A 57,671-nucleotide genomic window follows, 5' to 3' on the forward strand; every position below is an offset into this window, starting at 1 on the left:
ATGATGCTTTGCGGGCCTCTTCGCGGGCAAGCCTCGCTCCTACAGGGGGCGGGCGGGGTGGCCGCAATTTACCAAACCCCAGATGCAACAAAGCCCGCACTTGGCGGGCTTTGTCGTTTTCGGATTGGTGGAGCCGGGGGGATTTGAACCCCCGTCCGCCAGTACTCCGCTGTCGGTACTACATGCGTAGCCGTGTCTATTAAGTTAACCCTCAGCGACCCGACGGGCAGGGTGCTTTGGGCGAGTTGTGTAAGTTTTAGCCGCTTCGTCCACAACGTACTGCACGGCGATTCTGTTCTATATGACAATCACTTTGGGTTTACAGACATCCCCTGATGATTGCTGGACCCGAAGGTACCAGGAGGGAAGGGCTAAGGCTGCTTACGCAGCGAGAGCGTATTCCCCGTAGGTTTCGTCATTGGCAACTATAGAAAGTTGCAACAGTGGATTTACGAGTTCTGTTACCAACTCGGCATGCACCTAAAGTTTCGCAACCGGCGTCGAATCCTAAACGGCCCCGAACCTGCTGTGTGTAACCAGCAGGCAAGCGCAGTGTACGCCAATGCGCGCGGCGAGTCGACCTTCTGTCCGTGCTTGGGTGTCAGGGCCAACGCTGGATTGGCTCTGGTCAGGCCCTACTGACCGTGCGCGTGGCTTTGAATGTCCTGAAGCGCCTGCTGCGTCAGGGATACACACTCTCTGTCATTGTTCGCAGCGTGAGCCGCCTTGGCTTGTTCAGTTTTGGTGATGACGACACCTTTGGTGGCGGCGTCCAGCGTGGCTGCGCTGGACAGCTTGCTGTTGACTTCCTGCAGCTTCATTACGCATTGATCGCTATCGTTTGAGGCGTATGCGGAGGAGGCCAGCATTGTTGCAGCGATGAGCAGTCCAGCCAGGGCGGAACGCTTCATGGGTATCTCCTGGAACGGGGGTGGGGATTGGGCCACGCTGATTGGGGCTTAACAAATGGACTGTGATGGCGTGCAAGGGTTCTGTTTTTGCTGGCGATGGGGTGAAAGATTTTTCCGGGAGGTGGGTGCGAAAAAGGGACAAGAAACGCCTGATGCTCCGCAAGCTTAGGATTTACCTGGCTGAGAAGGCCAACCCGAAGGTTGGCCTTCGGTAGTTCTTAGCCTTTATCACCTTTGCCCGCGTTCTGGATCTCCTGCAGGGTTTGAGTGGTTTCGGAGATGCATTTTTTGGTGCCTTCCTCGGTGTTTTGCGCCTGGTAGGCCTTGGCTTGCTGGACGCTGGCCTCGACGCGAGTCTTGATTTCCGGCGCCAGGGTCTGGGTCTTGGCATTGGCGATGGCTTGCAGGTTGGTTGCACAAAGATCATCGCCGGCGGCAAACGAGGAGGAGGCCAGCATTGAGGCGGTAACGAACAGACCTAACAGTACTGAGCGTTTCATGGGTATCTCCTTGAACTGAGGGGCCAGGCATCGCTGGCCATCAGGACGGGCTGCCAATTTTGGGAAAGGTCCCGCGTTTGCGGGACTTGATCGGTGGACTGCGACGGTTCGTCGGGGTTCTATTTTTCTTCAGGTCGCTCTGGCCTGGGTCACCCGATCCACCAGATAGACCAGCCCGTGGTAGTCAATTCCGCCGTGTTGCGTCAGACCAATCTCACAGGTGCGGCTGGTCGAAATCCCTTCGCTGCATTGCTGTACCGCGTCCTTGAGCGTGCGCAACGAATGGGCATTCAGTTCCGGGGTGGTGAAGCCCTTGTCACCGGCAAAACCGCAGCAGTGAATGCCCTCAGGGATGACCACATTTTTACTGCATTTGCGCGCCAGATCGATCAACGCCTGGCTCTCGCCGAGATGTTGAGTGCTGCACGTGACGTGCACCGCGATCGGCGCTTCCTGGGGTGTGAAATCGAGACGATCCATCAAGTGAGTACGGATGAAACGCACCGGGTCGTACAGGTCCAGTCGCACATCGCCCAGGTCCTGAACCAGCCGCAGGGTGCAGGGGCTGGTGTCGCAGTAGATTGGATCGAGGCCGCCACGGCTGGCGTGCAGCAGTGCGCCGATCAGCTCCTGGCGTTTGTGTTCGGCCTGTTCGGCATAGCCTTTGGAGGCGAATGGCTGGCCGCAGCAGAGGTTGTCCTGATTGTCTGGAAAGACCACCTGATAACCGGCCTTTTCCAACAGACCACAGGTTTTTTCGTACAACGACATTTGCTCTTTATCACCCGCCGCCGGGCCCATGACCCGCGATACGCAAGCCGCCAGGTACACCACCCGAGGCCGCTCGTCCGACACCGTCGGGCTGAAGCGAATGGCCCTTTCCGGCTGCGGCATCGCGTTGGTCCATTGCGGGATTTGCCCTTTGGATAACCGCGTCAGCGATGCCGAAAGTTTTGCCAGGCGTGGCGCCCCCAGCAGCATCCGAGCACCGTTGGCCACGTGCAGAGTAAAGCGCACACCTTGCAACGCAGTGGCGAAATTTCCTTCAATCCAGTTGGCGGTTTTCGTATGGGTTGCCTTACGGCTGCGGAGCTTTTTCACCAGTTCACCGGTGTTGATTCCTACAGGGCAACGTTGTGCACACAGGCCTGTGGCGGCGCACGTTTCGATGCCTTGGTATTCGTAAGCGGCTTCGAGTTCGGTGGTGTCGACGCCTGCGCGCTTCCTGGCCTGGATATCTCGCCAGATCACGATGCGCTGGCGTGGGCTCAACGTCAGGCCTTTCGACGGGCACACCGGTTCGCAAAAGCCACACTCGATGCACTTATCCACAATCTCATCGGCGGCCGGCAACGGTTTCAGATGCTTGAGGTGGATTTGTGGATCGTCGCTGAGCACCACGTCCGGATTGAGAATGCCGTTAGGGTCGAGCAGGCGTTTGAGCTGCCACATCAACTGGTAAGCGTCGCTGCCCCATTCCAGTTCGACGAAGGGCGCCATGTTGCGACCGGTGCCGTGCTCGGCCTTTAGCGAACCGCCGAATTCAACGGCCACCAACTGCGCCACGTCGTCCATGAACGCTTGGTAGCGTGCGACTTCTTCCGCGCTGTTGAAGCCTTGGGTGAAGACGAAATGCAGATTGCCTTCCAGGGCGTGTCCGAAAAGGATTGCTTCGTCGTAGTGATGTTTGTCGAACAGCTCGATCAGGCGGTTGACGCCGATGGCCAGTTGTTCCACCGGGAAAGTGACGTCTTCGATGATCACCGTGGTGCCGGTTTTGCGCACCGCGCCGACGGCAGGGAAAGTGTCCTTGCGGATCGCCCAGAGCCGGGCGTTTTCCACCGGGTCTTCGGTGAAGTCGACTTGCTTCTCCACTGGGAATCCAGTCAGCGACGCCATGATTTGCGTCAGCTGTTCCTGAAGCAAAGAGGACGAAGCGGCGCGGGATTCGATCAGCAGGGCGCAGGCATTGGTCGACAGTTGTTGTACGAAAGCCGGCATGCCGGGCTTGTCCTGCACCGAGCGCAGGCTGCGGCGGTCCAGCAATTCCACCGCCGACACCGGTTGGCTTTTCAGCACGGTGACGGCGTTGCAGCAGGTCTCTACATCCGGGAACACGATCAGTGCCGACGCCTTGTTCGGGTGGTCGATCACCGTGTCGTAGGTCACTGCGCTGATGAACCCGAGCGTGCCTTCTGAGCCCACCAGCAAGTGGCTCAAGATATCCACAGGCTCGTCGAAATCCACCAGCGCATTGAGTGACAGCCCGGTGGTATTTTTCAGACGGTATTTGTGGCGAATTTTCGCAGCCAGTTCAGCGTTTGCGCGGGTCTCGCGACCCAAAGTCGCCAGTTGTTCGATCAACTCGGCGTGGCTCTCTCGGAAGGCCGCCACACTGGCGGCATCTTCGGTATCGAGACGGCTGCCATCAGCCAGTACCAGAAGAATCCCGGCCAATGTGTGATAGGTGTTCTGCGCCGTGCCGCAGCACATGCCGCTGGCATTGTTGGCGACGATGCCACCGATTTTGCAGGCGTTGATCGACGCCGGGTCTGGTCCGATCTTGCGTCCGAATGGTGCCAGCCAGGCGTTGGCCTGGGCGCCGATCACGCCCGGTTGCAGGCGGATCTGTGTTCCTTGCCCGCGAATCTCGCGACCGTTCCAGTTATCTCCCAGCACGATCAGCACCGAATCGCTGATGGCCTGGCCAGACAGGCTGGTGCCGGCGGCGCGGAAGGTCACCGGGACTTTATCCCGTTGCGCCAGTTTGAGCAGCGCCACCACTTCATCTTCGGACTCGACGCGGATCACCAGTTTCGGAATCAGCCGGTAGAAACTGGCGTCGGTGCCGAAGGCCAAGGTCGACAGCGGATCGTCGAAACGTCGGGTCTGAGGAATCAGTTGCTGTGCATCTCGCAGGAAAGCTGCCGGTAGACTCATTGGTCCTCCAGGATCAGAACGACCAGGTCTTTCGGGCCGTGGGCGCCGTAAGCCAATACTTGCTCGATGTCGGCAGTCTTCGACGGGCCGGACACCAGCAAGGCGTTGGTCGGCATGCCTTGGGCCCATTCGAACTCCTGCTGCACCTGATAGAAGTTGTCGCGGATTTCACTGGCCTTGAGCAGGGCGAAATGCACCGGCGGCACCAGGCTCATCAGACGCGGTTCTTCCCGCGTCGGCCAGAGAATCAGACTACCTGTCGCGGCGATTGCGCCGAGGGTAGTGGTCAGGCTGGCCGGGGTGTCGTTGAACAACTCGGCTTTCCATTCCTCGACCGGACGGTCGTAGGCTTTGAGCGCTGGCAGGCCAGGATTTTTCACCCAATGCTGAGTGATGCGTTGACCGTGGGGTGTCGTCGGCGCAATCAACAGGCTCGGCAACTGGCGATCCTGCAGCAGTTGCGCCAGCAATTCGGGCCAGCCATCTCTGGACGTCAGATGAATTTCGGTGTGCACCGCTTCCATCAGTTTGCGCAGTTGCGGGATGCGTTGTTCTGGCGTGTAGGTGTAGGGCTCAGTCACCAGTTCGACATCGAAGTTGTCAGGCACAGGCGTGGTGCCTGTCAGACTGTTGCGCAATTTGGCGAGGATATTTTGCTTGGCGCTCATCAGCGGTCTCCCTGTTTGGCCAGATGCTCGCGGGCCATGTCATGCAGTGAGCGGGCCGCGGGTTTCGGAGCGCTGTGGTTCTGGGTCCACGGGCCGACGTTGCTCGGGGTCAGCGCACGCAGGCGAGTGGCGAAGAAGCCGAACAGGCGATAGAGCGTTGGCGAGCTGTTGAGCTTCGCCCAGGCGTTCCAGATCAACCGCTCCTTGCGCGAGTACTTGCTGCCCTGACCGCGCATCACTTGATGCGGGCTGTCCGGGGCTTTGACGTTCTCTTCCCGTAGGCGACGCAGCAATGCGGGGATCGGAATTTTTACCGGGCAGACTTCACCGCAAGCGCCACATAACGAAGACGCGCTCGGGTGGTCGGGGACTTTCGCCAGGCCGACCATGTGCGGGGTGATGATTTTTCCGATAGGCCCAGGGTAAACCTCCCCATAGGCATGACCGCCGATTCGGGTGTAGACCGGGCAATGATTCATACAGGCGCCGCAGCGGATGCAGTTCAGGGTCTGGCGCAATTCGCTGTCGGCAAACGCCTGGCTGCGACCATTGTCGAGCAATACCAGATGCACTTCCTGCGGGCCGTCGAGTTCATGTTCCTTGCGCGGGCCGGAGATCATGTTGACGTAGGTGGTGATCGGCTGGCCGAGGGCTGAACGGGTCAGCAGTGATAGCAGCGGCACCACATCGCGCAAGTTTTCCACGACTTTTTCGATGCCGGTGACGGCGATGTGCACCGGCGGCACGGTGGTGGTCATGCGCCCGTTGCCTTCGTTTTCCACCAACAGCAAGGTGCCGGTTTCGGCCACGGCGAAGTTGACGCCGGAGACGCCGATGTCCGCTTCGAAGAATTTCTGCCGCAAGACCTTGCGACCGATCTGAATGAGTTGGTCAACGTCCTTGGTGTATTCCACGCCAAGTTTGTCGTGGAACAAGGACGCGACCTGACCGGCATTCTTGTGGATCGCCGGCATAATAATGTGTGAAGGCTTCTCGTGGTCGAGCTGGACGATGTACTCGCCCATGTCCGATTCCAGGCATTCAATGCCCTGTTCAGCGAGGAAGTGATTCATTTCCATCTCTTCGCTGACCATCGATTTGCCCTTGATCACTTGCCGCCCCTCGTGAGCGCGGATGATCGAGAGGACGATGCCATTGGCTTCGTCCACCGTTTCCGCCCAGTGCACTGTCACACCGTTGCGGGTCAGGTTCTGTTCAAGTTGCTCGAGCAGGTCGGGCAACTTGGATAAAGCACGGGCGCGGACAGCATTGCCCAGCACTCGCAAATGTTCTCTTTCATGGGCATCGCTGAAGGACGCTGCCCGTTTGCTCATCAGTGAATCCATCGCGCTGCGAAAGTTGTTTCGCAGTTGCGTGTCAGCCAAAGCCTTGTGAGCCCGGGCACGAAAGTCTTCTTCTACGGCAACCGTAGGAATAATCGTGGAAGTGCTCATTGGGCACCTCCGGTACGCTGCCACAGGAAACTGGCCAGATGCTGACCGCGCAATGCTTCCTGCTGTTTCTCCAGCGCGCCATTGATGTTCATCAGGCAACCGCAGTCGGCACTGAGTACCTTGTGCGCGCCGGATTCCTTCAACGCCCGGGTCTTGTCAGCCACCATCGCGCCGGAAATATCTGGCATACGGACGCTGAAAGTCCCCCCAAAGCCACAGCATTCACTTTCGTGGCTATGGTCGACTCGCTCCACATTGCTTAGCTGCGCCAACAATTCACGGCCGTGCAGGTGGGTGTTCATTTCACGGCGTGCCGAGCACGACGTGTGCAGCGCCACTTTAACCGGCTCGCCGCTGTCCTTGAGCTGCACCTTGCAGACAAACAGCAGGAACTCCGCCAGTTCATAAGTCCGTGCCGCGAGGGACTGGACCTGTTTCAGCGTGTGCGGCTCGTCCTTGAACAGGTCGGCGTAGTGTTCGCGCAACATGCCCGCGCAAGACCCCGACGGCACCACCACCGGATAATCGCCGGCAAACAGCGCCAATTGCGAGCGCGCCACGGTCCGGGCCTGTTCGGTGTAACCCGAGGTGTAGGCCGGTTGCCCGCAGCAGCTTTGCCCTTGCGGGTATTCGACACGAATGCCTTCGCGTTCCAGCAAGTGAATCGCGTCCATCCCGGCTTCCGGGTAGAACAGATCCACCACGCAGGTCCCGAACAGGTAGACCCGTGACGGCTTCTCGCTGGGGTATTGCCGAGGCTCGGACAGTGGCGGGGCGACGCGGGTCGCGTTTGGCACTGCGTTGTAAAAAAGCTCGCTCATCAGGCGTGTCTCCGGGTGGTCCCGGTTATCCGTCCGCTGAGGCTGCTGAATATAGAGAGGGAAGCTTTCAGCAGCCTTGCAGACCCGGTTGTGAATAGCTGACGCCGGGGGCGTAACCCAGCGTCGGTTTTTTCCGTGTCGCGTGTAGTTCTTAGTGCACCAGCATGCCGGTGAACCAGTAGGCCTGAGCCAACGTGATCAGGCCGACGATCGTTGCAAAGAATAGGCTGTGCTTGAGGGTGAAGCGGAACAGATCCGATTCCTTGCCCACCAGCCCGGTCGCGGCGCAGGCCACGGCGATCGATTGCGGCGAAATCATCTTGCCGGTCACGCCGCCGCTGGTATTTGCCGCCACCAGCAAGGTGTCATTGACGCCGATCTGATGCGCGGTGGTTGCTTGCAGCGAACTGAACAGTGCGTTGGACGAAGTATCGGAACCGGTCAGGAACACGCCGAGCCAGCCGAGGAACGGCGAGAAGAACGGGAATGCCGCGCCTGTGCCTGCCAGTACCAGAGCCATGGTCGACGACATGCCCGAGTAGTTGGTGACGAAGGCGAAGGCCAGCACCATGCCGATGGACAAAATCGGCCAGCGCAGCTCGTAGAACGTTTCTTTAAAAGTGGTAAGACCAGTTCTGAGATTGATCTTCAGCACCAGCATCGAGATCAGCGCAGAGAAGAAAATCGCCGTGCCGGTCGCGGAAATCGGATCGAGTTTGAACACCGCCGGAATCGCCGTCGGGGTGGTCACGATTGGAGCGACCTTGATCACCATTTGATCCAGATGCGGGATCGCGAAGTTGAACACCCAGATATACATCGAGCCACCCGCAGCGAACATGGCCTTGAACGGTTTCAGCGTCCAAATGGTGACCAGTACTGTGAGGATCAGGAACGGCGACCAGGCTTTGAAAATTTCCCCCAGGCTGTAAGGCGAAGCCACGGTGGTGCGCGGTTGGCCGAAACCACCGGCGCTGGCCACCACGGAAGCCGAGACGGCGCCGACGATGTGTTGGCCGGCGGCGCGTTTTGGTTGCCAGATTTTCAGGAACAGCGTCAGGGAAATCAGGCTGGCCAGTGCCGAGGTGATGTCTGGCAGTTCCGGGCCAATGAAGTTCGAGGTGAAGTACTGAGTGACGGCGAAACTCAAACCGGCCACCAGTGCCGCCGGCCAGGTTTCCCGCACGCCGCGCAGGCCATCCATCATGAACACTAGCCAGAAAGGCACGAACAGCGACAGCAATGGCAGTTGGCGACCGGTCATGGCGCCGATCTTGAACGCGTCGATGCCGGTGACTTGCCCGGCGACGATGATCGGAATCCCCAAGGCACCGAAGGCTACCGGCGCGGTGTTGGCGATCAGGCACAGGCCCGCGGCGTACAGCGGGTTGAAGCCAAGTCCCACCAGCAGCGCGGCGGTAATCGCTACCGGTGCGCCGAAACCGGCGGCACCTTCCAGGAAGGCGCCGAAGCAGAAGCCGATCAGCAGTACTTGCAGGCGTTGGTCGTCAGTGATCGACAGCACTGAGCTGCGGATCACTTCGAACTGGCCACTCTTGACCGTCAGTTTGTAGAGGAACACCGCTGCCACGATGATCCAGGCAATCGGCCACAAGCCGTAGGCGAAGCCATATCCGGCTGCCGCGAAGGCCATATCGACCGGCATCTGGAACGCGAAGATTGCCACGGCAATCGACAGCGCGAGGGTAATGCTGCCGGCCACATGGCCTTTGAGGCGGAACACGGCCAAGGCCAGGAAGAAAAATACGATGGGGATGACGGCTGCGAGTGCGGACACGCCGAGACTGCCGAGCGGGCTGTAGAGCTGTTGCCAGGTTTGCATATGGGGTGGCCCCTAATTGTTGTTGGTCAGGCACTGGTCAGCGTTCTTGGATAATTGGTAATACCAATTTACAATCGCTGTTGGCTAGAGTAAAAGCCTTGTAGGCGGTGTGTCAATTTGCCGCCCTAAAACTTTTGTCGAATGAGCGGTGCAGAACGCATCTGATCTGTTCGATCAAACGTCGTCTGGTAGGTGCTGGTGTGGCGCCGATAGGCCAGAATAGAGAGCCCGGCGAGCCGCCGGGATCGTGGAGAATTGAGTAATGGGGTTTGATCAGATTCGGCAGCGCCGTTTGTCTGACGATATTGTCGAGCAGCTCGAAGGGATGATTCTCGAGGGCACATTGAAGGCCGGCGAGCGCCTGCCGGCGGAGCGTGCGTTGGCCGAGCAGTTCGGCGTGTCACGCCCTTCGTTGCGTGAAGCGATTCAGAAACTGGCCGCCAAAGGGTTGCTGGTCAGCCGTCAGGGCGGCGGTAACTATGTGGTGGAATCCCTGGGCTCGACGTTCAGCGATCCGCTGTTGCATCTGCTGGAAAGCAATCCCGAGGCCCAGCGCGATTTGCTGGAGTTTCGTCATACGCTGGAAGCCTCTTGTGCTTACTACGCGGCATTGCGCGCCACGGACGTGGATCGCGAGCGGCTGACGGCGGCGTTCGACGAGTTGCAAGACTGCTATTCGCGTCATGACGAAGTGGGTCGGGCGGAAGAGGGCGCGGCGGATGCGAAATTCCATTTGGCGATCGCCGAGGCCAGTCATAACGCAGTGTTGCTACACACCATTCGAGGTCTGTTCGACCTGCTCAAACGCAACGTTGTGACCAACATCGGCGGCATGTACAAACAGCGCTCCGAAACCCGCGACATGCTGATCGCGCAGCACAGAGAATTGTATCTGGCGATTATCGAAGGAAGGGCAGAGCAGGCGCGGGAGGTTTCCAGTCGGCACATTTTGTATGTGCAGGAAGTGCTGGAAGAGGTGCGTCAGGAAGTGCAGCGCGTGGCTCGGGCGGAGCGGCGCAAGGGGATGTAGCCAGGTGGGTGTCTGCGGTGAATCATTCGCGGGCAAGCCTCGCTCCTACAGGAGCGCGTGGTCCAGTGTAGGAGCGAGGCTTGCCCGCGAAAGCGATCTCAAGGTAAAGAATTAATCTTCCTTGCCCTTGTTACGCACCGCACGCTGCAATTCACGACCGGCGTCGCGCTCGCGTTCGGTATCACGCTTGTCGTATTCCTTCTTGCCCTTGCCCAGAGCGATCTCGCACTTGACCATGTGCTTGCTCCAGTACCAGGACAGGCATACGCAGGCATAACCTTTTTGCTGCACGGCAGCAGCCAGCTTTTCCAGCTCGCGCCGATTGAGCAGCAATTTTCGGGTGCGGGTCGGATCGGCGATGACGTGGGTGCTGGCAGTCATCAGCGGCGTAATGTGGCTGCCGAGCAGCCAGGCTTCGCCATCTTTGAGCAGCACGTAACTGTCAACCAGTTGTAGCTTGCTCGCCCGCAAACTTTTTACTTCCCAGCCGGCCAGGACCAGACCAGCCTCGAACTTATGCTCGATGAAGTAATCGTGTCGCGCCTTTTTGTTCTGCGCGATGGTCCCTGTTGGGTGTTTCTTCTGTTTAGCCATAGGGGCGGCATTATATGGAGTTACACCGCTGTCGGCTACGGTGAAGCTACGTGCTTGAGCAGGTTGATTGAATCCCGGACAATGCGGCCTCTTTTTTGAACGCTTGGGCGTGATAACGATGTCGACAGACAAGGTTTCTGTCCACGGCAGTTGGGCTAGCCGCTGGGTCTTCATACTCGCCGCGACCGGTTCGGCCGTGGGGCTGGGTAGTATCTGGAAATTCCCTTACATGGTCGGCGTCTACGGTGGCGGAGCCTTCGTGCTGATGTTCCTGGCCTGTATCGCGCTGATCGGTGTGCCCGTGATGCTGGCCGAAACCCTGATCGGCCGGCGCGCACGGCAGAGCCCGGCCAATGCCTTGAAGGTCCTGGCGCTGGAAGCGGGGCATTCGGCGAAGTGGTCCTGGGGCGCGTTTGCCGGGATGATCACGGCGCTGCTGATTCTGTCTTTCTATAGTGTGGTCGGTGGCTGGTCGCTGGATTACATCATCGACATGGGGCGTGGCGACTTCCAGGGAGCGACACCTGATCAGGTCGGTGCATACTTCGGCAACGTGATCGCCGACCCATGGCGCCTGACACTTTGGCACACGATTTTCATGCTCCTCTCTGCCGTGGTGATCGCCAAGGGCGTGGTCGCCGGGCTGGAGCGCAGCCTGCGGATCATGATGCCGCTGCTGTTCGTGATGGTGATTGTTCTGCTGGGCTACAGCATGACCACCGGCCACTTCATGGAGGGCGTGCATTTCATGTTCGACTTCCACCCGGAAAAAGTACTCGACGGCTTGCTGCCGGCCATGGGGCACGCGTTTTTCTCCCTGAGCGTGGGCGTCGGTTCGATCATGATCTACGGTGCTTATATGCCGAAGAGCTCGTCGATTTCCGGCACCATTGTCGGTGTGGCGCTGCTCGATACTTTCGTTTCCCTGGTGGCCGGTCTGGCATTGTTTCCGATTGTGTTCGCTGCCGGCCTGAACCCGAGCGAAGGCCCTGGCCTGATGTTCGTCAGCCTGCCATTTGCCTTTGGTAACGTAGCGTTCGGCCAGTTGATGGGCGTCGTGTTTTTCGTACTGGTAGCGATCGCGGCCTGGAGTTCGGCGATTTCCCTGCTCGAGCCAATGGTGGCTTACCTGGTTGAGCGCACGAAGATCAGCCGCGCCTGGGTCACCTTCTGGCTGGCATTCATCTGCTGGTTCGTCGGTCTGGGCACCGTGTTTTCCTTCAATATCTGGAAGGAAGCCAAGTTTTTCGTGAACGAAGGCGGGATTTTCCATCTCTATCAATGGGGAGCAGCCGGTGGCCTGGACTTCTTCGGTGTGATCGATTTCTTCACCTCGCGGATCATGTTGCCACTCGGTGGTTTGTGTTTCGTGGTGTTTGCGGGCTGGGTGATGGGGCGTGAAGCGGTGCGCGACGAATTGTCGATCCGCCGTCCGGTGCTGTTCGCCCTGTCCCTGTTCTTGATGCGCTATGTGGCGCCCATCGGCATTCTTGTAGTGTTTGCCGCCCAGCTGTGGAAGTGACGCTGACATGACGACACACATTCAACGTTCGGCCCTGCTGCCGTATCCGGCACAAGCGCTGTATGACCTGGTCAACGATGTGGCTCGCTATCCGGAATTCCTGCCGTGGTGCTCGTCGGCCGAAGTCCTGGAAAGCACTCCTGAGCTTATGCGTGCCAGCGTCGGCGTGGCCAAGGGCGGCCTTAGTCAGCATTTCGTGACGCGTAATACCCTGGTGCCCGGGCATTCGATCGAGATGAACCTCGAAGAAGGTCCGTTCAGCCAGTTGCATGGCATCTGGGTGTTTAAGCCGTTGGGCGAGAAGGCCTGCAAGATCAGTCTGGACTTGTCGTTCGACTATTCGGGGCCGCTGGTGCGTGCGACGTTGGGGCCTTTGTTCAATCAGGCGGCGAATACGCTGATGGACGCGTTTTGCCAGCGTGCGAAACAGAAGCATGGTTGAGGCTGTGATCACGGTCGAGGTGGTGTATGCCGCCGTTGATCGTCAGGTGTTGCTGACCGTAACCGTGCCGATGGGTGCAACCGTACGGGATGCGTTGTTCAAGTCCGGCTTGAGCGGCGAATTCCCTGAGCTGGATCTGGCCAGTTGCCCGGTTGGAATTTTTGGCAAAGTGGTTGCGGAGCCGGCCATTCGTTCGGTTCAGACGGGGGATCGCATCGAGGTTTACCGGCCGTTGCTTGCCGATCCGAAAGAGGTTCGCCGGTTGCGTGCAGCCAAAGCAGCCGAGGCCAAAGCCCGGAATCAGTGATCCGGTTAAACGCCAGACGATAAAAAACCCGGACATGCCGGGTTTTTTATTGCGTCGCAAATTATTGCGGCGAGGTTTCCAGCGGTTCTGGCGTCGGGACTGGAACGGTTTCTACGTTGTCCACGTCCTTCTGGATCTGGTCCAGCAGCGAACCTGGCTTGACCGGTTTTTCTGGCTTCGGCTTCTCGGCGTTTTCTGCTGGCGCGGTCACGGTGGTACCACTGTCCTTGCCGAGAATGGCTTCGTCGCGGCTCACGCCCGGCATGAAATCGCCAGAGAGGCTGACAAGTTGATCATTTGGGTTGAAGATAACGCTAATGCGTTCCTGTTGGCGTTCACCGCCACCCGGTTGCAGGCTGTAGAGATAATCCCAGCGATCGGCATGGAACGTGTCGGTCAGCAGAGGGTTACCCATGATAAACCGTACTTGCCGGCGGGTCATTCCCGGGCGTAACTGGTCTATCATGTCCTGCGTGACGACATTGCCCTGCTGGATGTCGATTTTGTAAACCCCGGGGAATGAACAACCGGCGAGTGCGAGCAGTCCCACAAAGGTGAAACTGGTTAGCAAGAGCTTGGTGTTTTGCATCGGTGGGCGACTTCCACTATCTTGGCTGGGACAACGTAAACGCCGATCATACCCGCATTAAGAGAAGCTGCGAAGCAGCATCGCGAGAAAGCTGACCATGGTTGAAAATAGCGAACTACGCAAAGCCGGCCTCAAAGTGACCCTTCCACGGGTCAAAATTCTGCAAATGCTCGATTCCGCCGAGCAACGCCACATGAGTGCCGAGGATGTCTACAAGGCGCTGATGGAGGCTGGTGAGGACGTCGGTCTGGCCACGGTTTACCGTGTTCTGACTCAGTTCGAGGCAGCTGGCCTTGTGGTGCGGCACAACTTCGACGGAGGCCATGCGGTCTTCGAGCTGGACGACGGCAAGCATCACGACCATATGGTCAACGTCGAGACCAGTGAAGTGATCGAATTCTTCGACGAAGAAATCGAGCGGCTGCAGAAAGCAATCGTCGACAAGTATGGCTTCGAGATGGTTGATCACAATCTTGTGCTGTACGTACGCAAGAAAAAGTAAGCATGTCGCGCGAACTTCAGGTTCGCGAAACGAACGAAGGCGACCCCAGGGTCGCCTTCGTGCTTTCTGCTGTTCTCAAATTTTCGCGGTAACGACCATTTTTTTCGCGTGAGCCAGTGATTCCTTGGTGAGATCGATGCCGCCGAGCATTCGTGCCACTTCTTCAACACGGTCGATCTTGCTCAGTTTGGAGACGGCCGTATGCGTGGCGTCTTCACCGCGAACCTTGTGTACAAATAGATGTTGATGCCCCTGCGCCGCCACTTGCGGCAAGTGAGTCACGGTCAGAACCTGCCCGCGCTCCCCGAGGCGTCGCAGCAACTGGCCGACAATCTCGGCGGTCGGGCCGCCAATACCCACGTCCACTTCGTCGAACACCAGTGTCGGTACGCGGGAGGTCTGTGCAGTGATCACCTGAATCGCCAGGCTGATGCGCGAGAGCTCGCCCCCCGATGCTACTTTTGCCAGGGCTTTCAACGGTTGCCCCGGGTTGGCGCTCACCAGCAGTTCTACCTGTTCGAGCCCATTGGGCAGCAGTTCGTCGCTGCTGTTGGGGCGCAGTTCGATGGTGAAGCGGCCGCCGGGCATGCCCAAACGCTGGATTTCCTGTTCCACGGCGCTGGCCAGGCTGCTCGAGGCTTGATGTCGCAGATCGCTCAGCTCCCGGGCCTTCTCCTGATAATGGCGGGCGTAGGAGGCCAGCTCATCGCTTAGTCGTTCGATGGATTCGTCGTTGGCATTCAGGGTTTCGATTTCATCGAGTAGCTTCTGCTGCATCTCGGCGACCTCGGTCGGCTGGATGCGGTGTTTGCGCGCCAGGGTGTAGATGGCATCAAGGCGCTCTTCCAGGTATTGAAGGCGGGCCGGGTCGGCGTCGAAATTGTCGAGAAAGCGGTTCAGCTCGCCCACGGCTTCTTCAACCTGAATCTGTGCGCTGGTCAGCAGGCTGCTGGCTTCACCCAGGGCGCCGATCGAATTGTTCACGCTCGACAGGCGGTTAAGGCTGGCGGTGAGTGCATTCAATACGTTGCCTGAATCACTTTCGCTGCATTGTTCGACCACTTGCCGGCAAATGCCCAGCAGGGTTTCGGCGTTGGTCAGGTTCTTGTGTTCCTGTTCCAGTTGCTCCAGCTCATTTTCGCCGAGGCCGAGGTTTTCCAGTTCTTCGAGTTGATAGCTGAGCAACTGATGACGGGCGCGCTGTTCGTCGCCGGAGTTGGAGAGGCGTTCCAGTTCCTGGCGGGTCTGGCGCCAGCGTTGGGCGGCCAGTTGCACCTGGCGGGCCAGGTCCGTGGCGCCGGCGTATTCGTCGAGCAGGCGGCGATGAGTATCGGTTTTGAGCAGGGATTGGTGTTCGTGCTGGCTGTGGATGTCGATCAGCAACTCGCCCAGGGCCTTCAGGTCACCGAGGGGGCAGGGAGTGCCGTTGATGTAGCCGCGCGAGCGCCCTTCAGCGGTGATCACTCGACGCAGAATGCACGGGCCATCGTTCTCGAGGTCGCGCTCGGCCAGCCAGGTGCTGGCTTCCGGGATGTCGATCAGGTCGAAGGTGGCCAGGATATCGGCCTTGTCGGCGCCCGGGCGAACCACGCCACTGTCGGCGCGATCGCCCAGGGTCAGGCCCAGGGCGTCGAGCATGATCGACTTGCCGGCACCGGTTTCCCCTGTGATCACGCTCATCCCGCGATCGAGTTCGAGATCGAGATGTTCAACGATGGCGTAGTTGTGTACGGACAGGTGCACCAGCATAAAGGCCGCTCCCAGGCTTTAGGTCTGGTTATTTATACAGTGTTTTGTTTCGGGCTGACAATGCCCCCTCTTAGGTCGATTTGCTTGATTGAAGGGAATCCTTAGCGCGATGCGGAATGACAATGCAGCTGTTTTTTGTAGGGTTAATCATCAAATAGCCCTTGAAGCTGAATTTTGCGGCCCCATATACCGGGGCAGAAGCGCGAGTTGAGCTCGCGGACGATATTGGAAGGAGAAATCTATGGCTGACGAACAGACAGTGGATACGCAAAATCTAGACGCCAACCAGGGCCCCGAGGCTTCGGGTGAAGACCTGGCGGCTCGTGTACAAGTGCTCGAAGAGCAATTGGCTGGTGCGCAGGATCAGGCTTTGCGTGTAGCCGCCGATCTGCAGAACGTCCGCCGCCGTGCCGAGCAGGACGTTGAAAAGGCTCACAAATTCGCCTTGGAGAAGTTCGCTGGCGACCTGCTGCCGATCATTGACAGCCTGGAACGCGGTCTGGAGCTATCCAACCCTGACGACGAAAACATTCGTCCGATGCGCGAAGGGATCGAGCTGACCCTGAAAATGTTCCAGGACACCCTGAAACGCTATCACCTGGAAGCGATCGATCCTGAAGGCGAACCCTTCAATGCCTCGCATCATCAGGCAATGGCCATGCAGGAAAGCGCCGACGTCGAGCCAAACAGCGTGCTCAAGGTGTTTCAGAAGGGCTACCAGCTTCACGGTCGCCTGCTGCGCCCGGCCATGGTCGTGGTCAGCAAGGCACCTGCACCGGTTTCGCCTTCGATTGACGAGCAGGCTTGAAATTAGCCGCAAGGCCCCCATTTAGAAGTCAAGCGTTTAAGTGCTACCGCAGTCAGCCACCACTACTGCGGCATCCAAATCCAAAGTTTCGGGAGAGTGAACATGGGCAAAATTATCGGTATCGACCTGGGGACTACCAACTCCTGCGTCTCCGTGCTGGAAAACGGCAAAGCCAAAGTTATTGAAAACGCTGAAGGCGCGCGTACCACGCCGTCGATCATCGCTTACGCCAACGATGGCGAAATTCTGGTTGGCCAGTCGGCCAAGCGTCAGGCAGTGACCAATCCGCATAACACCCTTTACGCGGTGAAGCGTCTGATCGGTCGTCGTTTCGACGAAGAAGTCGTACAGAAAGACATCCAGATGGTCCCTTACAAGATCGTCAAGGCTGACAACAACGACGCCTGGGTTGAAGTGAACGGCCAGAAAATGGCACCGCCACAAATTTCGGCTGAAATTCTGAAGAAAATGAAGAAGACCGCCGAAGACTACCTCGGCGAGCCAGTGACCGAAGCGGTGATCACCGTTCCGGCCTACTTCAACGACAGCCAGCGTCAAGCCACCAAAGACGCCGGCCGCATCGCGGGTCTGGACGTAAAACGTATCATCAACGAACCAACCGCAGCCGCACTGGCCTACGGTATGGACAAGGCGAAAGGCGATCACACCGTGATCGTTTACGACTTGGGCGGCGGTACTTTCGACGTTTCCGTAATCGAGATCGCTGAAGTCGATGGCGAGCACCAGTTCGAAGTGTTGGCCACCAACGGTGACACTTTCCTGGGCGGTGAAGACTTTGACATTCGTCTGATCGACTACCTCGTTGACGAGTTCAAGAAAGAAAGCGGCATGAACCTCAAGGGTGACCCGCTGGCCATGCAGCGCCTGAAAGAAGCCGCTGAGAAAGCCAAGATCGAACTGTCCTCGAGCCAGTCGACCGACGTGAACCTGCCGTACATCACTGCAGACGCTACCGGTCCTAAGCACTTGAACGTGAAAATCTCCCGCGCCAAGCTTGAAGCGCTGGTTGAAGACCTGGTTCAGCGCACCATCGAACCTTGCCGCATCGCCATGAAAGACGCCGGTATCGACGTTGGTTCGATCAACGACGTGATCCTGGTCGGCGGTCAGACCCGTATGCCACTGGTTCAGAAGCTGGTGACCGATTTCTTCGGTAAAGAAGCACGTAAAGACGTCAACCCTGACGAAGCTGTTGCCATGGGTGCTGCTATCCAGGGCGCGGTATTGGCTGGTGACGTGAAAGACGTTCTGCTGCTCGACGTCAGCCCGCTGACCCTGGGTATCGAAACCATGGGCGGCGTAATGACCGCGCTGATCGAGAAAAACACCACGATTCCTACCAAGAAATCGCAAGTGTTCTCGACTGCCGACGACAACCAGGGCGCAGTGACCATTCACGTACTGCAAGGTGAGCGTAAGCAAGCCGCACAGAACAAGTCCTTGGGCAAGTTCGACCTGGCCGAGATTCCACCAGCACCACGTGGCGTGCCACAAATCGAAGTGACCTTCGACATCGACGCCAACGGCATCCTGCACGTCGGCGCGAAAGACAAGGCTACCGGCAAGACTCAGTCGATCGTGATCAAGGCCAACTCCGGTCTGTCCGAGGAAGAAATTCAGCAGATGGTTCGCGATGCTGAAGTTAACGCTGAAGAAGACCGCAAGTTCGAAGAGCTGGCCAGTGCCCGTAACCAAGGTGATGCCCTGGTCCACTCGACGCGCAAAATGGTCGCTGATGCTGGCGATAAAGTGAGCGCTGAAGAGAAGACTGCAATCGAAGCCGCTGTAGTTGCCCTGGAAACCGCCATCAAAGGCGACGACAAGGCCGCTATTGAAGCCAAGGTTGAAGAGCTGTCCAAGGTCTCCGCGCCAGTGGCTCAGAAAATGTACGCTGATCAGGCTCAGCCAGCTGAAGGCGCGGCGCCGCACGACGAAAAAGCTGAAAAGGCTGACGACGTTGTCGATGCAGAGTTCGAAGAAGTCAAAGACCACAAGTAAGTTGTTGGTCGCCCGGTTGACTGCCTTCAGGCGGTGACTGGTAGGATGTCGCCGCGCGGGAGCTTGCTCCCGCGTTGGCGTGTCTGGAGTAAGCGAATTTTTACAGCATGCGACAACGCTCGAATGCTGGCGGTACGGTCGGGGATGCTCCTGCTTTCCGGCTCACAGATACCGCATCGAATCAAAGACCAGGATCGTTGAATTGACGTGAGTTGGGTCCGGGCCTGTATTGGGGCTCAACGAGTTTGGCGAGGCTCAGGAGAGGTTTGCCGAACGTCCTTAAGAGTGCAAAGACTTATGGCAAAGCGTGACTATTACGAAGTATTGGGTGTTGAGCGTGGTTCAAGCGAAGCGGACCTGAAAAAGGCCTACCGTCGCCTGGCGATGAAGCACCACCCGGACCGTAATCCCGATGACAAAGCGTCGGAAGATATGTTCAAGGAGGCCAACGAGGCCTACGAAGTACTGTCCGATTCCAGCAAGCGCGCGGCCTATGACCAATACGGTCATGCCGGTGTCGACCCGAGCATGGGGGGCGGCGGTGCCGGGTTTGGCGGTCAGAACTTCTCCGATATCTTTGGCGATGTCTTCAGTGACTTCTTCGGTGGCGGTCGCGGCGGTTCCCGTGGCGGTGCTCAGCGCGGCAGCGACCTGCGTTACACCCTGGAGCTGAACCTGGAAGAAGCGGTGCGCGGCACGACCGTGAATATCCGCGTTCCGACACTGGTCAACTGCAAGCCGTGCGATGGCTCGGGCGCCAAGAAAGGCTCCTCGCCGATCACTTGCCCGACGTGTGGCGGTATCGGTCAGGTGCGCATGCAGCAGGGGTTCTTCTCGGTGCAGCAGACCTGCCCGCGCTGCCATGGCCAGGGCAAGATCATTTCCGATCCGTGCGATTCCTGCCACGGCGAAGGTCGTGTCGAAGAGTACAAGACCCTGTCGGTGAAAGTGCCGGCCGGTGTCGATACCGGTGACCGTATTCGCTTGTCGGGCGAAGGCGAGGCGGGCGCACAGGGTGGTCCGACCGGCGACCTGTACGTGGTGATCAATGTGCGCGAGCACGCGATCTTCCAGCGGGACGGCAAGCACCTGTTCTGCGAAGTGCCAATCAGCTTCGTCGATGCAGCGCTGGGCGGCGAGCTGGAGATTCCGACCCTCGATGGTCGAGTCAAGCTGAAGATCCCTGAAGGGACTCAGACCGGTAAGCAGTTCCGTGTTCGCGGCAAAGGTGTTGCGCCGGTTCGCGGCGGCGGTGCTGGCGACCTGATGTGTCGCGTGGCGGTCGAAACCCCGGTCAACCTGGGGCGTCGTCAGCGCGAATTGCTGGAAGAGTTCCGCAGCTCCCTGGCGGATGACAACAGCCATTCGCCGAAAACCACTGGTTGGTTCGAAGGCGTGAAGCGCTTCTTCGGCGATTTGTAAGGAGTCGGCATGCGACGTATAGCTGTGATGGGCGCTGCCGGGCGCATGGGCAAAATTCTGGTCGAGGCGGTGCAGCAGCGCGCGCCGCTTACCGGCCTGACGGCAGCCATTGTGCGCCCCGGCAGCACGCTGATTGGCGTGGACGCCGGTGAGCTGGCATCGCTGGGGCGAATCGGTGTCCCGTTGTCCGGTAAGCTGGATGCGGTGGCCGATGAGTTCGATGTGTTGATCGACTTCACGCTCCCGGAAGTGATGCTGAAAAACCTGGAGTTCTGCCGTAAGGCGGGCAAGTCCATGGTGATCGGCACCACGGGGCTGGACGCGGCGCAGAAGCAGTTGCTGGCCGAGGCGAGCAAGGATATTGCGATTGTGTTCGCGGCCAATTTCAGTGTTGGTGTAAACCTGTCGCTGAAGCTGCTCGATATGGCAGCTCGTGTGCTGGGCGATGAGGCTGACATCGAAATCATCGAGGCTCATCATCGGCACAAGATCGACGCCCCTTCAGGCACGGCTCTGCGCATGGGTGAAGTGATCGCCAGTGCGCTGGATCGTGATCTGCAGAAGGTCGCGATCTATGGTCGTGAAGGTCACACCGGTGTGCGTGAGCGTGAAACGATCGGCTTCGCGACTGTTCGCGGTGGTGATGTGGTCGGTGATCATACGGTGCTGTTCGCCTGTGAGGGCGAGCGACTGGAGATCACGCACAAGGCATCCAGCCGCATGACCTTCGCCAAGGGCGCGGTACGTGCCGCTTTGTGGCTGGATGGTCGTGAGCCAGGCCTTTACGACATGCAAGACGTGCTCGACCTGCGGTAAGATGTGCCCGAAATCGGGTTCAAACTCAGCGTTTGGGCCCGGTTTTGTTCCGCCAAGCGACGTCCTGTCGCATTCTCCGGCCTTTAGGGCTCATTGGCGGTAGACCAAAAATGCCTTTTTCTGTAAGCTACAGCTTTAGTGTGTCCACTAAAAGCGCGCAGAATAATTCGGTGAAGAAGCGGGGTGACGTGTCCATACGTCACTCCGCTTTTTTACAACCTGCGATCGCCCTTTCAGGCTTTATTTACGGGAGGTCTTCTTGACTAAGCCAGCCATACTCGCCCTTGCTGATGGCAGCATTTTTCGCGGCGAAGCCATTGGAGCCGACGGTCAAACCGTTGGTGAGGTGGTGTTCAACACCGCAATGACCGGCTATCAGGAAATCCTTACCGATCCTTCCTACGCCCAACAGATCGTTACCCTGACGTACCCGCACATCGGCAATACCGGCACCACGCCGGAAGACGCCGAGTCCGACCGCGTCTGGTCCGCTGGCCTGGTCATCCGTGACCTGCCACTGGTTGCGAGCAACTGGCGCAACACGATGTCCCTGTCCGACTACCTGAAAGCCAACAATGTGGTGGCTATCGCCGGTATCGACACCCGCCGCCTCACACGCATCCTGCGTGAGAAAGGCGCTCAGAACGGCTGCATCATGGCCGGTGACAACATTTCCGAAGAAGCCGCCATCGCCGCCGCTCAGGGTTTCCCTGGTCTTAAAGGCATGGACCTGGCGAAAGTCGTCAGCACCAAAGAGAAGTACGAGTGGCGCTCGACTGTCTGGGATCTGAAAACCGACAGCCACGCGACTCTGGAAGCCTCCGAGCTGCCATACCACGTGGTGGCCTACGACTACGGCGTCAAGCTGAACATTCTGCGCATGCTGGTCGAGCGCGGTTGCCGCGTGACCGTGGTGCCTGCACAGACTCCGGCCGCTGAAGCGCTGGCGTTGAAGCCGGACGGCGTGTTCCTGTCCAACGGCCCGGGCGACCCTGAGCCATGCGACTACGCGATCCAGGCGATCAAGGACGTGCTGGAAACCGAGATTCCGGTGTTCGGCATCTGCCTCGGTCACCAACTGCTGGCTCTGGCCTCCGGCGCCAAGACCCTGAAAATGGGTCATGGCCACCACGGTGCCAACCACCCGGTCCAGGATCTGGACAGCGGTGTGGTGATGATCACCAGCCAGAACCACGGTTTTGCGGTAGACGAAGCGACCCTGCCAGGCAACGTTCGGGCGATCCACAAATCGCTGTTCGACGGCACCCTGCAAGGCATCGAGCGTACCGACAAGAGCGCCTTCAGCTTCCAGGGTCACCCTGAAGCCAGCCCTGGCCCGAACGACGTAGCGCCACTGTTTGATCGCTTCATCAACGAAATGGCCAAGCGACGCTAATCGCTCGCCCTGATGTAGCGAAGCCTGAGGGCGGTCCCGAAACCGGTGACCCCCTCAAGGCTTCAGAGATTGAACAAGACGGCTTGCCGACTGACCTGCGGATTTGAGTGACAACCCATGCCAAAACGTACAGACATTAAAAGCATCCTGATTCTCGGCGCTGGCCCGATCGTGATCGGCCAGGCCTGCGAATTCGACTACTCCGGCGCCCAGGCCTGTAAAGCCCTGCGCGAGGAGGGTTACCGCGTCATCCTGGTGAACTCCAACCCGGCCACCATCATGACCGACCCGGCCATGGCCGACGCCACCTACATCGAACCGATCAAGTGGCAGACCGTTGCCAAGATCATCGAGAAAGAGCGTCCGGACGCGCTGCTGCCGACCATGGGTGGCCAGACCGCTCTGAACTGCGCACTGGACCTGGAGCGCGAAGGCGTTCTGGAGAAGTTCGGCGTAGAAATGATCGGCGCCAACGCTGACACCATCGACAAGGCCGAAGACCGTTCGCGCTTCGACAAGGCGATGAAATCCATCGGTCTGGACTGCCCGCGTTCGGGTATCGCCCACAGCATGGAAGAGGCCAACGCGGTCCTCGAGCGTCTCGGCTTCCCGTGCATCATTCGTCCGTCCTTCACCATGGGCGGCACCGGTGGCGGTATCGCTTACAACCGTGAAGAGTTCGAAGAAATCTGCGCCCGCGGTCTGGACTTGTCGCCGACCAAAGAGCTGCTGATCGACGAATCGCTGATCGGCTGGAAAGAATACGAGATGGAGGTTGTCCGCGATAAGAAGGACAACTGCATCATCGTCTGCTCCATCGAAAACTTCGACCCGATGGGCGTGCACACCGGTGACTCGATCACTGTTGCGCCAGCACAGACCCTGACTGACAAGGAATACCAGATCCTGCGTAACGCCTCCCTGGCGGTATTGCGCGAGATCGGCGTGGAAACCGGCGGTTCCAACGTCCAGTTCGGTATCTGCCCGGACACTGGCCGCATGGTCGTCATCGAGATGAACCCGCGGGTATCCCGTTCCTCGGCCCTGGCCTCGAAAGCCACCGGTTTCCCGATCGCCAAGGTCGCGGCAAAACTGGCCGTCGGTTACACCCTCGACGAGCTGTCGAACGACATCACCGGTGGCAAGACCCCGGCGTCCTTCGAGCCGTCCATCGACTACGTAGTCACCAAGCTGCCACGCTTTGCCTTCGAGAAATTCCCGAAAGCCGACGCGCGCCTGACCACTCAAATGAAGTCGGTCGGTGAAGTCATGGCCATCGGCCGGACCTTCCAGGAATCCCTGCAGAAAGCCCTGCGCGGTCTGGAAGTGGGCGTTTGCGGCCTGGACGAGAAGCTCGACCTGAGCAACCCGGAAAGCATGAGCATCCTCAAGCGCGAACTGACCGTGCCTGGTGCTGAGCGTATCTGGTACGTCGCTGACGCGTTCCGCGCCGGTCTGTCGGTCGAAGATATTTTCGGCATGAACATGATCGACCCGTGGTTCCTGGTACAGATCGAAGATCTGATCAAGGAAGAAGAGAAGGTCAAGACCCTGGGTCTGGCCAGCATCGACCACGACGTGATGTTTCGCCTCAAGCGCAAAGGTTTCTCCGACATGCGTCTGGCCAAGCTGCTGGGCGTGACCGAGAAGGCTCTGCGTCGCCACCGTCACAAGCTGGAAATCTTCCCGGTCTACAAGCGCGTTGACACCTGCGCGGCCGAGTTCGCCACCGACACCGCTTACCTCTACTCGACGTACGAGGAAGAGTGCGAAGCCGCGCCGTCGGGTCGCGACAAGATCATGATCCTCGGCGGCGGTCCAAACCGTATCGGCCAGGGCATCGAGTTCGACTATTGCTGCGTACACGCGGCACTGGCCCTGCGCGAAGATGGTTACGAGACCATCATGGTCAACTGCAACCCGGAAACCGTTTCCACCGACTACGACACCTCCGATCGTCTGTACTTCGAACCAGTGACCCTGGAAGACGTATTGGAAATCGTCCGTGTCGAGAAGCCGAAAGGCGTGATCGTCCAGTACGGCGGCCAGACTCCGTTGAAACTGGCGCGTGCCCTGGAAGAAGCCGGCGTGCCAATCATCGGCACCAGCCCTGACGCCATCGACCGTGCCGAAGACCGTGAGCGCTTCCAGCAAATGGTTGAGCGTCTGAACCTGCGTCAGCCGCCAAACGCCACCGTGCGCAGCGAAGACGAAGCGATTCGTGCCGCGGCCAAGATCGGTTACCCGCTGGTGGTTCGTCCGTCCTACGTACTGGGCGGCCGCGCGATGGAAATCGTCTACGAAGAAGAAGAACTCAAGCGCTACCTGCGCGATGCGGTGAAAGTGTCCAACGACAGCCCGGTGCTGCTCGATCACTTCCTCAACTGCGCCATCGAAATGGACGTGGATGCGGTCTGCGACGGCACCGACGTGGTGATCGGCGCGATCATGCAGCACATCGAGCAGGCCGGCGTTCACTCCGGTGACTCCGCATGCTCCCTGCCGCCGTACTCGCTGCCTGCTCATATCCAGGACGAGATGCGCGAACAGGTCAAGAAAATGGCCCTGGAATTGGGCGTTGTCGGCCTGATGAACGTTCAGTTGGCGCTGCAAGGCGAAGACATCTACGTCATCGAAGTCAACCCGCGCGCTTCCCGTACCGTGCCGTTCGTGTCCAAGTGCATCGGTGTTTCCCTGGCAATGATCGCGGCTCGCGTGATGGCCGGTAAAACCCTGAAGGAAATCGGCTTCACCAAAGAAATCATTCCGAACTTCTACAGCGTGAAAGAGGCGGTGTTCCCATTCGCCAAGTTCCCTGGTGTGGATCCGATCCTGGGCCCAGAGATGAAGTCCACTGGTGAAGTGATGGGCGTGGGCGACACCTTCGGCGAAGCCTTTGCCAAAGCCCAGATGGGCGCCAGCGAAGTGCTGCCGACTGGTGGTACTGCGTTCATCAGCGTGCGTGATGATGACAAACCACTGGTTGCAGGCGTGGCCCGTGATCTGATCAACTTGGGCTTCGAAGTGGTCGCCACTGCCGGCACTGCCAAGCTGATCGAAGCCGCAGGCCTGAAAGTGCGTCGTGTGAACAAGGTGACCGAGGGTCGTCCGCACGTGGTCGACATGATCAAGAATGACGAAGTCACCCTGATCATCAACACCACTGAAGGTCGCCAGTCGATCGCCGATTCTTACTCCATTCGTCGTAATGCCTTGCAGCACAAGATCTACTGCACCACTACCATTGCTGCTGGCGAAGCTATCTGCGAAGCGCTGAAGTTCGGTCCCGAGAAGACCGTGCGCCGCTTGCAGGATCTACACGCAGGATTGAAGGCATGATCAAATACCCAATGACCGTCCAGGGCGCGAAAGCCCTGGAAGAAGAACACGCTCACCTGACCAAGGTCGTCCGTCCGAAGCTCAGCCAGGACATCGGTACGGCCCGCGAGTTGGGTGACTTGAAGGAAAACGCCGAATACCATGCTGCTCGCGAGCAGCAGGGTATGGTCGAGGCGCGGATTCGTGACATCGAAGGCCGGATTCAGAATCAGGTCATCATCGATGTCACGACCATTCCTCACACCGGTAAAGTGATTTTCGGCACCACCGTTGAAATCGCCAACGTCGAGACTGATGAGCGCGTCACTTACCACATCGTGGGTGAGGATGAGGCTGACTTCAAACTCGGCAAGATTTCGGTGGGCTCGCCACTGGCTCGTGCCTTGATTGCCAAGGAAGAGGGTGATGTGGTCGCCGTGAAAACGCCGGGTGGCGTTATCGAGTATGAGATTGTCGAAGTTCGCCACCTCTGAAAGAAGGCGCCCGCTACGTGCGGGCGCCATGCTTTGGCAGCTGGCCCAAATGTTGTGGGTTGGCGGCCTGTGGCTGTTGCACATCGGTCTGCTGCCGGTGCTGGGGCGAATAGGCCTGGCGCCGCTGCTGATCGACGAAATTGCAGGCATGCTGAATACGCTGATGGTGGGATTTGCCACAGCGTGTTTGATTTTTCAGGCTTTGGTGCTGATTCAGGCCGAGGGCCTTGCCAGTCTATGGCGCGATATTCGTGGGCAACTGCTGCTGATGGCGCTGTATGGGGGGGCGATGTATTTCGCGGTCCACGTCGGCTGGCCGCAGGCGGCGCATTGGCAGCTGTTCAGCTATCTTGTTCTGGGATTTTCCGGGCTGGTGCTGGTGATGCAACCGGTGCCGGGATGGAGTGTGAGGGTGCGCGAAGCACACCCTTGACCCTTGTCATCACTTGAAGCGATGGACGTTCGACAGCTGCTTGTTGACGCTGAAGTTCTTGCGGTAAATCAGTGCCATCTTGCCGATGACTTGAACCAGATCGGCTTTGCCGGCCTTGCAGAGTTCTGCAATGGCTGCCAGGCGCGATTCGCGATCGAGGATGTTGAGCTTGATTTTGATCAGCTCGTGATCCGCCAAAGCGCGTTCAAGTTCGGCTAACACACCTTCAGTCAAACCGTTGTCAGCCACAATCAAAACTGGTTTCAGATGGTGGCCAATGGATTTGTACTGTTTCTTCTGCTCTTGAGTGAGCGGCATAATCTGACCCTTTAGTCTGGATTCTGTAAAATGGCGGCCATTTTACCCGAGGGTTCGTGGATCCGCCCAATTAATCACGACCCTTATCATCGAGGTGCCCAATGGCGCGTTCCAAGACAAGCCTTGGTTGGCTGAAAAGACATGTCAATGATCCCTATGTGAAGCAGGCGCAGAAGGATGGTTACCGCTCGCGTGCGAGTTACAAGCTTCTGGAGGTCCAGGAGAAATACAAGCTGATCCGTCCTGGTATGAGCGTTGTCGACCTGGGTGCGGCGCCCGGCGGCTGGTCGCAGGTCACTAGTCGGCTGATCGGTGGTCAGGGGCGTCTGATCGCCTCGGACATCCTGGAAATGGACGGCATTCCGGACGTGACTTTCATTCAGGGTGACTTCACCCAGGACGAAGTGCTCGCTCAGATCCTTGAAGCCGTGGGTAATTCGCAGGTGGACCTTGTGATTTCCGATATGGCCCCCAATATGAGTGGTACGCCTGAGGTGGACATGCCAAAAGCCATGTTTCTATGTGAGCTGGCTCTTGATCTGGCTGCTCGGATACTCAAGCCGGGTGGTAATTTCGTGATCAAGGTGTTTCAGGGCGAAGGGTTTGATGCTTACGTGAAGGACGCTCGTCAGAAATTCGACAAGGTCCAGATGATCAAGCCGGACTCTTCCCGTGGCAGTTCCCGCGAGCAATACATGCTGGCTTGGGGTTACCGCGGCCGTAGTGAGTAAATCGAGGTTTTTTTGCGGGTCGATAGGTTTTTCGTATTTCGTCCCGTGAGCATTAGCGAATATTGTGTAGAAAGTGTTTCACAAAGGGTTACAGACGGCGCCTGCCAGAGCCGTAGGTAATGTAGTAAGTTAGGCCGGTGAATATCATGCGAAGCACGCGCCATTAGCGGAGCTTGCTTCAGAGGGTAGTTAATTGAACGATATGGCAAAGAATCTGATCCTGTGGTTGATCATCGCGGCTGTCCTGGTGACGGTGATGAACAACTTCTCCAGCCCTAACGAGCCGCAGACCCTCAACTATTCCGACTTCATCCAGCAGGTCAAGGATGGCAAGGTCGAGCGCGTAGCGGTTGATGGCTACGTGATTACCGGCAAGCGCAACGATGGCGACAGCTTCAAGACCATTCGTCCGGCAATCCAGGACAATGGCCTGATCGGCGACCTCGTGGATAACCACGTGGTAGTTGAAGGCAAGCAGCCTGAGCAGCAAAGCATCTGGACTCAACTCCTGGTCGCAAGCTTCCCGATCCTTGTAATCATCGCTGTCTTCATGTTCTTCATGCGGCAGATGCAGGGTGGTGCCGGTGGCAAGGGCGGGCCGATGAGCTTCGGCAAGAGCAAGGCGCGCCTGCTCTCCGAAGATCAGGTGAAAACTACTTTGGCTGACGTTGCCGGTTGCGACGAAGCCAAGGAAGAAGTTGGCGAGCTGGTCGAATTCCTGCGTGATCCGGGCAAGTTCCAGCGTTTGGGCGGTCGCATTCCTCGTGGCGTGCTGATGGTCGGTCCTCCTGGTACTGGTAAAACCTTGATCGCCAAGGCGATTGCCGGCGAAGCCAAAGTGCCGTTCTTCACCATTTCCGGTTCCGATTTCGTCGAAATGTTCGTCGGTGTCGGTGCCAGTCGTGTTCGTGACATGTTCGAGCAGGCGAAGAAGCACGCGCCATGCATCATCTTCATCGATGAAATCGACGCCGTCGGTCGCCACCGTGGTGCCGGCATGGGCGGCGGTCACGACGAGCGCGAACAGACTCTCAACCAGTTGCTGGTAGAGATGGACGGCTTCGAAATGAATGACGGCATCATCGTCATTGCAGCAACCAACCGTCCCGACGTGCTGGACCCTGCATTGCTGCGTCCGGGTCGTTTCGACCGTCAGGTCGTGGTCGGTCTGCCGGATATCCGTGGTCGCGAGCAGATTCTCAAAGTCCACATGCGCAAAGTGCCAATGGGTGACGACGTGGCTCCGGCCGTGATCGCGCGTGGTACTCCTGGTTTCTCCGGTGCCGACCTGGCCAACCTGGTAAACGAGGCGTCGTTGTTCGCAGCCCGTGCCGGCAAGCGCATCGTCGAGATGAAAGAGTTCGAACTGGCCAAAGACAAGATCATGATGGGTGCCGAGCGCAAATCCATGGTCATGTCCGAGAAAGAGAAGCAGAATACTGCTTATCACGAAGCTGGCCACGCTATCGTCGGTCGCGTCGTCCCTGAGCATGATCCGGTCTACAAAGTGTCGATCATCCCGCGCGGTCGCGCGCTCGGTGTGACCATGTTCCTGCCGGAAGAAGATCGCTACAGCCTGTCCAAGCGTGCACTGATCAGTCAGATCTGCTCGCTGTATGGCGGTCGTATCGCTGAAGAAATGACCTTGGGCTTCGATGGCGTCACTACCGGTGCATCCAACGACATCATGCGTGCCAGCCAGATCGCACGGAACATGGTGACCAAGTGGGGCTTGTCGGAAAAACTCGGCCCGTTGATGTACGCCGAAGAAGAGGGCGAAGTGTTCCTCGGTCGTGGCGGCGGTGGTCAACATGCAAGTTTCTCCGGCGAGACAGCCAAGCTGATCGACTCCGAAGTACGCAGCATCATTGACCAGTGTTACGGCACGGCCAAACAGATCCTTACGGATAACCGTGACAAGCTTGACGCCATGGCGGACGCCTTGATGAAGTACGAGACGATCGATGCCGATCAGATCGATGACATCATGGCGGGTCGTGCACCTCGCGAGCCTCGCGACTGGTCTGGCGGTAGTGATACGTCCGGCACGCCTCCGGCGGTGCAGGATGGGCGTCCGGAAACGCCAATCGGTGGCCCGGCTGCTGACGTATAAGGTTTGAAATGACTTCTGTTCAGTCCTCGACCCGGTTGCCTTGCGGCAACCGGGTTCTTGATTTGGCCCAGACGCACGTCATGGGCATTCTCAATGTCACTCCCGACTCCTTCTCCGATGGTGGCCAATACAGCCAGCTGGATGTGGCCCTGCGTCACGCCGAGGCGATGGTGGCAGCTGGTGCGACGCTGATCGACGTTGGTGGTGAATCGACCCGGCCCGGTGCCAGGGCGGTTTCACCGCTTGAAGAGCTTGAGCGTGTAGCGCCTATCGTCGAGCGTATTCATCGTGAACTCGATGTGATTATCTCGGTCGATACTTCCACGCCGGCGGTCATGCGTGAAACCGCAAGGCTTGGGGCGGGTTTGATCAATGATGTGCGTTCGTTGCGCCGGGACGGTGCCCTGGATGCCGCGGCGGCCACCGGTTTGCCGGTGTGTCTGATGCATATGCTCGGTGAGCCGGGCGACATGCAGGACAATCCGCAGTATCAGGATGTGACGAAAGAGGTCGGCGAGTTTCTCGCCGAACGCATGGTTCAGTGTGCGTCGGTGGGCATCCCTGCTGAGCGGATCATCCTCGATCCGGGCTTCGGCTTCGCGAAAACCTTGCAGCACAACCTGAGCTTGTTTAAGCATATGGAAGCCTTGCATGCCTTGGGGCGGCCCCTGTTGGTCGGGGTTTCGCGAAAGAGCATGATCGGGCAAGCCTTGAATCGGCCGGTGGGAGAGCGTCTGCATGGCGGTTTGGCGCTCGCGGCACTGGCTTCATTCAAGGGGGCGCGTATATTGCGCGTCCATGATGTGGCTGAAACGGTCGACGTAGTGCGAATGATTGCCGCAGTAGAATCAGCCGAATAAGAATGATGGAGTACTTATGAGCAAAAAATACTTTGGCACCGACGGCATTCGTGGTCGGGTCGGTGAATACCCGATTACTCCTGATTTCATGCTCAAGCTTGGCTGGGCGGCAGGCATGGCATTTCGCCGCATGGGTGCTTGCAAGGTGCTCGTGGGCAAGGACACCCGGATCTCCGGTTACATGTTCGAGTCGGCGCTTGAAGCCGGGCTGACCTCGGCAGGTGCTGATGTGATGCTCCTGGGGCCGATGCCGACGCCAGCCATCGCCTATCTGACACGTACCTTTCATGCCGAAGCCGGCATCGTGATCAGCGCTTCGCACAACCCTCATGACGACAACGGCATTAAATTTTTCTCCGGGAAGGGCACCAAGCTTCCGGATGAAGTCGAGCTGATGATCGAAGAGCTGCTCGACACCCCGATGACCGTGGTTGAGTCGAGCAAAATTGGCAAGGTATCGCGAATCAACGATGCCTCGGGCCGTTATATCGAATTCTGCAAGAGCAGCGTCCCGACCGGTACCAGTTTTGCCGGGCTGAAAATCGTGATCGACTGTGCTCATGGTGCGACCTATAAAGTGGCGCCTAGTGTGTTCCGTGAGCTGGGAGCCGATGTCGTTGTGCTTTCTGCTCATCCTAATGGCCTGAACATCAATGAAAATTGCGGTTCGACCCATATGGAACCACTGCAAGCTGCCGTATTGGCCGAGCACGCCGATTTGGGTATTGCCTTTGACGGTGATGGTGACCGGGTCCAGATGGTCGATCACACTGGCGCTGTCGTCGACGGCGACGAGTTGTTGTTCATCATCGCTCGCGATCTGCAAGAGCGCGGCAAGTTGCAGGGCGGTGTGGTCGGTACGCTGATGAGTAACCTGGGGCTGGAACTGGCCCTGGCTGATCTGGCGATTCCTTTTGTGCGCGCCAACGTTGGCGACCGTTACGTGATCTCCGAGTTGCTGGAGCGCGATTGGCAGGTGGGTGGGGAAAATTCGGGGCACATTGTGTGCTTCAGTCACACCACCACCGGTGATGCAATTATTGCCGCGTTGCAGGTGTTGATGGCGCTGAAGAGGCGCGCAGAAGGTCTGGCTCAGTCCCGCCAGGCGCTGCGCAAGTGTCCTCAAGTGCTGATCAATGTCCGGTTTGGCGGTGGTGCGAGTCCGCTCGAGCATCCGAAAGTCAAGGAGGCCAGTGATCGTGTCACCCAGGCGATGGCTGGTCGTGGGCGCGTGCTGTTACGCAAGTCCGGGACAGAGCCGCTGGTGCGGGTCATGGTCGAGGGCGAGGACGAAGCGCAGGTTCGCGGTTACGCCGAAGAGCTGGCAAAACTGGTAACTGAAGTTTCTGTCTGATTTCGGCTTGCCAGCCATGATTGTGTTGGGTAACATCTGCGCCCACTTTGACCGACGAGGTACAGCATGCGTCGCCCTATGGTAGCTGGTAACTGGAAGATGCACGGTACCCGCGCCAGCGTCGCTGAGCTGATCAATGGCCTTAGTCATCTGGCCTTGCCAAGCGGTGTTGATGTCGCGGTATTCCCGCCTTGCTTGCATATCAATCAAGTGATTGATGGCTTGAAAGGTAAGTCGATTTCGGTCGGCGCGCAGAATTCTGCAGTGGAATCCATGCAAGGTGCATTGACTGGTGAAGTTGCGCCGAGTCAGTTGGTGGATGCAGGTTGTTCCCTGGTGCTTGTCGGGCACTCCGAGCGCCGCCAGATAATGGGCGAGCAGGACGGAATGCTGATTCGCAAGTTCGCAGCGGCGCAGGCATGTGGCTTGATTCCGGTGTTGTGCGTAGGGGAGACCCTTGAAGAGCGCGAAGCTGGAAAAACTCTTGAGGTTGTCGGGCGTCAGCTTGGCAGTATCATTGCGGAGCTGGGTGTAGGTGTCTTTGCAAAGGCAGTAATCGCTTACGAGCCGGTCTGGGCCATTGGCACCGGGCTGACTGCTTCGCCGCAACAGGCGCAGGATGTGCACGCAGCCATTCGCGCTCAGTTGGCGGCAGAGAATTCTGAGGTCGCGCAAGGTGTGCGGCTTCTATACGGCGGCAGCGTGAAGGCGGCCAATGCGGTCGAACTGTTCGGCATGCCGGATATCGATGGGGGGCTCATTGGTGGAGCTTCCCTGAATGCAGATGAGTTCGGTGCGATTTGTCGCGCCGCGGGAAACTGAAAAAATGCTGGAAACAGTCGTAGTCGTTTTTCATCTGCTGGGTGCATTGGGCGTAGTTGCTCTGGTTTTGCTGCAGCAGGGTAAAGGTGCGGATGCTGGCGCGTCTTTCGGAGCAGGTGCTTCAAATACTGTGTTCGGAAGCCAAGGTTCCTCTACCTTTCTTAGTAAGTTTACTGCTATACTTGCCGCCGGTTTCTTCATAACCAGCTTGGGGTTAGGTTACTTTGCTAAAGAGAAGGCTCATGAGCTGACTCAAGTAGGTTTGCCAAACCCGGCAGTGTTGGAAGTTCCAAAGCAACAACCGGCTTCTGATGATGTCCCGGTGCTTCAAGAGCAAAAGTCGGCTACTCCAGCGACTGACGTACCTCCAGCTCAAGAGCAGAAGTAAGAAGGGTTTCAAACGTAGTATTGCCGAGGTGGTGGAATTGGTAGACACGCAACCTTGAGGTGGTTGTGCCCATAGGGTGTAGGGGTTCGAGTCCCCTTCTCGGTACCAATTATCAGGAGAGCCCGCTGTTGCGGGCTTTCTTGTAGGTGGAAGGTTACATTGACCCTGTCAGGGATCGGTCGTATACTTCCGCCCCAGCTTTGTCGCGGGGTGGAGCAGTCTGGTAGCTCGTCGGGCTCATAACCCGAAGGTCGTCGGTTCAAATCCGGCCCCCGCAACCAGTTTAAGGAGCCCCTTTTCAGGGGCTTTTTGTTAGCTGGACACTTTCAACGCCGCTGTTCAACGGCGTTTCAAGGATGGGCGTTTCGCCCATTTTTTTATTTTGCACAGCATGCACATACATGCACGAGGGGGTTCAGGTGTCGAGCAAGCTAGAAGAGTTGCAGGCCTTGCTGGCCCCGGTGGTCGTGGCCCTAGGCTATGAATGCTGGGGTATTGAGTTTTCGGCTCAAGGTCGCCACTCAATGTTGCGCGTTTATATTGATAAAGAGGGCGGCGTGCTGGTGGACGATTGTGCCATCGTCAGCCGTCAGATCAGCGGTGTATTGGATGTTGAAGATCCGATCGCGGTTGAATACACCCTTGAAGTTTCCTCGCCTGGCATGGAACGCCCACTGTTCACTATTGAGCAGTTTGCAAAATTTGCCGGTGAACAAGTGAAGATCAAGCTGCGCTCGCCTTTTGAAGGTCGGCGCAACTTTCAGGGCCTTCTGCGCGGTGTAGAAGAGCAGGACGTCGTGGTGCAGGTTGAAGACCATGAGTTTCTGTTGCCGATCGATATGATCGACAAGGCCAACATTATTCCCAGTTTTGACTGAGACGCGGATCCCGCGGATCCAATGGCTTGCGAAAGGCGAGGCGTACGATGAGCAAAGAAGTACTGCTGGTTGTTGAGTCGGTATCCAATGAAAAGGGCGTACCGGCAAACGTAATTTTTGAAGCGCTGGAGCTGGCCCTGGCCACTGCTACCAAAAAGCGTTTTGAGGACGAAGTCGATCTGCGTGTGGAAATCAATCGCCACACCGGTGCTTACGAGACATTCCGTCGCTGGACGGTCGTCGAAGAAGCAGACCTGGACGATCCGGCCATCGAAACCTGGCCGAGCAAGGTTGCAGAAACGCATCCTGGTGCCAAGGTCGGTGACGTTGTCGAAGAAAAGATCGAATCCATCGAGTTCGGCCGCATTGCTGCACAGACTGCCAAGCAGGTCATCGTGCAGAAAGTTCGCGAAGCCGAGCGTGCTCAAGTCGTTGACGCCTATCGCGAGCGCCTGGGAGAAATCATCTCCGGCACCGTGAAGAAAGTCACCCGCGACAACGTGATCGTCGATCTGGGCAATAACGCTGAAGCGTTGCTGGCCCGTGAAGACATCATTTCTCGCGAAACCTTCCGGGTTGGCGTGCGATTGCGTGCGCTGCTCAAGGAAATCCGCACCGAGAACCGCGGCCCTCAGCTGATCCTGTCGCGTACCGCGCCGGAAATGCTGATCGAGTTGTTCCGCATCGAAGTGCCGGAAATCGCTGAAGGCCTGATCGAAGTAATGGCTGCGTCCCGCGACCCGGGTTCGCGCGCCAAGATCGCGGTCCGCTCCAAGGACAAACGCATTGACCCGCAAGGCGCTTGCATCGGTATGCGCGGTTCGCGCGTCCAGGCAGTGTCGGGCGAATTGGGCGGCGAGCGTGTGGACATCGTCCTGTGGGACGATAACCCGGCGCAGTTCGTGATCAATGCAATGTCGCCGGCTGAAGTGGCGGCAATTATCGTTGACGAAGATGCCCATGCAATGGACATCGCCGTTGGCGCAGACAATCTTGCTCAGGCCATCGGTCGCGGTGGTCAGAACGTGCGTCTGGCTAGCCAGTTGACTGGCTGGACCCTGAACGTGATGACCGAATCGGACATCCAGGCTAAGCAGCAAGCAGAAACCGGCGACATCCTGCGCAACTTCATCGACGAGCTGGAAGTCGACGAAGACCTGGCACAGGTGCTGGTAGATGAAGGCTTTACCAGCCTGGAAGAGATTGCCTACGTACCGTTGGAAGAAATGCTCAACATCGACGGCTTTGACGAAGAAACCGTCAACGAGCTTCGCGCTCGCGCCAAGGATCGTTTGTTGACTAAAGCCATCGCTACTGAGGAAAAGCTGGCAGACGCCCATCCGGCCGAAGACCTGCTCTCGCTTGAGGGTATGGACAAGGATTTGGCGATGGAACTGGCGGTGCGCGGCGTAATTACCCGCGAAGACCTGGCCGAGCAGTCTATTGACGACCTGCTCGACATCGACGGCATTGACGATGATCGTGCCGGCAAGTTGATCATGGCCGCCCGAGCCCATTGGTTCGAGTAATTAGGCGCGGCCTGAGGAGAGAAGTGCATGACGCAAGTCACGGTGAAACAACTGGCCGATGAGGTCAAAACACCGGTAGAGCGCCTGTTGCAGCAGATGCGTGAGGCAGGTCTGCCGCACACCGCCGCCGATGAAGGTGTGAGCGATAGTGAGAAGCAGTCTTTGCTGACTCACTTGAAGAGCAGCCACAAGGCGAAAGTGGAAGAACCGCGCAAGATTACATTGCAGCGCAAAACCACCAGCACCCTGCGTGTTGCTGGTAGCAAGAGCATCAGCGTTGAAGTACGCAAGAAGAAAGTCTTCGTACAACGCAGCCCGGAAGAAATCGAAGCCGAGCGCAAACGCGAACTGGAAGAACGCCGCGCAGTAGAAAATGCTGCACGTCAGAAGGCTGAAGAAGAAGCCAAGCGTCGCGCCGAAGAAGAAGCGCGTCGCCAGCCTGCTGCTGCGCAAACCGCTACTAACGACGCCGTTGCAGCGCCTGCGGCAGTTGCCGAGCCAGTGCGTGAAAGCGCGCCGGTGGTTGCAGCTGCACCAGCACCTGCGGCCGACACTCGCAAACGCGACGAACAGCGTCGTCCGGACAAACCACGTGCCGACGATAGCAATCGTCGTGGCAGTGGCGATGGCGAGCGCAAAAACGCTCCGCATCGTGCTTCGGTCAAGGAAAAAGCGCCTGCTCCACGTGTTGCGCCACGTACTACCGACGAAGAAAGCGATGGCTTCCGTCGTGGTGGTCGCGGCAAGGCCAAGCTGAAGAAACGCAACGCCCACGGTTTCCAGAGCCCAACCGGCCCTGTTGTGCGCGAAGTGAAGATCGGCGAGACCATCACTGTTGGCGATCTCGCCCAGCAGATGTCGGTCAAGGCTGCTGAAATCATCAAGTTCATGTTCAAACTGGGTACTCCAGCGACCATCAACCAGGTACTGGATCAGGAAACTGCCCAACTGGTTGCCGAAGAGCTGGGCCACAAAGTGACCCTGGTCAGCGACACCGCCCTGGAAGATTCCCTGGCCGAGTCCCTGAAGTTTGAAGGTGAAGCGTTCTCCCGTGCACCGGTTGTGACCGTAATGGGCCACGTTGACCACGGTAAGACCTCGCTGCTCGACTACATCCGTCGTGCCAAGGTAGCTGCTGGCGAAGCCGGCGGTATCACCCAGCACATCGGTGCGTACCACGTTGAAACCGAACGCGGCATGGTCACCTTCCTCGACACTCCTGGTCACGCCGCGTTTACCGCCATGCGTGCTCGTGGTGCCAAGGCGACCGACATCGTGATCCTGGTGGTTGCAGCGGACGACGGCGTGATGCCGCAGACCGTTGAAGCTGTTCAGCACGCCAAGGCTGCTGGTGTTCCGCTGGTTGTTGCAGTGAACAAAATCGACAAGCCGGGCGCCGATCTCGATCGCATCCGCAGCGAACTGTCGGTTCACGGCGTGACTTCGGAAGAGTGGGGCGGCGACACCCCGTTCGTATCGGTTTCGGCGAAAGTCGGTACTGGCGTGGACGAGTTGCTCGAAGCTGTTCTGCTGCAAGCTGAAGTTCTCGAACTGAAAGCGACCCCTTCGGCTCCTGGCCGTGGCGTCGTGGTTGAATCGCGTCTCGACAAAGGTCGTGGCCCGGTTGCAACCGTTCTGGTTCAAGACGGTACCCTGCGCCAAGGCGACATGGTGCTGGTCGGTTCGAACTATGGCCGCGTTCGCGCCATGCTCGACGAGAACGGCAAGCCAATCAAGGAAGCCGGTCCGTCCATCCCTGTCGAGATTCTCGGCCTGGACGGTACCCCGGACGCTGGCGACGAGATGAGCGTGGTTGCCGACGAGAAGAAAGCCCGTGAAGTGGCCCTGTTCCGTCAAGGCAAGTTCCGCGAAGTCAAACTGGCCCGTGCTCACGCCGGCAAGCTTGAAAACATCTTCGAGAACATGGGTCAGGAAGAGAAGAAGACGCTCAACATCGTCCTCAAATCCGACGTCCGTGGTTCGCTGGAAGCGTTGAACGGTGCCTTGAATGGCCTGGGTAACGACGAAGTGCAAGTGCGTGTGGTCGGTGGCGGTGTCGGTGGTATCACCGAATCCGATGCCAATCTGGCACTGGCCTCCAACGCTGTACTGTTCGGCTTCAACGTGCGTGCCGATGCTGGCGCTCGCAAGATCGTCGAGCAGGAAGGTCTGGATATGCGTTACTACAACGTGATCTACGACATCATCGAAGACGTCAAGAAAGCCCTCACCGGTATGCTGGGCAGCGATGTTCGCGAGAACATCCTGGGTACCGCTGAAGTGCGCGACGTGTTCCGTTCGCCGAAGTTTGGCGCGATCGCCGGTTGCATGGTTATCGAAGGTGTTGTTCACCGTAACCGTCCAATCCGTGTACTGCGTGAAGACATCGTTATCTTCGAAGGCGAGCTGGAATCCCTGCGCCGCTTCAAGGATGACGCTTCCGAAGTCCGTGCCGGCATGGAATGCGGTATCGGCGTGAAGAGCTACAACGACGTCAAAGTCGGCGACAAGATCGAAGTCTTCGAGAAGGTGCAGGTTGCTCGCAGCCTCTAACTCGCGCACTTCAAGGGCCACGATGAGCCGCCGCATGCAGATGCGCGGCGCAACGTCCGGACTCTAAACGCAACGCCCGGTCTGGCTTTTGTCAGGCCGGGCGTTTGCCGCTTTCAGACCCCTCGGGTTTCACCGTGGGGCAGTAACAGGTAACAAGACATGGCAAAAGAATACAGCCGTACCCAACGTATCGGCGATCAGATGCAGCGTGAGCTGGCACAGCTGATCCGTCGTGAAGTCAAAGACCCGCGCGTCGGCCTGGTCACCATTACCGCTGTTGAAGTCAGCCGTGACGTCGGTCACGCCAAGATCTTCATCACCGTGATGGGCCAGGACAGCCGCGACGACATCGCGCAAAGCATCAAGGTGCTCAACTCCGCCGCAGGTTTCCTGCGTATGCAGTTGGCTCGCGAAATGAAGTTGCGCAGCGTTCCGCAGTTGCACTTCCATTACGACGAAAGCGTCGTGCGTGGCGCGCATCTGTCGGCCCTGATCGAGCGTGCGGTGGCTGAAGACAATCAGCACCCGGTAGCGGCTGAACCCGAAGACGCCAAGGAGTAATCGGTGGCTCAGGTCAAACGTATCCGTCGTAACGTCAGCGGCATCATCCTGCTCGACAAGCCGCTGGGGTTCACCTCCAACGCGGCGTTGCAGAAGGTCCGCTGGTTGCTCAATGCCGAGAAGGCCGGGCACACCGGCAGTCTTGATCCGCTGGCCACCGGCGTGCTGCCGTTGTGCTTCGGCGAGGCCACCAAGTTCTCGCAATACCTGCTCGATTCCGACAAGGGTTACGAAACCCTGGCGCAACTGGGCAAGACCACCACCACGGCCGATGCCGAAGGTGAGGTTTTGCAGGAACGCCCGGTGACCGTTGGTCGCGCCGATATCGAAGCTGTGCTGCCGAAATTTCGTGGGCAAATCAGTCAGATACCGCCGATGTACTCGGCGCTCAAGCGTGATGGGCAGCCGCTGTACAAGCTGGCCCGTGCAGGCGAAGTAGTGGAGCGCGAACCGCGTTCTGTTACTATTGCGCGCTTGGAATTACTGGCCTTTGAGGGTGATACTGCGCGGCTTGCGGTGGATTGCAGCAAAGGCACCTATATCCGCACCCTGGTGGAGGATATCGGTGAGCAACTCGGTTGTGGCGCTTACGTGGCTGAATTGCGACGTACCCAGGCCGGGCCTTTCACGCTTGCGCAGACCGTCACTCTGGAAGAGCTTGAAGCGGTACATGCCGAAGGCGGCAACGAAGCGGTCGACCGCTTCCTGATGCCATCGGACAGCGGCCTGCTGGACTGGCCACTGTTGCATTTCTCGGAGCATAGCGCGTTCTACTGGCTTAACGGCCAACCGGTACGCGCCCCGGATGCACCGAAATTCGGCATGGTACGGGTACAGGATCACAACGGTCGCTTCATCGGTATCGGTGAAGTGAGCGAAGACGGGCGCATCGCGCCGCGTCGACTGATTCGGTCAGAATGACCGAAACCGGCCTGTGTAACAGCAGGCCGGCGAGTGTGGCTGTTAACAGGCACGGTCACTACTCATTTATAGATACAGGGATTTGTCCCTGGCCTGTTGAAGCTGTTTCTTTGAAACAGTTTCCTGATAAAAGGATTGCCTCATGGCTCTCGACGTTCAAGAAAAAGCTCAAATCGTAGCTGACTACCAGCAAGCTGTTGGTGACACTGGTTCGCCAGAAGTGCAAGTTGCACTGCTGACCCACAACATCAACAAGCTGCAAGGTCACTTCAAGGCCAACGGTAAAGATCACCACTCCCGTCGTGGTCTGATCCGCATGGTAAACCAGCGCCGTAAGCTGCTGGACTACCTGAAAGGCAAGGATCTGGGCCGTTACCAGGCTCTGATCGGTCGCCTGGGTCTGCGTCGCTAATAAGCGATTGCGCTAGAGGTTGGTTGTCTGTCGTGCGTCAGTGGGTTTCCCGCTGGCGCATGGCAGGCTCCCAGCCTCAAGTTTTATCTGGATAGTCGTTTTACCCTGGACAGGCGTTGGGCCGATTCCCGACATTGCCCAAGAATTTCGCAAGAAGACAAGTTCCCCAAGAGCCACAAAAGAAGGTAGGACACCGTGAACCCGGTAATCAAAAAATTCCAGTTCGGTCAGTCGACCGTTACCCTCGAGACTGGCCGTATCGCCCGTCAGGCCTCCGGCGCAGTATTGGTCACCGTTGACGACGACGTCAGCGTATTGGTGACCGTTGTCGGTGCCAAACAAGCCGATCCAGGCAAGGGCTTCTTCCCTCTGTCCGTTCACTACCAGGAAAAGACTTACGCTGCCGGTAAGATCCCTGGCGGTTTCTTCAAGCGTGAAGGCCGTCCTTCCGAGAAAGAAACCCTGACTTCCCGACTGATCGACCGTCCGATCCGTCCGCTGTTCCCAGAAGGCTTCATGAACGAAGTGCAGGTTGTCTGCACCGTCGTTTCCACCAGCAAAAAGACCGATCCGGACATCGCTGCGATGATCGGTACCTCGGCTGCCCTGGCCATCTCCGGCATTCCTTTCGATGGCCCGATCGGCGCTGCCCGCGTTGCGTTCCATGAAAGCACCGGTTACCTGCTGAACCCGACTTACGAACAACTGAAAGCTTCGAGCCTGGACATGGTCGTTGCCGGTACTTCGGAAGCCGTGTTGATGGTTGAATCGGAAGCCAAAGAGCTGACCGAAGACCAGATGCTGGGCGCTGTACTGTTTGCTCACGACGAGTTCCAGGTGGTGATCAACGCCGTCAAGGAACTGGCCGCTGAAGCTGCCAAGCCAACCTGGACCTGGGCTCCTCAGCCAGAAGCCACCGCACTGCTGGGCGCTATCCGTGCCGAGTTCGGCGAGGCGATCTCCCAGGCTTACACCATCACCGTCAAAGCCGACCGTTATGCACGTCTGGGCGAGCTGAAAGACCAGGTTGTTGCCAACCTGTCCGGTGAAGAAGGTCAGCCGACTTCCGCTGAAGTCAAAGCGGCTTTCGGTGAAATCGAATACCGCACCGTTCGCGAAAACATCGTTAACGGCAAGCCACGTATCGACGGTCGCGACACCAAGACCGTACGTCCGCTGAACATCGAAGTCGGCGTTCTGCCGAAGACCCACGGTTCGGCACTGTTCACCCGTGGCGAAACCCAGGCCCTGGTCGTCGCGACTCTGGGTACTGCCCGTGACGCACAACTGCTGGACACCCTGGAAGGCGAGAAGAAAGACCCGTTCATGCTGCACTACAACTTCCCTCCGTTCTCGGTAGGTGAGTGTGGTCGCATGGGTGGCGCTGGTCGTCGCGAAATCGGTCACGGCCGTCTGGCCCGTCGTTCGGTTCAGGCGATGCTGCCTGCTGCCGACGTGTTCCCGTACACCATTCGTGTGGTGTCGGAAATCACCGAGTCCAACGGTTCGAGCTCCATGGCTTCGGTCTGCGGCGCTTCCCTGGCTCTGATGGATGCCGGCGTTCCGATGAAGGCACCGGTTGCCGGTATCGCCATGGGTCTGGTTAAAGAAGGCGAGAAATTCGCTGTCCTGACCGACATCCTGGGCGACGAAGATCACCTCGGCGACATGGACTTCAAAGTAGCGGGTACCGCCAAAGGTGTTACCGCGCTGCAGATGGACATCAAGATCAAGGGCATCACCGAAGAAATCATGGAAATCGCTCTGGGCCAAGCCCTGGAAGCGCGCCTGAATATCCTCGGTCAGATGAACCAGATCATTGGCCAGTCGCGTACCGAGCTGTCGGAAAACGCTCCGACCATGATCGCGATGAAAATCGACACCGACAAAATCCGTGATGTCATCGGTAAAGGCGGCGCGACCATTCGTGCGATCTGTGAAGAAACCAAGGCTTCGATCGACATCGAAGACGACGGTTCGATCAAGATCTTCGGCGAAACCAAGGAAGCTGCAGAAGCTGCGCGTCAGCGCGTTCTGGGCATCACCGCAGAAGCCGAGATCGGCAAGATCTACGTCGGTAAGGTTGAGCGCATCGTCGATTTCGGTGCATTCGTCAACATCCTGCCGGGCAAGGACGGTTTGGTTCACATCTCGATGCTGAGCGATGCTCGCGTTGAGAAAGTGACCGACATCCTGAAAGAAGGCCAGGAAGTGGAAGTACTGGTACTGGACGTGGACAACCGCGGCCGTATCAAGCTGTCCATCAAAGACGTAGCAGCAGCCAAGGCTTCGGGCGTTTAATCGCTCCCACGCCTGACCGCTTCAACGTTATAAAAAATGCCCCGCCGTGAAAACGGCGGGGCATTTTTTTGTGTGCAGAAAGATCAAAAGTTCGCAGCCTGCGGCAGCTCCTACACGAGATTGTGTTCAACCACGATATGGCGGCGTACGTCGAATCTGTAGGAGCTGCCGCAGGCTGCGATCTTTTGATTTTACGGTGCGCCAAGTTGCCGGACCTCGAAGCCAGTGCTAGGTTTAGCCCACCGCCCGTGTAGCTCAGCCGGTAGAGCAGCGCACTCGTAACGCGAAGGTCGCAGGTTCGATTCCTGTCTCGGGCACCACTTCTCGCTTATTTCACCTTTCTGCTCAGATCCTCAACGGTGCGCTTGAGCTGATCCATCGCGCGATCCTGATCGCTGATCTCCCGCTTGAGACTGGAGATTTCGCTGTTACTTGAGCTTGAGCTTGAGCCGCTGTTGCGCTTTAGCTCTTCCACTTGCTTGCCAAGGTTGTTCAGATCGCGCTCCTGCTCATTGACCGTGCGCTTGAGATCGTCAATCTCCTTGCTGCTGGAGTTTGAGCTGGAACCGCTGTTGCGTTTGAGTTCTTCGATCTGACGGGTTTGTTCGCTGATGGTGCGTTTCTGGCTTTCCAGTTCGGTGGCATTGGCCTTCACGGTTTTTTGCAGGCTTTCCAGATCATCGATGCTGACGCTGGTTCTGACGAGTGTGTCCTTGCCGAATGAATTGTGGAGGGCGCAGATTTTGTCGGAGTACAACGCAGGGTCAGAGGTGACTTCGACAGCCGCTTGAGCGGCACTGGCCAATGTCAGGCTGCCGAGCAGCAGGGTAGCGGTCGCAAACCGGGTAGACAAAAGCTTCGAAAAACTGCGCATCACTGGGTTCCTTGTGACGTGCCGATATGGCACATCGCTATGACTTTGGATTTCGACTTATGTTCCCAAGGCCTCTCGCACCTTATGCGCGTGGCTTTTTATGGGATAGATGTAAAGACCCGTGTAAATCATCGACAAAACGTCCTATATTCGTTGTCTGCATGAGCATCGCCCAGCAGTTTTCAGATGATCCCGAATGGTTCTGAAGGCCAGACAAACCGGGCTTCAAACGGTTTTTTGCGTCAGAGAGATCCTTGATGATCCAGATCCATCTTCCATTCCCCAGATCAGCGAGAACGCCATGACCGTTAAAGAATTGACCCAAGAAGCCAGACACGAAGAAGCCCTGAAAAAGTACGCGCTAGACGCGCACGAGTTGATGGAAGAGATCAAGGACTTGCCCGCCGACGATCAGAAAGACCAGATTCAGTGGGCGTTCGAGGATGAGGCAGAAGCTCAGGGCTTGCAGCCGTGGGAGCTGACGCTCAAGTACACCTCAAGCCCGGAAGAGTACGAGGCCGCGCGCCTGGCGCTGCACAAGGAGGCGGCCGAGGTATTGGGCGTCGAGTGGGAAGAGTACTGCGAGATGAACAATCTGGTGGTCTAAAAAAAATGCCAGCCTTCATCAGGCTGGCATTTTTTATATCAAAGGCGTGATCAGAGACTCAGTCGCATCGACAGGTCCACAGCCTTCACATCCTTGGTCATCGCACCAATCGAAATATAATCCACCCCGGTTTCTGCAATTGGCAGCAACGTGCTTTCGTTGATACCGCCGCTAGCCTCCAGTTTTGCCTTGCCGGCGTTCAGGCGCACAGCTTCGCGCATGTCATCCAGGCTCAGTTCATCGAGCATGATGATGTCGGCACCCGCTGCCAGTGCTTCCTTCAGCTCCGCCAGGTTTTCCACTTCGATCTCCACCGGTTTGCCCGGGGCGATCTTGTGCGCGGCTGCGATAGCCTCAGGAATGCCACCGCAGGCGGCGATATGGTTTTCCTTGATCAGGAAGGCGTCATACAGGCCGATGCGGTGGTTATGGCAACCGCCGCAGGTCACGGCGTATTTCTGGGCCAGGCGCAGCCCCGGCAGGGTTTTGCGTGTATCCAGCAACTTCACCTGGGTCTCGGCGACGAAATCGGCCAGGTACTGCGCGCGAGTGGCCACGCCGGACAGCAATTGCAGGAAATTAAGAGCACTGCGTTCACCCGTCAGCAGCGAGCGCGCCGGGCCTTCGAGATGGAAAAGCACCTGATTGGGTTTCACCCGTTCGCCGTCGGCTACCTGCCAATGCACTGCAACCCGCGGATCCAGCTGCCGAAACACAGCATCGACCCAAGCCGTGCCGCTGATGACGGCGGCGTCACGAGTGATGATGGTGGCTTTGGCCAGGCGTTCGGCCGGGATCAGTTGCGCGGTGATGTCGCCGCTGCCGATGTCCTCGAGCAACGCACGGCGCACGTTGGCTTCGATTTCGGCGGTCAAATCGGCGAGACGTAGATTCGGCATAACGGGCTCCACAAACAAAGTGGCCCGATTATAGGGCCATGGTGCGAGGCAACCCAAGGCGTCAACGTCCATTCCATCGTTCGCCAACCTGCATTTGGTCGATTCGCCCGAGCAATCGGTGTTAAGCAAGGGGCTCTCATATACGTCTATTTCTTGGGGACGGGCAGAGTCTGCTGGCACAAGGAGAGTCTTTTGCAGATAATTCGCCTTTCATTTGACGTCATAGCTTTGACGTAACTTTGGATTCCTTATTATTGAATGACAACGGGTGATGACTGTCCCCGTTGAGCGTTGGCTGTATGGCCTGCGTACTCGATCTTTCTTACCGAACCGAACCGAAGAATCACCGTTTCAGGAGGCTTGGATGCACAACGACGGGAATGTAGTGCCTTTGCACAAGGCCGCTACCGACCAGGCGACTCACTCGCCGCTCGCCCGCCTGCCCGTGATTCTGCTTCAGGTTCGCGACAAGGCCGCTCAACAGCTCAAGCAAGGTTTGCAGGAGCTGTTCGATAACGCCGACGACACCCTGTTCGAAATGGCCGACCGGGCCCGAAACAATGTCGAGCAAAACATCTTCTTCGAGGCCATGCGCGATTTGCGCCTCAAGCGCAAAAGCATCGAGCGCGGTTTTCTCGAGCAATTCTTCGAGGCCTTCGTCAGCCTCGCGCAGTACGACATTTCTCAAACTGCCTTGCCCCGGGCATTGGTTTTCGATGCCTCGGCGTCGTTACCCAGCGACGACATGGAGCGCAACGTGGCGGTGGAGGCCATGGTCGGCAAAGTGCTGAACCGCGACGGTTTCGCCCTCGACCAGCTCACCGCCCGACTCAGCACACTGCTGAGCAAGACGCTGGTCGAACAGCACAACCCACTGGGGCCGACGCTGCTCTGTGAGTATTTCTTGCAGGCTGGACGCAATCTGGGCATGGAGATCAAGGTCAAGCTGATCATCCTCAAGCTGTTCGAACGCTATGTGCTCAGCAATGCTGATCAGCTCTACGCCGAAGCCAATCAACTGCTGATCGCCACCGGTGTGCTGCCGGACCTCAAGCCAGCCCCGGCGCGGCGTGCCACCGATCGGGCGGCTGCGAGCGTTCGTGCTGACCCCGCCGAAACAGGCATGCGCACTGGTAATACGCAGATTGACGATGGCGTGCAGGAAGTCTTCGCCGCATTGCAGGAGTTGCTGTTCCATGTGCGTGGCAGCGTTGCGCCGACCCTGGAAGTCAGTGCCCAGACCCAGCCTATTTCAACCCGCGACCTGCTGCGTCTGCTCTCGCACTTACAGCAATACGTGCCGGCGCTGGCGGCTCAGGATGACTTCGATCTGCGTAATCAGCTCGAACAACTGCTGACCCGCGTCAGCGTCAAAAGCGGCAAGTCGCGCGTGGTGGGGGTGGCCGACGAAGACGTGATCAACCTGATCGCCATGCTCTTCGAATGCATCCTCGATGACCGTAACCTGCCGGACTCCCTCAAGGCGCTGATCGGCCGTTTGCAGATTCCGATGCTGAAAGTCGCGGTGCTCGACAAGAGCTTTTTCAGTCGCAGCAGCCATCCGGCCCGGCGTTTACTCAACGAAATCGCCGCTGCGGCCATGGGTTGGGGCGAGTGCGATGACCATGCGCGCGACAGCCTGTACCTGCGCATCGAGCAAGTGGTGCAGCGCTTGTTGAACGACTTTGTCGATGACCCGGCGATCTTTTCCGAATTGCTGGCGGATTTTCTCGCCTTCACCAGTGACGAACGCCGTCGCAGCGAATTACTCGAGCAACGCACCCGTGACGCCGAAGAAGGCCGTGCCAGGACCGATCTGGCGCGTCAGCGCGTCGAGCAGGCGCTGAACCAGGCGTTGGTGGGCAAGGTGCTGCCGCACAGCGTGGTGGCGTTTGTTCAGGAGGCCTGGAGCAAAGTGTTGTTGCTGACCTGCCTCAAGCACGGTGATCAATCCGCCGAATGGCACGCCGATGTGCAGACCATGGCGCAATTGATCTGGAGCGTGCAGCGCCATGACGAAGCCGACGCGAGCCTGCGCTTGTTGGCGCTGGTGCCGGGATTGCTCAAGTCGTTGCGCGATGGGTTGAACAGCTCGGCATTCGACCCGTTCGCCACCAGTGAGTTTTTCAGTGAGCTGGAAGCCTTGCACGTTCAGCTGTTCGAACGCCCGAGCCAGAAAAACACGGTTGTTGACGCACTGATGATGGTCGAAGTGCAGCAGCAAATCGTGCTTCGCACCGCTGACGAAGGCCCCGTCGAAACGGCATCGATGCGTTTGCCGGAGGGCGATGTTGCTCTCCTTCAGGTCGATCAGTTGCACCCGGGCTGCTGGGTCGAGTTTCAGGAAGACGAGGAAAACACCCTGCGCTGCAAGCTGGCGGCGATCATTGAAACCACCGGCAAGTACATCTTCGTCAACCGTACCGGAATGAAAGTGCTGGAGCACAGCCGTACCGGTCTGGCCCTGGAGTTCCGGCGTGGCGCGGTGCGAACGCTGGACGATACCTTGCTGTTCGATCGGGCGCTGGAGTCGGTGCTGGGCAACCTGCGGCGTCTCAATCACGGCAAGTGATCGCGCACCGAGGGTCTATCGCGGCATACTGGGCACCAACACAGTCGTCGTTGAAGGAGCCTGTATGCAGTTGGACCCCGCGAGCGGTTGGTGTCAGGGCGTGCGCATATGCCCCTCGCCCAACTTCAATGCGCGCCCCGAGGGCGAAATTTCCCTGCTGGTGATCCACAACATCAGTCTGCCGCCAGCGCAGTTTCTGACCGGCAAGGTGCAGGAATTTTTCCAGAATCGTCTGGATGTCACGGAACATCCCTACTTTGCAGGAATCGCCGACCTGCGGGTGTCTGCGCACTTTCTGATTGAACGTGACGGCACCGTCACTCAGTTTGTCTCTTGTCTTGAGCGCGCCTGGCACGCTGGCGTCTCGTGTTTCGAAGGACGGGAAACCTGTAACGATTTTTCCGTGGGCATCGAACTCGAAGGCACGGATGATCTGCCGTTCACCGACGCCCAATATCAAGCGTTGACGGCCCTGACGCGACAGCTGCAAAGCGCCTTCACGGGCATCACCGCACAACGCATCTGCGGGCATAGCGACATCGCACCCGGGCGCAAGACTGATCCGGGACCGGCGTTTGACTGGGCACGCTATCGCGCGTCTCTGGCAAAAGCTGCTCTGGAAAAAAAGGAGTAACAATGAGTTTTCTGGTGCTGCTGTTGGCGGTGTGGATCGAGAAGTTCTCGGCCCTGCGCTATCGGGTTCAACGTGATGGCGGTTGGGTGCGCGAGCTGCACAAGCTTGAAGCCAACCCACGCATGACAAACCGTCCGTGGCTGATACTGGCGGTACTGGTGTTGTTGCCGGTGGCGCTGCTGTGTTTACTGTTGGTGGTGCTGGAGCCGGTAGCCTACGGTTTGCTGGCGTTACCGGTGCACTTGCTGGTGGTGATTTACAGTCTGGGCCGAGGTGATCTGCTGGCCGGCCTTGGGCCGTTTCGCGATGCCTGGCGCCGGGAAGACCTGCAAGCCGCCGCTCATGTGGCCAAACGCGACCTGAATATTTGTGCCGACAGCGGCGAGCAACTGCTGGAGCGAGTTGAAGGGCATCTGCTGTGGCAGGCCTATCAGAGCTTTTTCGCGGTGATCTTCTGGTACTTCCTGCTGGGCCCGGTTGCCGCGTTGAGCTATCGACTGCTGGCGCTGGCCGAGGAGCACGGGCAGAACCCGGCCGTGGTCGAGCGAGCGGCACAGCTGCGTCATGCATTCGATTGGGTACCGGTGCGCCTGCTGGCGGCGAGTTTTGCGCTGGTCGGCAACTTTGTCGCGGTCGGCCGGGTAATGTTGAACGAGCTGCTGAACTGGAACATCAGCGCAGCTCAACTGATCGAGAAGGTCGGGTTGGTGGCCGGTGAAATCCCGGCGCCGGTGGTCGGGCCGGACGGCATCAACAGCCTGGACCGGATCTGGGAATTGCTGCTGCGCGCGGCAGTGCTTTGGTATGCCGGGTTTGCGTTGTGGACGGTTTTGTCCTAAGCCACAACGTATCTGAAGCTATCTTCAATGTGGCTTGGGGCTTGCCTGTGGTGAAGGGGCTTTCCTGTGGCGAGGGGGCTCATCAGCTCCAACAACGGCACCCCGCCGTTAACCTTAAGTTACAAAACCCTCCGCCGATTTAGGCTATACAGAGATAGCGCCAATAGTGGCTATCTGCTGTCTCTGCGCGCCTGCCATAAAAATAAGAAATCAAAGGGAGACTTCACAGTGAAGAGCTTGCTCTATCCCGCCGTCGCGCTGATGAACCGCCTGAGTTTCGGCATGAAGTTCAGCCTGATCAGCGTGCTATTCCTCGTGCCGATGCTGGTGACCAATTTCTATCTGGTGCGCGATTCCTATCGCGAATTCCAGGGCACCCGGGTCGAGCTGCAGAGCCTCGACCTGCTGGGCAGCGGCCTGAGCCTGCGCCGGGATCTGGAAACCCTGAACAACCTGGTGCAGATCAACGTCACCCTTGGCCAGTCCGGCAAGGCCGGTCATGTCGAGTCGAACATCAGCGCCCTGGAGCAAAGCGTTCTGACCCGTTTACAAGGGCTGGCGGCGATGACCACTGACCCGGAACAAATCACCTTTTTCGATGGCAAGCGCGATGAAATGATCGCCGCGTTCAAGGCCCAGCAAACGGAAACCTCCCTGCAAAGCAAAAGTGCGCTGATCGGCAAGTTGCTCGGCAACGCGCAGATTTTCAGCCAGGTCATTGCCAGTCAGGCCGGCCTCAGCCGCGACAGTCAGAGCGACATGCGTCAGTTGAGCGAGCTCATTACCAACGTCACGCCAGCCGTCACCCAGACGCTCGGCGAAGGCCGGGCGATGGGCTCTTACTCGTTGGGACAGGGCTTTCTCAATTCGTCGTCGAGCACCCGGTTCGATGAATTGCTGGCGCAGATCGAAAAGCTTCAGGCTGAGTACGGTCTGAAATTGCAGGATGCTCTGGGCTCCAGTAAAGCAGCGCACGAAACCCTGGCCGCCCAGGCTGAAAGCAGCAAGGCCTCTCTGAAAAAGGCCAGTGAACTGTTCGAAGAACAGGTGGTGATGGCTGACACCCTCGATGCACCGTGGCAGGCCTTTTACGATCAGGTCACGGGCCTGATCGACCAGACTTACCAACTCAATGAAGCCACCCTGAAGTTTCTCGGTACCCAGTTGCAGCAGCGGCTGGAACAGCATCGCACCCATATGATCTTGCAGGCGGTGGCATTGGCGGTGGTGTTTGTGTTGATTTTTTACCTCTACGGCGGTTTCTACGCTTCGACCCGCACCACCCTCAAGCGTCTTGGCGCGGTGATGGACAAGGTGGCGGCCGGGGACATGACCGTGACCTTCAGCGCCAACAGCCGCGATGAACTGGGCGAGTTGGGTGAGGTATTCACCGGCACCGTGAAGAAGATCCATGACCTGATCGAGCGTGTGGGCCAAACCGTCAGTGAGGTCGAGCGTCAGGCCGGCCAGGTCGAGAACGTGTCTGCCCAGAGCAATCAGGCGGTAGCGGGGCAGCGTACGCAGATCGAACAGGTCGCCACAGCGATGAACCAGATGTCAGCCACGTCTCTGGAGGTGGCGCGCAGTGCCGCGGCGGCCGTCAGCAGCGCCCACAGCGTCAACGACGAGACCATCAGCGGTCGCGGTCTGGTGGAGTCCCAGCAGGGCAGCATTGCTGCACTGGCCAGTGAGATCGATCAGTCGGTGCAGGTGATCAATCAACTGGCCAGCGACAGCCAATCCATCAGTCGTGTGCTGGAAGTGATCAAAAGCATTGCCGAGCAGACCAACTTGCTGGCGCTCAATGCGGCCATCGAAGCCGCGCGTGCCGGTGAGCAGGGTCGCGGTTTTGCGGTGGTGGCGGACGAGGTCCGGACCCTGGCCAAGCGCACCCAGCAATCGACCGAAGAAATCGAGCAGATGATTGCCAAGCTGCACAGCGGTGTCGGGGCGGCGGTCAAGGCGATGGGCACCAGCCACCAAATGGCCAACGGCACGGTCGGGCAGTCGGAAAAGGTCCAGCAGGCGCTGGAAAACATCCTCGGCGCCGTCGGCATGATCGTCGATCAGAACCAGCAGATTGCCGCAGCAGTAGAGCAGCAGACCGCCGTGGCTCACGACATCGATCAGAACATCGTCGAGATCAACCGCGCCGGTGAGCGCACCGCCGATGGCGCGCACCAGACCGAAAATGCCAGCCGCGCGTTGTCGGCGCAGGTGTTGGAACTCAAGCAATTGATCAGCGCGTTTCGGGTTTGATACCACGGAGTTGATTTACTGTGGGAGCGGGCTTGCCCGCGATAGCGTCTTACCATTCAACATCAATGTTGGCTGATAGTCCGTCATCGCGGGCAAGCCCGCTCCCACAGGTATTGGATTACCAGTTGAACAGCTCGCACGCATTGGCAGTGCTGGCGGACGCCAGTCGTTCGGGGCTGACTGCCATGATGGCGGCCAATGCCGTGCAGATCGCTGGCAGATGAGCCGGGCTATTACGTTGGCCGGGAAACATGGCGGGGGCCATGTCCGGTGAGTCGGTTTCCAGTACCACCGATTCAAGGGGTAAACCGGCGAGCACGCGGTGCATGCGCAGGGCCTGCGGCCAGGTCGCGGCGCCGCCGAGGCCGAGTTTGAAACCGAGCTTGATGTATTCGCGAGCCTCTTCCTGGCTGCCGGCGAAGGCGTGAATGATTCCCGCGCGCTTCAAGCGAAACCGTTTGAGCGTGGCTATCACCGCTGCATGGCTGCGTCGCACATGAATCAGCGCTGGCAGATTGAAGTCCGCCGCCAGTTGCAGTTGGGCGTCGAACAGCGTTTGCTGGCGTTCGCGATCCAGGGTTTCGATGAAGTAATCCAGACCGATCTCACCCACCGCGCATAGCTGTCGATGGCCCGCCAGACGCGTCAGCCAATCACCGAGTTCGGTCAAATCCTCAGGGCGATGGTCATCCAGATACACCGGGTGCAAACCGAACGCCGCATACAGATCGGGATCGCTTTGCACCAGATCCCAGACCCGCTGCCAATTGGCCTGATAAACCCCCAGCACCACCATCCGCCGCACACCGAGGGAGCGGCTCTCGGCCAGCAGCGCCTGACGATCCACGTCGAAATCCGGGAAATCCAGATGAGTGTGGGTGTCGATCAGTTCCACGGCTCAGTCCTGATGAATACGCTGCTTGAAGGTCCGCGCGATGGCCTGCACGCCGGGTTGGTAATCGGCCTGTTCAATGGCCGCCAACGCCAGTTGCAAAGCTTTGTCGGCGATCAGCTGATGCTGCTGGGACATGGCGTTGACCGGCAGGGGCAGGAAGTCCAGCAACTGCGTATCACCGAAGGTGCCCAGTCGTAGCGGGCGGGTCTTCAGCGGGAAGTCGTGCAAGGCATCGAACACGCCCTGAAGCAGCACGTAGGAGGTGGTCACCAACGCATCCGGCAAATGCCCCAGACGCTGCAGCAACTCTTCCATCAATTGTTTGCCGCACTCGCGGCTGAACGACTCGCCGTGCTCGATCAGTGCCTCGCCTTTGAAGCCGTTCAGCGCTTCCTTGAAACCTGCAGCCCGCTCCTGGCTGATGCTTAATTCAGGACGGGCACCGATCAGCGCGATCTGCTTGGGCAACGGGTCCAGCAGGCTGCGGGTAAGCTGCAGACTGGCTTCGCGGTCGTCGCTGATCACCGAGCAAAAGTACTCAGGCGCCATCACCCGGTCGATGGCGATAATCGGAATGCCTTTGGCCTGCAACTGCCGATAACTGTCGTCGCCGGCCGGCAGGCAACTGGCGACGATCAGCGCATCGCAGCGGCGGGCGCGGAACAGTTGCAGCAATTGCCGTTCACTGTCTGGCGCATCGTCGGAGCTGGCGATCAGCAACTGATAGCCGCGAGCCCGGGCGCCTTGTTCCAGCAGTTTGGCGATTCGTGCGTAACTGGGGTTTTCCAGGTCCGGCAGAATGAAGCCCAGGGTGCGGGTGTGCCGACTGCGCAGTCCGGCGGCCTGGGGATTGGGTGTGAAGCCATGCTGTTCGACCACCGCACGCACGCGCTCGACGGTAGCGCTGCTGATGCGTTGCTGTTCGGCTTTGCCGTTGATGACATAACTGGCGGTGGTCACGGAGACGCCGGCCAACTGTGCAATATCACTGAGTTTCAACCCGGGTTTTCCTTTTTTGTTCGAGTTTGCCCCGACATTTTTGCCAATCCTACCCGATTCGGGCAGGCGACCATTGTCGCAGCAGATCCGACAATTGGACTTCAAGGATGAGACATTATCGAGTAACGTGCCTAACATTCTAGATTAAACGTTTCAGCAGGCGTATTTTCTACGTTATAGGTCGCTTTGGACGGTTCTGCCGCGAAACCGCCAAAACTGCCCCTGAAAAGGCGCTCCCAAGGGCCTAAGCTGAATCAATCAAAACAATACCTGGCGTCACACGGCGCCAAAAAGGAGAAAGCATGCTCGAGCTCACCATAGAGCAGATATCCATGGGCCAGTCGGCTGTGGATAAAGCCACCGCCCTGCAATTACTCGCTGACCGACTCGTGACCGATGGCCTGGTGGCCGACGGCTACCTCGCGGGCTTGCAGGCCCGGGAAGCCCAGGGCTCGACCTTTCTCGGCCAAGGTATTGCCATCCCCCATGGCACCCCGCAAACCCGCGATCTGGTGTTTTCCACCGGCGTGCGGCTGATGCAGTTTCCTGACGGCGTGGACTGGGGCGACGGCCAGATCGTTTATCTGGCCATCGGTATCGCCGCCAAATCTGATGAACACCTGCGCCTGCTGCAACTGCTGACCCGCGCCCTCGGTGAAACCGATCTGGGCCAGGCCCTGCGTCGCGCCAGCAGCGCCGAAGCCTTGCTGAAACTGCTGCAAGGCGCGCCGCAAGAATTGGCGCTGGACGCACAGATGATCGGCCTCGGTGTTTCCGCCGATGACTTCGAAGAACTGGTCTGGCGCGGTGCCCGTTTGCTGCGTCAGGCCGATTGCGTGAGCAACGGTTTTGCCGGTGTCTTGCAGCAGGTCGACGCGCTGCCGCTGGGCGATGGCCTGTGGTGGCTGCACAGCGAACAAACGGTGAAGCGTCCGGGCCTGGCGTTCGTTACCCCGGATAAACCCATGCGCTACCTCGGTCAGCCATTGAGCGGTCTGTTCTGCCTGGCCAGCCTCGGTGAAGCCCATCAGGCGCTGCTCGAACGCCTTTGCGCGTTGCTGATCGAAGGCCGGGGTCATGAGTTGGGCCGTGCCACCAGCAGCCGCGCGGTGCTGGAAGTCCTCGGCGGTGAAGTGCCGGCGGATTGGCCGAGCGCACGCATTGCCTTGGCCAATGCCCACGGTTTGCATGCGCGCCCGGCGAAGATCCTCGCGCAACTGGCGAAAAGTTTTGAAGGCGAAATCCGCGTGCGCATCGTCGACGGTCACGATAGCGCAGTGTCGGTGAAGAGTTTGAGCAAACTGCTCAGCCTTGGCGCCCGTCGTGGTCAGGTGCTGGAATTCATCGCCGAACCGACCATCGCCGCCGATGCCTTGCCAGCTTTGCTGGCGGCCATCGAAGAAGGCCTCGGTGAAGAAGTCGAGCCGCTGCCGGCAGTGAGCCAACATCGCGAAGTGATCGCCGATGTTGCCGAAGTGCTGCTTGCACCGGCCTCCGGCAGTTTGATTCAGGCGATTGCCGCCGCGCCAGGGATCGCCATCGGTCCGGCGCATATTCAAGTGCTGCAAGTCATCGATTACCCGCTGCGCGGTGAGTCCGCCGCCATCGAGCGCGAACGTCTCAAGCAAGCGTTGGCGGATGTGCGTCGCGACATTGAAGGCCTGATCGAGCGCAGCAAGGCCAAAGCGATTCGCGAGATTTTCATCACCCACCAGGAAATGCTCGACGACCCGGAACTGACCGACGAAGTCGATACCCGCCTCAAGCAAGGCGAAAGCGCCGAAGCGGCGTGGATGGCGGTGATCGAAGCCGCCGCCAAACAACAGGAATCGCTGCAGGACGCCTTGCTCGCCGAACGTGCCGCCGACTTGCGCGACATTGGCCGCCGGGTGCTGGCGCAATTGAGTGGCGTCGAAACGCCTGCCGAGCCTGCGCAACCGTACATTCTGGTGATGGATGAAGTCGGCCCGTCCGACGTGGCACGTCTCGATCCGACGCGCGTCGCCGGCATCCTCACCGCTCGCGGTGGCGCCACGGCCCATAGCGCCATCGTCGCGCGAGCCCTCGGTATTCCAGCGCTGGTGGGCGCCGGTGCCGCCGTGTTGCTGCTGAAACCGGGCACGCCGCTGTTGATCGATGGTCAACGTGGTCGCCTGCACGTGGACGCTGATGCCGCAACCTTGCAGCGCGCCACCGAAGAACGCGACACCCGCGAATTGCGCCTGAAAGCCGCCGCCGAACAACGCCATCAACCGGCGCTGACCACCGATGGCCACGCGGTGGAAGTGTTCGCCAATATCGGTGAAAGCGCCGGCGTCACCAGCGCGGTGGAGCAGGGCGCCGAAGGCATTGGCCTGCTGCGCACCGAACTGATTTTCATGGCCCACTCGCAAGCGCCGGACGAGGCGACTCAAGAAGTCGAATATCGTCGTGTGCTCGATGGCCTGGCCGGTCGACCGCTGGTGGTGCGCACCCTCGACGTCGGTGGTGACAAACCGCTGCCGTACTGGCCGATCGCGAAAGAAGAAAACCCGTTCCTCGGCGTGCGTGGCATTCGCCTGACCCTGCAACGTCCGCAGGTGATGGAAGCGCAGTTGCGCGCCTTGCTGCGTGCGGCGGACAACCGGCCATTGCGGATCATGTTCCCGATGGTCGGCAGCGTCGATGAGTGGCGTCAGGCGCGGGACATGACCGAACGTCTGCGCCTGGAAATCCCGGTTGCGGACCTGCAACTGGGGATCATGATCGAAGTGCCGTCGGCCGCTTTGCTGGCGCCGGTGCTGGCCAAGGAAGTGGATTTCTTCAGCGTCGGCACCAACGACCTGACGCAATACACCCTGGCCATCGACCGTGGTCATCCAACCTTGTCGGCCCAGGCTGACGGCTTGCATCCGGCGGTGCTGCAACTGATCGACATCACCGTGCGTGCGGCTCATGCTCATGGCAAGTGGGTCGGCGTGTGCGGTGAACTGGCGGCCGATCCGCTGGCGGTGCCGGTGCTGGTGGGCCTGGGTGTGGATGAGTTGAGCGTGTCGGGCCGCAGCATTGCCGAGGTCAAGGCGCGCATTCGTGAACTCAGCCTGACCCAGACTCAAACCCTTGCCCAACAGGCCCTGGCCGTGGGCAGCGCGAACGAAGTACGCGCATTAGTGGAGGCCCTGTAATGGCCAAGATCTTAACCCTGACCCTTAACCCGGCGCTGGACCTCACCGTTCAATTGCCGATGCTTACCGCCGGTCAGGTCAATCGCAGCGACGAAATGCACACCCACGCCGCCGGCAAAGGGGTGAACGTGGCGCAGGTGCTGGCCGACCTCGGGCACCAGCTGACCGTCAGCGGTTTTCTCGGGGAAGACAACCTTCAGGCGTTCGAAACCCTGTTCGCCAAACGCGGTTTTACCGACGCGTTTGTCCGCGTCCCCGGCGAGACCCGCAGCAACATCAAACTGGCGGAAAGCGATGGGCGCATCACCGACATCAACGGCCCGGGGCCGAGGGTCAGTGAAGCGGCGCAGCAGGCCTTGCTCGATCGTCTCGACCAGATTGCTCCAGGGCATGACGCGGTCGTCGTCGCTGGCAGTTTGCCTCGTGGGGTGAATCCTCAGTGGTTGCGGGAACTGATCCAGCGCTTGAAAAAGCGCGGTTTGAAAGTGGCGCTCGACACCAGCGGTGAAGCCTTGCGCGCAGGTCTGGCGGCCGGCCCGTGGCTGATCAAACCCAACACCGAAGAACTGGCTGATGCGCTGGGTTGTGAGGAGGTTTCCGTTACCGCCCAAGCCGAGGCCGCGAGCCGTTTGCATGCGCATGGTATCGAGCACGTGGTGATTTCCGACGGTGCCGACGGGGTGAACTGGTTCAGTGTCGGCTCGGCCATGCACGCCACACCGCCCAAGGTCAGCGTGATCAGCACCGTCGGTGCGGGGGATTCGTTGCTGGCGGGCATGCTGCACGGTTTGCTCAGTGCCGATACGCCCGAACAAACCTTGCGCACCGCCACCGCGATTGCTGCCATGGCCGTTACCCAGATCGGTTTTGGTATCGGCGACGCCGCGCAACTGGCGCACCTTGAACAGGGCGTGCGCCTGCGCCCCCTGACAGAACAATAAGAGGGTTTGCAATGAAGTTAGCCATTGTTACGGCCTGCCCGAACGGCATGGTCACCAGTGTGCTGTGCGCTCGTTTGCTCGATGCCGCAGCCCAGCGTCAGGGCTGGAGCACCAGTGTCGAAGTCGTTGATGCGGCCCATCCGGAACGCCAACTGTCGGCCGCGACCATCGAGGCCGCCGAGTGGGTGTTGCTGGTCACCAGCGCGCCGGTGGATATGTCACGGTTCGTCGGCAAACGGGTGTTCCAGAGCACCCCGGCCCAAGCCCTGCAAGATGTCGAAGCGGTGCTGCGTCGCGGGGTGGAAGAGGCCCAGGTTTACGTCGCCCCCGAAGCTGTCGCCGAGCCGGCTGCCGTGGTTAAAAATGCGCCACGCCTGGTGGCTGTCACCGCGTGCCCGACCGGCGTCGCCCACACCTTCATGGCCGCCGAAGCCTTGCAGCAAGCGGCCAAGCGTCTGGGCTACGACCTGCAAGTGGAAACCCAAGGCTCGGTCGGCGCGCGCAATCCACTCAGCGCAGAGGCGATTGCCGATGCCGATGTGGTGCTGCTGGCGGCAGACATCGAAGTCGCCACCGAGCGTTTCGCCGGCAAGAAAATCTACCGTTGCGGCACCGGCATTGCGCTGAAACAGGCCGAAGCGACGCTGAACAAAGCCCTGGCCGAAGGCA

General features: G+C 58.8%; 48 protein-coding genes, 3 tRNA genes, 1 other RNA gene and 2 pseudogenes (1 of these 54 only partly in view). 38 read left to right on the forward strand and 16 right to left on the reverse strand.

The features are described from left to right. Window positions 1-125 precede the first annotated feature (125 nt). The 8 genes from ssrA to AB7M22_RS00255 all read right to left on the reverse strand — a co-directional run bounded on the left by ssrA (window position 126) and on the right by AB7M22_RS00255 (window position 9,137). Window positions 126-519, reverse strand: a transfer-messenger RNA (tmRNA) gene (ssrA, locus tag AB7M22_RS00220). A 116-nt stretch (window positions 520-635) separates the two neighbouring features. Continuing rightward, window positions 636-911, reverse strand: a complete 276-nt coding sequence (locus AB7M22_RS00225) for a hypothetical protein (protein ID WP_008005505.1) — start codon at window positions 909-911, stop codon at window positions 636-638. 218 nt (window positions 912-1,129) lie between these two features. Further along, complete coding sequence (locus AB7M22_RS00230) at window positions 1,130-1,411, reverse strand: hypothetical protein (RefSeq protein WP_008005503.1); 282 nt, start codon at window positions 1,409-1,411, stop codon at window positions 1,130-1,132. Window positions 1,412-1,540: 129 nt separating this feature from the next. Continuing rightward, the gene (locus AB7M22_RS00235) at window positions 1,541-4,351 is read right to left on the reverse strand and encodes an FAD-binding and (Fe-S)-binding domain-containing protein (RefSeq protein WP_454184854.1); all 2,811 of its coding nucleotides are present in this window, start codon (window positions 4,349-4,351) and stop codon (window positions 1,541-1,543) included. Beyond that, window positions 4,348-5,019, reverse strand: a complete 672-nt coding sequence (locus AB7M22_RS00240) for a LutC/YkgG family protein (protein ID WP_454184855.1) — start codon at window positions 5,017-5,019, stop codon at window positions 4,348-4,350. Before AB7M22_RS00240 ends, AB7M22_RS00235 begins: the two co-directional genes overlap by 4 nt. Continuing rightward, window positions 5,019-6,473 (reverse strand): LutB/LldF family L-lactate oxidation iron-sulfur protein, encoded by a 1,455-nt coding sequence (locus AB7M22_RS00245; RefSeq protein WP_454184856.1) that lies wholly within the window; start codon window positions 6,471-6,473, stop codon window positions 5,019-5,021. The genes AB7M22_RS00240 and AB7M22_RS00245 overlap by 1 nt, the downstream gene beginning before the upstream one ends. Beyond that, window positions 6,470-7,294, reverse strand: coding sequence for a (Fe-S)-binding protein (locus tag AB7M22_RS00250; protein WP_454184857.1), 825 nt, complete (start codon window positions 7,292-7,294; stop codon window positions 6,470-6,472). The genes AB7M22_RS00245 and AB7M22_RS00250 overlap by 4 nt, the downstream gene beginning before the upstream one ends. A gap of 151 nt (window positions 7,295-7,445) precedes the next feature. Beyond that, window positions 7,446-9,137, reverse strand: a complete 1,692-nt coding sequence (locus tag AB7M22_RS00255; protein WP_454184858.1) for a lactate permease LctP family transporter — start codon at window positions 9,135-9,137, stop codon at window positions 7,446-7,448. 262 nt (window positions 9,138-9,399) lie between these two features. On the opposite strand from AB7M22_RS00255, the gene AB7M22_RS00260 reads away from it, so the two are divergent. Continuing rightward, window positions 9,400-10,167 carry a GntR family transcriptional regulator gene (locus AB7M22_RS00260; protein ID WP_008005491.1) on the forward strand — a complete coding sequence of 256 codons (768 nt, stop codon included), beginning with the start codon at window positions 9,400-9,402 and terminating at the stop codon, window positions 10,165-10,167. Between the two features lie 111 nt (window positions 10,168-10,278). Here the strand turns inward: AB7M22_RS00260 and smpB are convergent, their stop codons facing one another. Beyond that, complete coding sequence (gene smpB, locus AB7M22_RS00265) at window positions 10,279-10,761, reverse strand: SsrA-binding protein SmpB (protein ID WP_007900551.1); 483 nt, start codon at window positions 10,759-10,761, stop codon at window positions 10,279-10,281. A gap of 118 nt (window positions 10,762-10,879) precedes the next feature. Here smpB and AB7M22_RS00270 point away from each other — a divergent pair, with 118 nt between their 5' ends. Genes AB7M22_RS00270 through AB7M22_RS00280 form a run of 3 tightly spaced genes read left to right on the forward strand, consistent with a single transcriptional unit; the run spans window position 10,880 to window position 13,032 of the window. Next, window positions 10,880-12,283: a sodium-dependent transporter gene (locus AB7M22_RS00270; RefSeq protein WP_007900550.1), complete on the forward strand. Its 1,404-nt coding sequence runs from the start codon at window positions 10,880-10,882 to the stop codon at window positions 12,281-12,283. A gap of 7 nt (window positions 12,284-12,290) precedes the next feature. Then, a complete protein-coding gene (locus tag AB7M22_RS00275) occupies window positions 12,291-12,725 on the forward strand; it encodes a type II toxin-antitoxin system RatA family toxin (protein WP_007900547.1) in 435 nt (144 codons plus the stop codon). Further along, window positions 12,718-13,032, forward strand: a complete 315-nt coding sequence (locus AB7M22_RS00280) for an RnfH family protein (protein WP_454184859.1) — start codon at window positions 12,718-12,720, stop codon at window positions 13,030-13,032. The genes AB7M22_RS00275 and AB7M22_RS00280 overlap by 8 nt, the downstream gene beginning before the upstream one ends. 61 nt (window positions 13,033-13,093) lie before the next feature. Here AB7M22_RS00280 and AB7M22_RS00285 read toward each other — a convergent pair whose 3' ends face one another. Continuing rightward, window positions 13,094-13,621: an outer membrane protein assembly factor BamE gene (locus AB7M22_RS00285; RefSeq protein WP_008005485.1), complete on the reverse strand. Its 528-nt coding sequence runs from the start codon at window positions 13,619-13,621 to the stop codon at window positions 13,094-13,096. A gap of 97 nt (window positions 13,622-13,718) precedes the next feature. Between AB7M22_RS00285 and fur the strand changes: the two genes are divergently transcribed. Further along, window positions 13,719-14,123 (forward strand): ferric iron uptake transcriptional regulator, encoded by a 405-nt coding sequence (gene fur / locus AB7M22_RS00290; RefSeq protein WP_003197684.1) that lies wholly within the window; start codon window positions 13,719-13,721, stop codon window positions 14,121-14,123. 75 nt (window positions 14,124-14,198) lie between these two features. Here fur and recN read toward each other — a convergent pair whose 3' ends face one another. Beyond that, entirely contained in the window at window positions 14,199-15,872 is a 1,674-nt protein-coding gene (recN, locus tag AB7M22_RS00295; protein ID WP_454184860.1) for a DNA repair protein RecN, read from the reverse strand. Between the two features lie 241 nt (window positions 15,873-16,113). On the opposite strand from recN, the gene grpE reads away from it, so the two are divergent. From grpE to AB7M22_RS00335, 8 genes are all read left to right on the forward strand, one after another. Beyond that, window positions 16,114-16,680 (forward strand): nucleotide exchange factor GrpE, encoded by a 567-nt coding sequence (gene grpE, locus AB7M22_RS00300; RefSeq protein ID WP_007900531.1) that lies wholly within the window; start codon window positions 16,114-16,116, stop codon window positions 16,678-16,680. 102 nt (window positions 16,681-16,782) lie between these two features. Next, window positions 16,783-18,699 carry a molecular chaperone DnaK gene (gene dnaK / locus AB7M22_RS00305; protein WP_007900530.1) on the forward strand — a complete coding sequence of 639 codons (1,917 nt, stop codon included), beginning with the start codon at window positions 16,783-16,785 and terminating at the stop codon, window positions 18,697-18,699. 297 nt (window positions 18,700-18,996) lie between these two features. Next, window positions 18,997-20,121, forward strand: a complete 1,125-nt coding sequence (gene dnaJ / locus AB7M22_RS00310; RefSeq protein ID WP_095055180.1) for a molecular chaperone DnaJ — start codon at window positions 18,997-18,999, stop codon at window positions 20,119-20,121. A 9-nt stretch (window positions 20,122-20,130) separates the two neighbouring features. Continuing rightward, on the forward strand, window positions 20,131-20,937 hold the full coding sequence (gene dapB / locus AB7M22_RS00315; RefSeq protein ID WP_454184861.1) for a 4-hydroxy-tetrahydrodipicolinate reductase: 807 nt from the start codon (window positions 20,131-20,133) through the stop codon (window positions 20,935-20,937). A 259-nt stretch (window positions 20,938-21,196) separates the two neighbouring features. Beyond that, a complete protein-coding gene (gene carA, locus AB7M22_RS00320) occupies window positions 21,197-22,333 on the forward strand; it encodes a glutamine-hydrolyzing carbamoyl-phosphate synthase small subunit (RefSeq protein ID WP_008005476.1) in 1,137 nt (378 codons plus the stop codon). Between the two features lie 117 nt (window positions 22,334-22,450). Next, window positions 22,451-25,672: a carbamoyl-phosphate synthase large subunit gene (gene carB, locus AB7M22_RS00325; protein ID WP_454184862.1), complete on the forward strand. Its 3,222-nt coding sequence runs from the start codon at window positions 22,451-22,453 to the stop codon at window positions 25,670-25,672. Beyond that, on the forward strand, window positions 25,669-26,145 hold the full coding sequence (gene greA, locus AB7M22_RS00330; RefSeq protein WP_007942892.1) for a transcription elongation factor GreA: 477 nt from the start codon (window positions 25,669-25,671) through the stop codon (window positions 26,143-26,145). Before carB ends, greA begins: the two co-directional genes overlap by 4 nt. Before the next feature lie 28 nt (window positions 26,146-26,173). After that, window positions 26,174-26,578, forward strand: coding sequence for an MFS transporter (locus AB7M22_RS00335; RefSeq protein ID WP_454188742.1), 405 nt, complete (start codon window positions 26,174-26,176; stop codon window positions 26,576-26,578). Window positions 26,579-26,587: 9 nt separating this feature from the next. Here AB7M22_RS00335 and AB7M22_RS00340 read toward each other — a convergent pair whose 3' ends face one another. After that, complete coding sequence (locus AB7M22_RS00340) at window positions 26,588-26,896, reverse strand: YhbY family RNA-binding protein (RefSeq protein WP_007900503.1); 309 nt, start codon at window positions 26,894-26,896, stop codon at window positions 26,588-26,590. Between the two features lie 101 nt (window positions 26,897-26,997). Here AB7M22_RS00340 and rlmE point away from each other — a divergent pair, with 101 nt between their 5' ends. From rlmE to AB7M22_RS00420, 16 genes are all read left to right on the forward strand, one after another. Continuing rightward, window positions 26,998-27,627 (forward strand): 23S rRNA (uridine(2552)-2'-O)-methyltransferase RlmE, encoded by a 630-nt coding sequence (gene rlmE, locus AB7M22_RS00345; RefSeq protein WP_454184863.1) that lies wholly within the window; start codon window positions 26,998-27,000, stop codon window positions 27,625-27,627. A 202-nt stretch (window positions 27,628-27,829) separates the two neighbouring features. Next, window positions 27,830-29,740: an ATP-dependent zinc metalloprotease FtsH gene (gene ftsH / locus AB7M22_RS00350; protein ID WP_030128083.1), complete on the forward strand. Its 1,911-nt coding sequence runs from the start codon at window positions 27,830-27,832 to the stop codon at window positions 29,738-29,740. 8 nt (window positions 29,741-29,748) lie between these two features. Further along, complete coding sequence (folP, locus tag AB7M22_RS00355) at window positions 29,749-30,600, forward strand: dihydropteroate synthase (RefSeq protein ID WP_454184864.1); 852 nt, start codon at window positions 29,749-29,751, stop codon at window positions 30,598-30,600. Window positions 30,601-30,616: 16 nt separating this feature from the next. After that, window positions 30,617-31,954, forward strand: coding sequence for a phosphoglucosamine mutase (glmM, locus tag AB7M22_RS00360; RefSeq protein ID WP_454184865.1), 1,338 nt, complete (start codon window positions 30,617-30,619; stop codon window positions 31,952-31,954). Between the two features lie 66 nt (window positions 31,955-32,020). After that, window positions 32,021-32,776 (forward strand): triose-phosphate isomerase, encoded by a 756-nt coding sequence (tpiA, locus tag AB7M22_RS00365; RefSeq protein ID WP_454184866.1) that lies wholly within the window; start codon window positions 32,021-32,023, stop codon window positions 32,774-32,776. A gap of 4 nt (window positions 32,777-32,780) precedes the next feature. Continuing rightward, window positions 32,781-33,164, forward strand: a complete 384-nt coding sequence (gene secG / locus AB7M22_RS00370) for a preprotein translocase subunit SecG (RefSeq protein WP_030128079.1) — start codon at window positions 32,781-32,783, stop codon at window positions 33,162-33,164. A gap of 22 nt (window positions 33,165-33,186) precedes the next feature. Further along, window positions 33,187-33,272, forward strand: a tRNA-Leu gene (locus AB7M22_RS00375). Between the two features lie 96 nt (window positions 33,273-33,368). Further along, a tRNA-Met gene (locus AB7M22_RS00380) sits at window positions 33,369-33,445 on the forward strand. A 138-nt stretch (window positions 33,446-33,583) separates the two neighbouring features. Then, entirely contained in the window at window positions 33,584-34,042 is a 459-nt protein-coding gene (gene rimP / locus AB7M22_RS00385; RefSeq protein WP_010463487.1) for a ribosome maturation factor RimP, read from the forward strand. A gap of 47 nt (window positions 34,043-34,089) precedes the next feature. Next, on the forward strand, window positions 34,090-35,571 hold the full coding sequence (nusA, locus tag AB7M22_RS00390) for a transcription termination factor NusA (protein ID WP_007900474.1): 1,482 nt from the start codon (window positions 34,090-34,092) through the stop codon (window positions 35,569-35,571). Between the two features lie 27 nt (window positions 35,572-35,598). After that, on the forward strand, window positions 35,599-38,124 hold the full coding sequence (infB, locus tag AB7M22_RS00395; protein ID WP_007900470.1) for a translation initiation factor IF-2: 2,526 nt from the start codon (window positions 35,599-35,601) through the stop codon (window positions 38,122-38,124). Between the two features lie 159 nt (window positions 38,125-38,283). Further along, the gene (gene rbfA / locus AB7M22_RS00400) at window positions 38,284-38,685 is read left to right on the forward strand and encodes a 30S ribosome-binding factor RbfA (protein ID WP_007900467.1); all 402 of its coding nucleotides are present in this window, start codon (window positions 38,284-38,286) and stop codon (window positions 38,683-38,685) included. A 3-nt stretch (window positions 38,686-38,688) separates the two neighbouring features. Continuing rightward, window positions 38,689-39,606: a tRNA pseudouridine(55) synthase TruB gene (truB, locus tag AB7M22_RS00405; protein WP_454184867.1), complete on the forward strand. Its 918-nt coding sequence runs from the start codon at window positions 38,689-38,691 to the stop codon at window positions 39,604-39,606. A gap of 142 nt (window positions 39,607-39,748) precedes the next feature. Then, window positions 39,749-40,018: a 30S ribosomal protein S15 gene (gene rpsO, locus AB7M22_RS00410; protein WP_003176135.1), complete on the forward strand. Its 270-nt coding sequence runs from the start codon at window positions 39,749-39,751 to the stop codon at window positions 40,016-40,018. Between the two features lie 195 nt (window positions 40,019-40,213). Continuing rightward, a complete protein-coding gene (pnp, locus tag AB7M22_RS00415; RefSeq protein ID WP_052965657.1) occupies window positions 40,214-42,319 on the forward strand; it encodes a polyribonucleotide nucleotidyltransferase in 2,106 nt (701 codons plus the stop codon). Between the two features lie 244 nt (window positions 42,320-42,563). After that, a tRNA-Thr gene (locus AB7M22_RS00420) sits at window positions 42,564-42,639 on the forward strand. Between the two features lie 8 nt (window positions 42,640-42,647). Here the strand turns inward: AB7M22_RS00420 and AB7M22_RS00425 are convergent. Continuing rightward, window positions 42,648-43,193, reverse strand: a complete 546-nt coding sequence (locus tag AB7M22_RS00425) for a hypothetical protein (protein ID WP_454184868.1) — start codon at window positions 43,191-43,193, stop codon at window positions 42,648-42,650. A gap of 301 nt (window positions 43,194-43,494) precedes the next feature. Between AB7M22_RS00425 and AB7M22_RS00430 the strand changes: the two genes are divergently transcribed. After that, window positions 43,495-43,800 (forward strand): DUF6388 family protein, encoded by a 306-nt coding sequence (locus AB7M22_RS00430; RefSeq protein WP_008009657.1) that lies wholly within the window; start codon window positions 43,495-43,497, stop codon window positions 43,798-43,800. A gap of 50 nt (window positions 43,801-43,850) precedes the next feature. On the opposite strand, the gene nadC is transcribed toward AB7M22_RS00430, so the two are convergent. Then, the gene (nadC, locus tag AB7M22_RS00435; protein WP_454184869.1) at window positions 43,851-44,699 is read right to left on the reverse strand and encodes a carboxylating nicotinate-nucleotide diphosphorylase; all 849 of its coding nucleotides are present in this window, start codon (window positions 44,697-44,699) and stop codon (window positions 43,851-43,853) included. Window positions 44,700-45,063: 364 nt separating this feature from the next. Here nadC and AB7M22_RS00440 point away from each other — a divergent pair, with 364 nt between their 5' ends. From AB7M22_RS00440 to AB7M22_RS00460, 5 genes and pseudogenes are all read left to right on the forward strand, one after another. Further along, the gene (locus tag AB7M22_RS00440) at window positions 45,064-47,271 is read left to right on the forward strand and encodes a DUF1631 domain-containing protein (protein ID WP_454184870.1); all 2,208 of its coding nucleotides are present in this window, start codon (window positions 45,064-45,066) and stop codon (window positions 47,269-47,271) included. Between the two features lie 64 nt (window positions 47,272-47,335). Next, entirely contained in the window at window positions 47,336-47,905 is a 570-nt protein-coding gene (gene ampD, locus AB7M22_RS00445) for a 1,6-anhydro-N-acetylmuramyl-L-alanine amidase AmpD (RefSeq protein WP_454184871.1), read from the forward strand. Between the two features lie 2 nt (window positions 47,906-47,907). Then, window positions 47,908-48,744, forward strand: a complete 837-nt coding sequence (ampE, locus tag AB7M22_RS00450; RefSeq protein ID WP_008009653.1) for a regulatory signaling modulator protein AmpE — start codon at window positions 47,908-47,910, stop codon at window positions 48,742-48,744. Window positions 48,745-49,941: 1,197 nt separating this feature from the next. Then, window positions 49,942-50,145, forward strand: a pseudogene (locus AB7M22_RS00455) (HAMP domain-containing protein); the annotation flags it as partial. A 153-nt stretch (window positions 50,146-50,298) separates the two neighbouring features. Beyond that, the gene (locus AB7M22_RS00460) at window positions 50,299-51,003 is read left to right on the forward strand and encodes a methyl-accepting chemotaxis protein (RefSeq protein ID WP_454188743.1); all 705 of its coding nucleotides are present in this window, start codon (window positions 50,299-50,301) and stop codon (window positions 51,001-51,003) included. 118 nt (window positions 51,004-51,121) lie between these two features. On the opposite strand, the gene AB7M22_RS00465 is transcribed toward AB7M22_RS00460, so the two are convergent. Together AB7M22_RS00465 and cra are read right to left on the reverse strand one after the other, a co-directional pair. Further along, window positions 51,122-51,898, reverse strand: coding sequence for a TatD family hydrolase (locus AB7M22_RS00465; RefSeq protein WP_454184872.1), 777 nt, complete (start codon window positions 51,896-51,898; stop codon window positions 51,122-51,124). Between the two features lie 3 nt (window positions 51,899-51,901). Then, window positions 51,902-53,016, reverse strand: a pseudogene (gene cra, locus AB7M22_RS00470) (catabolite repressor/activator). Between the two features lie 183 nt (window positions 53,017-53,199). Here cra and ptsP point away from each other — a divergent pair. The 3 genes in view from ptsP to AB7M22_RS00485 are tightly spaced (at most 11 nt apart) and all read left to right on the forward strand, a layout consistent with a single transcriptional unit that may run on beyond the window. Then, window positions 53,200-56,061, forward strand: coding sequence for a phosphoenolpyruvate--protein phosphotransferase (gene ptsP, locus AB7M22_RS00475; protein ID WP_454184873.1), 2,862 nt, complete (start codon window positions 53,200-53,202; stop codon window positions 56,059-56,061). Continuing rightward, on the forward strand, window positions 56,061-57,002 hold the full coding sequence (gene pfkB, locus AB7M22_RS00480; protein WP_454184874.1) for a 1-phosphofructokinase: 942 nt from the start codon (window positions 56,061-56,063) through the stop codon (window positions 57,000-57,002). The genes ptsP and pfkB overlap by 1 nt, the downstream gene beginning before the upstream one ends. Before the next feature lie 11 nt (window positions 57,003-57,013). Then, a protein-coding gene (locus tag AB7M22_RS00485; protein WP_454184875.1) for a PTS fructose-like transporter subunit IIB crosses the window boundary here: on the forward strand, window positions 57,014-57,671 show its 5' end (the start). The gene runs 1,082 nt beyond the window's last position; 658 of the gene's 1,740 nt are visible here — the first part of the coding sequence; the start codon lies at window positions 57,014-57,016; its stop codon lies off the right edge, out of view.

Source organism: Pseudomonas sp. ADAK2 TE3594, from assembly GCF_053628675.1.

Bases quoted from the DNA above. Each gene is read 5' to 3' on its own strand.
- AB7M22_RS00225 (WP_008005505.1), bottom strand. From the start codon at position 911: ATGAAGCGTTCCGCCCTGGCTGGACTGCTCATCGCTGCAACAATGCTG.
- AB7M22_RS00230 (WP_008005503.1), bottom strand. From the start codon at position 1,411: ATGAAACGCTCAGTACTGTTAGGTCTGTTCGTTACCGCCTCAATGCTG.
- AB7M22_RS00235 (WP_454184854.1), bottom strand. From the start codon at position 4,351: ATGAGTCTACCGGCAGCTTTCCTGCGAGATGCACAGCAACTGATTCCT.
- AB7M22_RS00240 (WP_454184855.1), bottom strand. From the start codon at position 5,019: ATGAGCGCCAAGCAAAATATCCTCGCCAAATTGCGCAACAGTCTGACA.
- AB7M22_RS00245 (WP_454184856.1), bottom strand. From the start codon at position 6,473: ATGAGCACTTCCACGATTATTCCTACGGTTGCCGTAGAAGAAGACTTT.
- AB7M22_RS00250 (WP_454184857.1), bottom strand. From the start codon at position 7,294: ATGAGCGAGCTTTTTTACAACGCAGTGCCAAACGCGACCCGCGTCGCC.
- AB7M22_RS00255 (WP_454184858.1), bottom strand. From the start codon at position 9,137: ATGCAAACCTGGCAACAGCTCTACAGCCCGCTCGGCAGTCTCGGCGTG.
- AB7M22_RS00260 (WP_008005491.1), top strand. From the start codon at position 9,400: ATGGGGTTTGATCAGATTCGGCAGCGCCGTTTGTCTGACGATATTGTC.
- smpB (WP_007900551.1), bottom strand. From the start codon at position 10,761: ATGGCTAAACAGAAGAAACACCCAACAGGGACCATCGCGCAGAACAAA.
- AB7M22_RS00270 (WP_007900550.1), top strand. From the start codon at position 10,880: ATGTCGACAGACAAGGTTTCTGTCCACGGCAGTTGGGCTAGCCGCTGG.
- AB7M22_RS00275 (WP_007900547.1), top strand. From the start codon at position 12,291: ATGACGACACACATTCAACGTTCGGCCCTGCTGCCGTATCCGGCACAA.
- AB7M22_RS00280 (WP_454184859.1), top strand. From the start codon at position 12,718: ATGGTTGAGGCTGTGATCACGGTCGAGGTGGTGTATGCCGCCGTTGAT.
- AB7M22_RS00285 (WP_008005485.1), bottom strand. From the start codon at position 13,621: ATGCAAAACACCAAGCTCTTGCTAACCAGTTTCACCTTTGTGGGACTG.
- fur (WP_003197684.1), top strand. From the start codon at position 13,719: ATGGTTGAAAATAGCGAACTACGCAAAGCCGGCCTCAAAGTGACCCTT.
- recN (WP_454184860.1), bottom strand. From the start codon at position 15,872: ATGCTGGTGCACCTGTCCGTACACAACTACGCCATCGTTGAACATCTC.
- grpE (WP_007900531.1), top strand. From the start codon at position 16,114: ATGGCTGACGAACAGACAGTGGATACGCAAAATCTAGACGCCAACCAG.
- dnaK (WP_007900530.1), top strand. From the start codon at position 16,783: ATGGGCAAAATTATCGGTATCGACCTGGGGACTACCAACTCCTGCGTC.
- dnaJ (WP_095055180.1), top strand. From the start codon at position 18,997: ATGGCAAAGCGTGACTATTACGAAGTATTGGGTGTTGAGCGTGGTTCA.
- dapB (WP_454184861.1), top strand. From the start codon at position 20,131: ATGCGACGTATAGCTGTGATGGGCGCTGCCGGGCGCATGGGCAAAATT.
- carB (WP_454184862.1), top strand. From the start codon at position 22,451: ATGCCAAAACGTACAGACATTAAAAGCATCCTGATTCTCGGCGCTGGC.
- greA (WP_007942892.1), top strand. From the start codon at position 25,669: ATGATCAAATACCCAATGACCGTCCAGGGCGCGAAAGCCCTGGAAGAA.
- AB7M22_RS00335 (WP_454188742.1), top strand. From the start codon at position 26,174: ATGCTTTGGCAGCTGGCCCAAATGTTGTGGGTTGGCGGCCTGTGGCTG.
- AB7M22_RS00340 (WP_007900503.1), bottom strand. From the start codon at position 26,896: ATGCCGCTCACTCAAGAGCAGAAGAAACAGTACAAATCCATTGGCCAC.
- rlmE (WP_454184863.1), top strand. From the start codon at position 26,998: ATGGCGCGTTCCAAGACAAGCCTTGGTTGGCTGAAAAGACATGTCAAT.
- ftsH (WP_030128083.1), top strand. From the start codon at position 27,830: ATGGCAAAGAATCTGATCCTGTGGTTGATCATCGCGGCTGTCCTGGTG.
- folP (WP_454184864.1), top strand. From the start codon at position 29,749: ATGACTTCTGTTCAGTCCTCGACCCGGTTGCCTTGCGGCAACCGGGTT.
- glmM (WP_454184865.1), top strand. From the start codon at position 30,617: ATGAGCAAAAAATACTTTGGCACCGACGGCATTCGTGGTCGGGTCGGT.
- tpiA (WP_454184866.1), top strand. From the start codon at position 32,021: ATGCGTCGCCCTATGGTAGCTGGTAACTGGAAGATGCACGGTACCCGC.
- secG (WP_030128079.1), top strand. From the start codon at position 32,781: ATGCTGGAAACAGTCGTAGTCGTTTTTCATCTGCTGGGTGCATTGGGC.
- nusA (WP_007900474.1), top strand. From the start codon at position 34,090: ATGAGCAAAGAAGTACTGCTGGTTGTTGAGTCGGTATCCAATGAAAAG.
- infB (WP_007900470.1), top strand. From the start codon at position 35,599: ATGACGCAAGTCACGGTGAAACAACTGGCCGATGAGGTCAAAACACCG.
- rbfA (WP_007900467.1), top strand. From the start codon at position 38,284: ATGGCAAAAGAATACAGCCGTACCCAACGTATCGGCGATCAGATGCAG.
- rpsO (WP_003176135.1), top strand. From the start codon at position 39,749: ATGGCTCTCGACGTTCAAGAAAAAGCTCAAATCGTAGCTGACTACCAG.
- AB7M22_RS00425 (WP_454184868.1), bottom strand. From the start codon at position 43,193: ATGCGCAGTTTTTCGAAGCTTTTGTCTACCCGGTTTGCGACCGCTACC.
- AB7M22_RS00430 (WP_008009657.1), top strand. From the start codon at position 43,495: ATGACCGTTAAAGAATTGACCCAAGAAGCCAGACACGAAGAAGCCCTG.
- nadC (WP_454184869.1), bottom strand. From the start codon at position 44,699: ATGCCGAATCTACGTCTCGCCGATTTGACCGCCGAAATCGAAGCCAAC.
- AB7M22_RS00440 (WP_454184870.1), top strand. From the start codon at position 45,064: ATGCACAACGACGGGAATGTAGTGCCTTTGCACAAGGCCGCTACCGAC.
- ampD (WP_454184871.1), top strand. From the start codon at position 47,336: ATGCAGTTGGACCCCGCGAGCGGTTGGTGTCAGGGCGTGCGCATATGC.
- ampE (WP_008009653.1), top strand. From the start codon at position 47,908: ATGAGTTTTCTGGTGCTGCTGTTGGCGGTGTGGATCGAGAAGTTCTCG.
- AB7M22_RS00460 (WP_454188743.1), top strand. From the start codon at position 50,299: ATGTCAGCCACGTCTCTGGAGGTGGCGCGCAGTGCCGCGGCGGCCGTC.
- ptsP (WP_454184873.1), top strand. From the start codon at position 53,200: ATGCTCGAGCTCACCATAGAGCAGATATCCATGGGCCAGTCGGCTGTG.
- pfkB (WP_454184874.1), top strand. From the start codon at position 56,061: ATGGCCAAGATCTTAACCCTGACCCTTAACCCGGCGCTGGACCTCACC.